General features: G+C 58.6%; 49 protein-coding genes and 1 tRNA gene (2 of these 50 only partly in view). 24 read left to right on the top strand and 26 right to left on the bottom strand.

What is annotated here, in order from left to right:
• The 5 genes from J5276_RS03550 to J5276_RS03530 all read left to right on the top strand — a co-directional run.
• Positions 1 to 740: the 3' portion of a lytic transglycosylase domain-containing protein gene (locus J5276_RS03550; protein WP_112154032.1), read on the top strand. Its footprint begins 328 nt before the window's first position; the window shows 740 of its 1,068 coding nt (coding positions 329–1,068); its start codon lies off the left edge, out of view; the stop codon is at positions 738 to 740.
• Between the two features lie 293 nt (positions 741 to 1,033).
• Positions 1,034 to 2,284, top strand: coding sequence for a DUF3419 family protein (locus J5276_RS03545; protein ID WP_065702344.1), 1,251 nt, complete (start codon positions 1,034 to 1,036; stop codon positions 2,282 to 2,284).
• A complete protein-coding gene (locus tag J5276_RS03540) occupies positions 2,281 to 2,997 on the top strand; it encodes a class I SAM-dependent methyltransferase (RefSeq protein ID WP_025594060.1) in 717 nt (238 codons plus the stop codon). The genes J5276_RS03545 and J5276_RS03540 overlap by 4 nt, the downstream gene beginning before the upstream one ends.
• Before the next feature lie 245 nt (positions 2,998 to 3,242).
• Positions 3,243 to 4,022 carry a GH25 family lysozyme gene (locus J5276_RS03535; protein WP_013636525.1) on the top strand — a complete coding sequence of 260 codons (780 nt, stop codon included), beginning with the start codon at positions 3,243 to 3,245 and terminating at the stop codon, positions 4,020 to 4,022.
• A 122-nt stretch (positions 4,023 to 4,144) separates the two neighbouring features.
• Positions 4,145 to 5,371, top strand: a complete 1,227-nt coding sequence (locus J5276_RS03530) for a lytic murein transglycosylase (protein WP_112154033.1) — start codon at positions 4,145 to 4,147, stop codon at positions 5,369 to 5,371.
• A 465-nt stretch (positions 5,372 to 5,836) separates the two neighbouring features.
• Here the strand turns inward: J5276_RS03530 and metF are convergent, their stop codons facing one another.
• From metF to ettA, 3 genes are all read right to left on the bottom strand, one after another.
• Positions 5,837 to 6,742 (bottom strand): methylenetetrahydrofolate reductase [NAD(P)H], encoded by a 906-nt coding sequence (metF, locus tag J5276_RS03525; protein ID WP_013636527.1) that lies wholly within the window; start codon positions 6,740 to 6,742, stop codon positions 5,837 to 5,839.
• A 1-nt stretch (position 6,743) separates the two neighbouring features.
• Positions 6,744 to 7,757: a metalloregulator ArsR/SmtB family transcription factor gene (locus J5276_RS03520; RefSeq protein ID WP_112154034.1), complete on the bottom strand. Its 1,014-nt coding sequence runs from the start codon at positions 7,755 to 7,757 to the stop codon at positions 6,744 to 6,746.
• Positions 7,758 to 7,920: 163 nt separating this feature from the next.
• Positions 7,921 to 9,570 carry an energy-dependent translational throttle protein EttA gene (gene ettA, locus J5276_RS03515; RefSeq protein WP_003513287.1) on the bottom strand — a complete coding sequence of 550 codons (1,650 nt, stop codon included), beginning with the start codon at positions 9,568 to 9,570 and terminating at the stop codon, positions 7,921 to 7,923.
• 127 nt (positions 9,571 to 9,697) lie between these two features.
• Here ettA and J5276_RS03510 point away from each other — a divergent pair, with 127 nt between their 5' ends.
• The 4 genes from J5276_RS03510 to J5276_RS03495 all read left to right on the top strand — a co-directional run bounded on the left by J5276_RS03510 (position 9,698) and on the right by J5276_RS03495 (position 14,468).
• Positions 9,698 to 10,669, top strand: coding sequence for an alpha/beta fold hydrolase (locus J5276_RS03510; RefSeq protein ID WP_174005766.1), 972 nt, complete (start codon positions 9,698 to 9,700; stop codon positions 10,667 to 10,669).
• A 100-nt stretch (positions 10,670 to 10,769) separates the two neighbouring features.
• Positions 10,770 to 11,972 carry a CaiB/BaiF CoA-transferase family protein gene (locus J5276_RS03505; RefSeq protein WP_038491653.1) on the top strand — a complete coding sequence of 401 codons (1,203 nt, stop codon included), beginning with the start codon at positions 10,770 to 10,772 and terminating at the stop codon, positions 11,970 to 11,972.
• On the top strand, positions 11,969 to 13,636 hold the full coding sequence (locus tag J5276_RS03500) for a thiamine pyrophosphate-binding protein (RefSeq protein ID WP_162632969.1): 1,668 nt from the start codon (positions 11,969 to 11,971) through the stop codon (positions 13,634 to 13,636). Before J5276_RS03505 ends, J5276_RS03500 begins: the two co-directional genes overlap by 4 nt.
• A 67-nt stretch (positions 13,637 to 13,703) precedes the next feature.
• Positions 13,704 to 14,468 (top strand): HugZ family protein, encoded by a 765-nt coding sequence (locus J5276_RS03495; RefSeq protein ID WP_112154035.1) that lies wholly within the window; start codon positions 13,704 to 13,706, stop codon positions 14,466 to 14,468.
• Between the two features lie 210 nt (positions 14,469 to 14,678).
• Here J5276_RS03495 and J5276_RS03490 read toward each other — a convergent pair whose 3' ends face one another.
• From J5276_RS03490 to J5276_RS03480, 3 genes are all read right to left on the bottom strand, one after another.
• On the bottom strand, positions 14,679 to 15,020 hold the full coding sequence (locus tag J5276_RS03490; protein WP_003513295.1) for a RidA family protein: 342 nt from the start codon (positions 15,018 to 15,020) through the stop codon (positions 14,679 to 14,681).
• A gap of 49 nt (positions 15,021 to 15,069) precedes the next feature.
• Positions 15,070 to 15,408, bottom strand: coding sequence for a TIGR01244 family sulfur transferase (locus J5276_RS03485; RefSeq protein WP_003513297.1), 339 nt, complete (start codon positions 15,406 to 15,408; stop codon positions 15,070 to 15,072).
• Positions 15,409 to 15,550: 142 nt separating this feature from the next.
• Complete coding sequence (locus tag J5276_RS03480) at positions 15,551 to 16,384, bottom strand: aldose 1-epimerase family protein (protein ID WP_112154036.1); 834 nt, start codon at positions 16,382 to 16,384, stop codon at positions 15,551 to 15,553.
• A gap of 156 nt (positions 16,385 to 16,540) precedes the next feature.
• On the opposite strand from J5276_RS03480, the gene J5276_RS03475 reads away from it, so the two are divergent.
• The gene (locus J5276_RS03475; protein ID WP_112154037.1) at positions 16,541 to 17,932 is read left to right on the top strand and encodes a L,D-transpeptidase; all 1,392 of its coding nucleotides are present in this window, start codon (positions 16,541 to 16,543) and stop codon (positions 17,930 to 17,932) included.
• Positions 17,933 to 18,002: 70 nt separating this feature from the next.
• Here the strand turns inward: J5276_RS03475 and J5276_RS03470 are convergent, their stop codons facing one another.
• The 9 genes from J5276_RS03470 to J5276_RS03430 all read right to left on the bottom strand — a co-directional run bounded on the left by J5276_RS03470 (position 18,003) and on the right by J5276_RS03430 (position 27,711).
• Entirely contained in the window at positions 18,003 to 19,208 is a 1,206-nt protein-coding gene (locus J5276_RS03470; protein WP_209159547.1) for an MFS transporter, read from the bottom strand.
• A gap of 46 nt (positions 19,209 to 19,254) precedes the next feature.
• Complete coding sequence (locus J5276_RS03465) at positions 19,255 to 19,902, bottom strand: TetR/AcrR family transcriptional regulator (RefSeq protein WP_026330777.1); 648 nt, start codon at positions 19,900 to 19,902, stop codon at positions 19,255 to 19,257.
• 59 nt (positions 19,903 to 19,961) lie between these two features.
• Positions 19,962 to 20,678 (bottom strand): ParA family protein, encoded by a 717-nt coding sequence (locus J5276_RS03460; RefSeq protein ID WP_080798104.1) that lies wholly within the window; start codon positions 20,676 to 20,678, stop codon positions 19,962 to 19,964.
• Positions 20,679 to 20,839: 161 nt separating this feature from the next.
• Positions 20,840 to 21,223, bottom strand: coding sequence for a hypothetical protein (locus J5276_RS03455; protein WP_035251832.1), 384 nt, complete (start codon positions 21,221 to 21,223; stop codon positions 20,840 to 20,842).
• A 9-nt stretch (positions 21,224 to 21,232) separates the two neighbouring features.
• Positions 21,233 to 22,378 (bottom strand): iron-containing alcohol dehydrogenase, encoded by a 1,146-nt coding sequence (locus J5276_RS03450; RefSeq protein ID WP_003513312.1) that lies wholly within the window; start codon positions 22,376 to 22,378, stop codon positions 21,233 to 21,235.
• Positions 22,375 to 23,763, bottom strand: coding sequence for an aldehyde dehydrogenase family protein (locus J5276_RS03445; protein ID WP_013636539.1), 1,389 nt, complete (start codon positions 23,761 to 23,763; stop codon positions 22,375 to 22,377). The genes J5276_RS03450 and J5276_RS03445 overlap by 4 nt, the downstream gene beginning before the upstream one ends.
• A gap of 18 nt (positions 23,764 to 23,781) precedes the next feature.
• Positions 23,782 to 25,146 carry a glutamine synthetase family protein gene (locus J5276_RS03440; RefSeq protein ID WP_013636540.1) on the bottom strand — a complete coding sequence of 455 codons (1,365 nt, stop codon included), beginning with the start codon at positions 25,144 to 25,146 and terminating at the stop codon, positions 23,782 to 23,784.
• Between the two features lie 64 nt (positions 25,147 to 25,210).
• Positions 25,211 to 26,725, bottom strand: a complete 1,515-nt coding sequence (locus J5276_RS03435) for an amino acid permease (protein ID WP_003513319.1) — start codon at positions 26,723 to 26,725, stop codon at positions 25,211 to 25,213.
• Between the two features lie 212 nt (positions 26,726 to 26,937).
• The gene (locus J5276_RS03430) at positions 26,938 to 27,711 is read right to left on the bottom strand and encodes an N-formylglutamate amidohydrolase (RefSeq protein ID WP_112154039.1); all 774 of its coding nucleotides are present in this window, start codon (positions 27,709 to 27,711) and stop codon (positions 26,938 to 26,940) included.
• Positions 27,712 to 27,888: 177 nt separating this feature from the next.
• Between J5276_RS03430 and J5276_RS03425 the strand changes: the two genes are divergently transcribed.
• The 6 genes from J5276_RS03425 (at position 27,889) to J5276_RS03400 (ending at position 34,219) form a co-directional block, all read left to right on the top strand.
• Positions 27,889 to 28,767, top strand: coding sequence for a MurR/RpiR family transcriptional regulator (locus tag J5276_RS03425; protein ID WP_003513323.1), 879 nt, complete (start codon positions 27,889 to 27,891; stop codon positions 28,765 to 28,767).
• Between the two features lie 288 nt (positions 28,768 to 29,055).
• Entirely contained in the window at positions 29,056 to 30,162 is a 1,107-nt protein-coding gene (locus tag J5276_RS03420) for an ABC transporter substrate-binding protein (protein WP_003513325.1), read from the top strand.
• Between the two features lie 202 nt (positions 30,163 to 30,364).
• Entirely contained in the window at positions 30,365 to 31,249 is an 885-nt protein-coding gene (locus J5276_RS03415; RefSeq protein ID WP_038491680.1) for an ABC transporter permease subunit, read from the top strand.
• On the top strand, positions 31,246 to 32,028 hold the full coding sequence (locus J5276_RS03410; RefSeq protein ID WP_003513330.1) for an iron ABC transporter permease: 783 nt from the start codon (positions 31,246 to 31,248) through the stop codon (positions 32,026 to 32,028). The genes J5276_RS03415 and J5276_RS03410 overlap by 4 nt, the downstream gene beginning before the upstream one ends.
• A gap of 13 nt (positions 32,029 to 32,041) precedes the next feature.
• A complete protein-coding gene (locus J5276_RS03405; RefSeq protein WP_003513332.1) occupies positions 32,042 to 33,100 on the top strand; it encodes an ABC transporter ATP-binding protein in 1,059 nt (352 codons plus the stop codon).
• A gap of 75 nt (positions 33,101 to 33,175) precedes the next feature.
• Positions 33,176 to 34,219 (top strand): zinc-dependent alcohol dehydrogenase family protein, encoded by a 1,044-nt coding sequence (locus tag J5276_RS03400; protein ID WP_112154040.1) that lies wholly within the window; start codon positions 33,176 to 33,178, stop codon positions 34,217 to 34,219.
• Between the two features lie 47 nt (positions 34,220 to 34,266).
• Here J5276_RS03400 and J5276_RS03395 read toward each other — a convergent pair whose 3' ends face one another.
• Positions 34,267 to 34,911, bottom strand: coding sequence for a hypothetical protein (locus J5276_RS03395; protein WP_112154041.1), 645 nt, complete (start codon positions 34,909 to 34,911; stop codon positions 34,267 to 34,269).
• A gap of 200 nt (positions 34,912 to 35,111) precedes the next feature.
• On the opposite strand from J5276_RS03395, the gene J5276_RS03390 reads away from it, so the two are divergent.
• Complete coding sequence (locus J5276_RS03390) at positions 35,112 to 35,888, top strand: AAA family ATPase (RefSeq protein WP_209159548.1); 777 nt, start codon at positions 35,112 to 35,114, stop codon at positions 35,886 to 35,888.
• Positions 35,889 to 35,967: 79 nt separating this feature from the next.
• Positions 35,968 to 37,299 (top strand): MFS transporter, encoded by a 1,332-nt coding sequence (locus tag J5276_RS03385; RefSeq protein ID WP_035198632.1) that lies wholly within the window; start codon positions 35,968 to 35,970, stop codon positions 37,297 to 37,299.
• Between the two features lie 70 nt (positions 37,300 to 37,369).
• On the opposite strand, the gene metH is transcribed toward J5276_RS03385, so the two are convergent.
• The gene (metH, locus tag J5276_RS03380) at positions 37,370 to 41,143 is read right to left on the bottom strand and encodes a methionine synthase (RefSeq protein ID WP_019565253.1); all 3,774 of its coding nucleotides are present in this window, start codon (positions 41,141 to 41,143) and stop codon (positions 37,370 to 37,372) included.
• 179 nt (positions 41,144 to 41,322) lie between these two features.
• On the opposite strand from metH, the gene J5276_RS03375 reads away from it, so the two are divergent.
• Complete coding sequence (locus J5276_RS03375; protein ID WP_065659168.1) at positions 41,323 to 42,582, top strand: AGE family epimerase/isomerase; 1,260 nt, start codon at positions 41,323 to 41,325, stop codon at positions 42,580 to 42,582.
• Positions 42,583 to 42,682: 100 nt separating this feature from the next.
• Here J5276_RS03375 and J5276_RS03370 read toward each other — a convergent pair whose 3' ends face one another.
• Complete coding sequence (locus J5276_RS03370) at positions 42,683 to 43,243, bottom strand: dual specificity protein phosphatase family protein (protein WP_003513343.1); 561 nt, start codon at positions 43,241 to 43,243, stop codon at positions 42,683 to 42,685.
• 202 nt (positions 43,244 to 43,445) lie between these two features.
• The gene (locus J5276_RS03365) at positions 43,446 to 43,898 is read right to left on the bottom strand and encodes a hypothetical protein (protein WP_003513344.1); all 453 of its coding nucleotides are present in this window, start codon (positions 43,896 to 43,898) and stop codon (positions 43,446 to 43,448) included.
• Positions 43,899 to 44,284: 386 nt separating this feature from the next.
• Between J5276_RS03365 and J5276_RS03360 the strand changes: the two genes are divergently transcribed.
• Complete coding sequence (locus J5276_RS03360) at positions 44,285 to 44,917, top strand: outer membrane protein (protein WP_003513345.1); 633 nt, start codon at positions 44,285 to 44,287, stop codon at positions 44,915 to 44,917.
• A 212-nt stretch (positions 44,918 to 45,129) separates the two neighbouring features.
• Positions 45,130 to 45,492 (top strand): hypothetical protein, encoded by a 363-nt coding sequence (locus J5276_RS03355; protein WP_003513347.1) that lies wholly within the window; start codon positions 45,130 to 45,132, stop codon positions 45,490 to 45,492.
• Between the two features lie 156 nt (positions 45,493 to 45,648).
• On the opposite strand, the gene J5276_RS03350 is transcribed toward J5276_RS03355, so the two are convergent.
• Positions 45,649 to 45,724: transfer RNA gene (locus J5276_RS03350), tRNA-Ile, on the bottom strand.
• A 178-nt stretch (positions 45,725 to 45,902) separates the two neighbouring features.
• Here J5276_RS03350 and J5276_RS03345 point away from each other — a divergent pair.
• Positions 45,903 to 46,646, top strand: coding sequence for an SIMPL domain-containing protein (locus tag J5276_RS03345; RefSeq protein WP_112154043.1), 744 nt, complete (start codon positions 45,903 to 45,905; stop codon positions 46,644 to 46,646).
• A gap of 171 nt (positions 46,647 to 46,817) precedes the next feature.
• On the opposite strand, the gene J5276_RS03340 is transcribed toward J5276_RS03345, so the two are convergent.
• Together J5276_RS03340 and J5276_RS03335 are read right to left on the bottom strand one after the other, a co-directional pair.
• A complete protein-coding gene (locus J5276_RS03340; RefSeq protein ID WP_003513350.1) occupies positions 46,818 to 47,195 on the bottom strand; it encodes a hypothetical protein in 378 nt (125 codons plus the stop codon).
• 159 nt (positions 47,196 to 47,354) lie between these two features.
• Positions 47,355 to 47,780, bottom strand: a complete 426-nt coding sequence (locus tag J5276_RS03335; RefSeq protein ID WP_026330776.1) for a secondary thiamine-phosphate synthase enzyme YjbQ — start codon at positions 47,778 to 47,780, stop codon at positions 47,355 to 47,357.
• A 252-nt stretch (positions 47,781 to 48,032) separates the two neighbouring features.
• Between J5276_RS03335 and J5276_RS03330 the strand changes: the two genes are divergently transcribed.
• Positions 48,033 to 50,585, top strand: coding sequence for an HWE histidine kinase domain-containing protein (locus J5276_RS03330; protein WP_111790687.1), 2,553 nt, complete (start codon positions 48,033 to 48,035; stop codon positions 50,583 to 50,585).
• A gap of 177 nt (positions 50,586 to 50,762) precedes the next feature.
• On the opposite strand, the gene J5276_RS03325 is transcribed toward J5276_RS03330, so the two are convergent.
• From J5276_RS03325 to J5276_RS03310, 4 genes are all read right to left on the bottom strand, one after another.
• On the bottom strand, positions 50,763 to 51,683 hold the full coding sequence (locus J5276_RS03325; RefSeq protein WP_038491710.1) for a DUF930 domain-containing protein: 921 nt from the start codon (positions 51,681 to 51,683) through the stop codon (positions 50,763 to 50,765).
• 195 nt (positions 51,684 to 51,878) lie between these two features.
• Positions 51,879 to 53,933 (bottom strand): RNA polymerase sigma factor RpoD, encoded by a 2,055-nt coding sequence (gene rpoD / locus J5276_RS03320; RefSeq protein WP_003513359.1) that lies wholly within the window; start codon positions 53,931 to 53,933, stop codon positions 51,879 to 51,881.
• Positions 53,934 to 54,327: 394 nt separating this feature from the next.
• Entirely contained in the window at positions 54,328 to 56,313 is a 1,986-nt protein-coding gene (gene dnaG, locus J5276_RS03315; RefSeq protein WP_003513370.1) for a DNA primase, read from the bottom strand.
• Positions 56,314 to 56,695: 382 nt separating this feature from the next.
• On the bottom strand, positions 56,696 to 57,145 hold the full coding sequence (locus J5276_RS03310) for a GatB/YqeY domain-containing protein (RefSeq protein ID WP_026330775.1): 450 nt from the start codon (positions 57,143 to 57,145) through the stop codon (positions 56,696 to 56,698).
• A 339-nt stretch (positions 57,146 to 57,484) separates the two neighbouring features.
• Between J5276_RS03310 and carA the strand changes: the two genes are divergently transcribed.
• Positions 57,485 to 57,671: the 5' portion of a glutamine-hydrolyzing carbamoyl-phosphate synthase small subunit gene (gene carA, locus J5276_RS03305; RefSeq protein WP_035198637.1), read on the top strand. The gene runs 1,019 nt beyond the window's last position; the window shows 187 of its 1,206 coding nt (coding positions 1–187); it begins with the start codon at positions 57,485 to 57,487; its stop codon lies beyond the right edge, outside the window.

The raw sequence follows: 57,671 nt of genomic DNA, 5'->3' as shown, positions 1-57,671 counted from the left end.
TGGCGAGCCCAATCCAGATGCAGCCGCAGCAACAACAGACAGAGGTCGCGCAGGCAACGGTAACGACAGCCGCGCCGACGACGGCTGCGGCTCTTGCACCGCACGCCGCAACGCCGGCAGCCGCAGCGATCGAAACCGCAAGTGCCGCCGGGAAACCGGCTGCCGCCGACCTGCCGCAGGTGGTTGCCGTCAAGGGCAGCTTCCCGCCCGCACCGCCGCCGCCCGGAACGCCGTCGATCGGTACCGAACTGACCGCGGAACGCAAAGTCATTCCACTGCCGAAGCCGGACAGCACGGTTCTGGCCTATGCGGCCGGTCCGACCAACGCCGCCCTTGCCGCTATCCGGCAGAACGAAACGATGACGGCGCCGTACAAATCCGCACCGGCCGGACGTGAAAAGCTGAGCGGGCTTATTTCGAAATACGCTGTCATGTATAATGTGCCGGAAGATCTGGTGCATCGCGTGGTGCAGCGTGAAAGCAGATACAATCCCGGCGCCTATAATGGCGGCCACTTCGGCCTGATGCAGATCAAGCACGCCACGGCCCGCTCCATGGGCTTTGATGGTCCCGCCTCTGGCCTGTTCGATGCCGAAACCAACCTCAAATATGCCGTCAAATATCTGAGCGGCGCCTGGCTTGTTGCTGACAACAACCGGGACAATGCTGTCAGGCTTTATGCACGCGGTTATTATTACGACGCCAAGCGCAAGGGCATGCTGCACGTTCTGCGCAAGTAAGCCTTTGAGCAGCACCGGGACTGCAATGCAGGAAAGCAGCTTTTCTTAAAAACGTCGAGCACGTCACTTTCGTCTCCTCTGGCTTGTCCCTGGGATCTGCAAGCTTTTGATTTTACGATATGTGGTTGGATCCTCTGTACAAGCCCGAGGATGACGTCGCATCCAAATCTAAGCTTGAGACCTGAGTTGGTTTCACACCGCCTTTTCGATTCGTTACGTCGGCCCACAACCCCTGTCATCAAACTGTAGCGTCGTGACTGTAGACGCCTCTCAATCTATTGAGAGGTGAACATATGACGAGTGCGGCACCCAAGACCGGCTTCAGCAAGAATACGAAACTGAAGTCCGCATTGCTCCAGCACAAGGCGCTCTCGAAAAGCGGTTTTTCCGAACGGTTCTTCGGGGTTCTCTTTTCCGGTCTGGTTTATCCGCAAATCTGGGAAGACCCGGAAATCGATATGGAAGCGATGGAGCTTGCTGAAGGCCACCGCATCGTCACCATCGGCTCGGGTGGCTGCAACATGCTGGCCTACCTCTCCCGCAACCCTGCCAGCATCGATGTGGTGGATCTCAACCCGCATCACATCGCTCTCAACAAGCTGAAGCTTGCCGCCTTCCGCCATCTCCCGGCCCATCAGGATGTGGTTCGCCAGTTCGGCCGCGCCAATACGCGCAGCAATAGTCACGGCTACGACCGATTCATCGCCGACCATCTCGACGACACGACCAAGGCCTACTGGTCGAAGCGCACCCTGTCCGGCCGTCGCCGCATCTCGGTATTCGACAGGAACATATACCGCACCGGTCTGCTCGGCCGTTTCATCGGCGCCGGCCACCTTATGGCGCGCCTGCACGGCGTCAAGCTGACCGAAATGGCCAATAGCCGCACGCTGGATGAACAGCGTCGATTCTTCGACAGCAAGGTCGCACCGCTGTTCGACAAGCCGGTGGTGCGCTGGCTGACGAAGCGAAAAAGTTCGCTGTTCGGCCTTGGCATTCCACCCCGCCAATATGACGAGCTGGCAAGCCTTTCCAACGACGGCACGGTCGCCTCCGTCCTCAAGGAGCGGCTGGAAAAGCTTGCCTGCAACTTTCCGCTCAGCGACAATTATTTCGCCTGGCAGGCCTTCGCGCGCCGTTATCCCGAGCCGCATGAGGGTGCCCTACCCGCTTATCTCAAGCGGGAATATTACGAGACGATCCGCGACAACACCGCCCGCGTTGCCGTGCACCACGCCACCTATACCGAGCTGCTTTCCAAAAAGCCGGCAAACGGCGTCGATCGCTACATTCTGCTCGATGCGCAGGACTGGATGACGGATGTGCAGCTCAACGAATTGTGGTCGCAGATCAGCCGCACCGCCGCTCCCGGCGCCCGCGTCATCTTCCGCACCGCCGCCGAAAAGAGCGTGATTGAAGGCCGTCTCTCGGCCGATATACGCAACCAGTGGATCTATCTAGAGGAACGCTCCAATGAGCTCAACGCCATGGACCGTTCGGCCATCTATGGCGGCTTCCATATCTATCAGAGGGCTCTGGCATGAAAACCATCGGCGAGAACGTCGGCCTTGCGGATGAGGCGCATGCGAGCCTGATGGACCGCATGTATCGCCACCAGCGGCATATCTACGATATTACCCGCAAATATTACCTTCTGGGCCGCGACAGGACCATTTCCGGCCTCGATGTGCCCAAGGGTGGCACGCTGCTTGAAGTCGGCTGCGGTACCGGCCGCAACCTGCTGCTGGCCAGCCGCAAGTTTCCGGAAGCAAGACTGTTCGGTCTCGATATCTCCGCCGAAATGCTGCTGACCGCATCCGAGAATTTTACCGGAAAGACGGAACGCCCCGTTCTGCGCGTGGCCGACGCCACCGCTTTCCGCGCCGCAGAATTCGGTCAGCCGGACGGTTTCGACCGAGTCATGATCCCCTATGCGCTTTCGATGATACCGGACTGGGAAAAGGCCATCGAACAGGCGCTGACAGCTCTCAAGCCCGGCGGCTCGCTGCACATCGTCGATTTCGGCCAGCAGGAACAGTTGCCCAAGTGGTTCCGCGCACTTTTGCAGGCATGGCTCACCCGCTTCCACGTCACGCCCCGCGCCAATCTCCGTTACGTTCTGGCCAACATGGCAGGCCGTTTTGACGGTAATCTCGAATTCGAGGAGATTGCCCGGGGTTACGCCTGGCGGGCCATCATCACGCTTCCGGTCGCCGAAGTGCAGACAAAAGTCAGCCGTATTCTGGCAGACGCCTGATCCTCAAGGGTTAAGGCGCCTCGCCTCTGCAAATGCGGGCAAGATGCTGCCAGCCAGCGGTCCTACAAGTATACGCCACTGGGACTGAAAGACCGCAAATCTCTTGGAATCCAGCGACTTGCGAGCCGAAAAAACGCCACTGCCCCTTGCCATAACGGCTTGTTTACCATGTTATGGGTAAATCGGGAGATGCGGCGCGCCATTTTGCGGCCGTGGATGGGCAACAATAATTCATCAGGGTTCCAATGCGGCTGCGTCTATCGGCACTTTTGTCGGCTATGTTGTTGATCGGCGGCTGTACGTCCACGAGCTATGACTTGCTTGAAACGGCTTCTGTTTCCAAGCCGAAATTCTCCGATACCGACCCGCAGGATTTTGGCACGAACAACCCGCATCGCCACGAGGTGCATGGTATCGATGTGTCCAAATGGAATGGCGACGTCGACTGGCGGACCGTTCGCAAATCCGGCGTTTCCTTCGTCTTCATCAAGGCCACCGAAGGCTCAGACCGCATCGATCCGAAATTCGGCGACCATTGGCGCAGTGCGGCGGCGGCAGATATCCTGCACGCGCCATACCATTTCTACTACTTCTGCTCGACAGCGGACGCTCAGGCCGACTGGTTCATCAGCAACGTGCCAAAGGAAGCCGTCACCCTGCCGCCGGTTCTCGATGTGGAATGGAACCCCTCCTCCCCCACCTGCAAGACGCGCCCGGCTCCTGGCATCGTCCGTGCCGAGATGCAGCGTTTCCTCGACCGCCTCGAGGCCCACTACGGCAAGCGCCCGATCATCTACACATCGGTCGACTTCCACCGCGACAACCTCGTTGGCCAGTTCAAGAATTACCATTTCTGGGTGCGCTCCGTCGCCGCGCATCCCGCCAAGATTTACGAAGACCGGCAGTGGGCCTTCTGGCAATATACGGCCACCGGCGTCGTGCCCGGCGTCAACGGCCCAACCGACATCAATGTCTTCGCCGGAAGTGAGAAAAACTGGCGGAAATGGATCGCTTCGGCCAAATAATACGGCCAAGAAGCAACACATTCGAAAAATCGGCGTTCTTCTGCACCGGCAGATCGCTGGACCCGTTTTTTTGTCGCAAACATGTGGGTAAAGCGGGCTAACAACCTATCGAGGAAATTCTCATGCCCACTTTTCGGTCGCGCAGCATCATTTTTGCCGCCGCTCTGTCGCTTCTCTCCACCGGCTCCGCCCTTGCCACACCGCCTGTGGCCTCGCCTGACGATCCAAAGCAGGTTGCCTGCGGCGGTGATCTGGGCGTATTTCTCGAGGGCGTGAAGGCTGAGGCCGCTGCCAAGGGTGTTCCGGCGGCTGCCATCGAGAGGGCGCTGGCCGGCGCGCAGATAGACCCCAAAGTGCTTTCGCGTGACCGCGCACAGGGCGTCTTCCGCCAGACCTTCCTCGAATTTTCCCAGCGCACCGTCAGCCAGGCCCGTCTCGATATCGGCCGCAAGAAGCTGCAGGAGCTGTCATCAACCTTTGCCCGTGCCGAGAACGAATTCGGCATACCGGCTGGCGTCATTGCCGCCTTCTGGGCCATGGAGACCGATTTCGGTGCCGTCCAGGGCGATTTCAACACCCGTAACGCGCTGGTGACCCTCTCGCACGATTGCCGCCGCCCGGAACTCTTCCGTCCGCAATTGCTGGCCCTCATCGAAATGGTCCAGCACGGCGATCTCGACCCCACGTCCAACACGGGTGCATGGGCCGGTGAAATCGGCCAGGTACAGATGCTGCCCAAGGACATCATCGCCTTCGGCATCGATGGTGATGGCGATGGCCATGTCAACGTCAAGAGCAGCGCACCGGATGCGATCCTCACGGCGGCGAAATTCATCCAGCACCTCGGCTTCAAGAAGGGCGAACCCTGGATGCAGGAAGTTTCCGTACCGGAAAACCTGCCCTGGGAAAAATCCGGCCTCGGCGGTTCGCTTACCGCCGGTGACTGGTTTACCCTTGGCGTGACCCCGCGCGACGGTAACAAAAATTTCGCCTCCCTGCCCGCAGCCCTCATCATGCCGCAGGGCCGCAAGGGACCGACCTTCCTCACCTATCCCAACTTCAACATCTATCTGGAATGGAACCAGTCGTTCATCTACACGACCTCGGCTGCCTATTTCGCCAACCGTCTGATGGGCGCCCCTGTCTATAACAAGGGCAATCCCGATCCGGGCTTCGATGACGCGACGATGAAAGAGTTGCAGACCAAGCTTGAAGCGCGCGGCCACGATGTTGGCAAGGTGGACGGAATTCTCGGTTCCGGCACCCGCGTCGCCATCCAGAAGGAACAGCAGCGTCTCGGAATCCCTGCGGATGGATGGCCGACCCAGGCACTTCTCCAGGCGCTTTAACCTGTGTTAATCGCACCTTCGGGCCTTTAATCTATCGGCCGGAATCAAGGCTTAAACTGTTAATCTCGACCGGATGACTGGGGATAACACCCCGGTCATTTACTTTTTTTAAAGATATGAAGCACTGCGTGATGAGAAAATAATCTTTTATTTTCAACGAATTACAGAATTTACTTTTTTAAGCGGCCACAAAGCATGCTGCACCGCATCACAGAAACCGCTTTTCAAGTGCCACAAAACGGTCATATTATCGAACCTGTCAACAACAGGAGGCACCCATGGGACTTACAAAATCTCTCAATGCCTTGGCAGTCGGTTTGGCGTTTTTGTTCGTAGCGATGATGCTTTTCATCTGACGAGACGTGAAGACCAAACGCAGAAAAGAACCGTAGATGACACGAGTTTGAAAAGCGCAGGTCCTGTCGGGCCTGCGCTTTTTTCCTGTCGTAAATGGGATATCTGAAATCAGGCGGCGCTGCGGCGCAAACGCTCAAGACCGAGGTTCTCAAGCACCGCATCAACCAGCGGCGCACGGTTCATGGTGTAGAGATGGAACTCGTTGACACCGCGCCGTTGAAGATCGGCGATCTGCTCGGCAGCAACTTCCGCCGCAACGCGGGCGCGTCCCTCGAGATCGTCATCATAACCTGCAAAACGCTCATCCAGAAAACTGGGCACACTGGTACCGCAGCGGCCGGCGAAACGCTTGAGCTGGGTCAGGTTCTGGATCGGCATGATACCCGGAACGACCGGAATGGTGATGCCCGCAGCCGTAACCCGCTCCATGTAGCGCTCGAACACGTCATTATCGAAGAAGAACTGCGTCAGCGCCCGCGTTGCGCCGTTGTCCGCCTTGCGCTTCAGCATATCGATATCGACCGCATCGCTGGCGCTCTCCGGGTGCTTTTCGGGATAGGCAGAAACGGAAACCTCGAAATCGCTGATATCGCGTAGCCCCTTCACCAGGGCGGCAGCATTCTCGTAACCTTGCGGATGCGGCCTGTAATCCGTGCCGATACCGGTCGACGGATCGCCGCGCAGCGCCACGAAATGGCGAACGCCAGCATTGCGAAACTCTTCAACGACCTGATGCACGTCGTCACGGCTGGCATCCACGCAGGTCAGGTGCGCGGCGGTCGGCAGATGACTGTCACCGATCATCCGGCGCACCGCATCCAGCGTCGGCGCCTTGGTGGAACCGCCCGCGCCATAGGTGACGGAGACGAAATCCGGATCCCATTTCTTCAGCTCGGCAACCGTTTCCCAGAGCTGGTTCTCCATCTCGGGGTTCTTGGGCGGGAAAAACTCGAAAGATAACCGGATATCCCCCCGGATTTCGCCATTGTGGCGCGCGGTTTCCGACCTCAACATATCATGCCCTCCCGGCAGCAAGTAAAACGGCCTCTTGCACCACATCGTCTGCCATCAGCAGCCGCTGGTTGCGGGCAACCCATATCGTGACGTCCAAGGATTCATCGGACGCCCGTTCAGAATGAAGATCGACGGCACGGTCGAGCACGAGCCCGGCCTTTTTCAGCCATTCATCCATAAGCGGATGCGAAAAGCCGAGCCGCACATGCGCATGCTCGTCGCGAAGATGCTCGAAGGAATGGGGTGCAAGATCGATGACGATCAGCCGGCCACCGGGACGCAACATGCGGGCGGCTTCGGAAAGCGCGATCTCCGGCTGGTCGAGAAAATGCAGAACCTGATGGATGACGATCAGATCGAAATCCTGGCCTTCCAGCGGCAGGTTGAGAATATCGCCATGGCGAACGGATGCATTGACCACGCCCGCCTTGTCCAGATTGGAGCGCGCCACCGACAACATGTCGCGGCTGGCATCGACCCCGATTGCCCGGCGATAGATGCCGCTCAGAAGCTGCAGAATGCGGCCCGTGCCGGTACCGAGATCGAGCAGCGAGTCGATCGGGGTGGTTCCGACCAGCTTCAGCAACGCCCCTTCCACGGCCTCGTCGCTCACATGCAGGCGGCGCAGCTCGTCCCAGGCGGAGGCATTGCGGCTGAAATAATCCTGCGCCCGCTCCGCCCTTACCCGCTTGACGGTGGCAAGGCGTTCGCTGTCGCGCTGGAGAACGGCGTCAGAGGGCGATGCGGCGCCCAGCAGCTGCCTGATAACAACGGCGGGCTCGCCATCCTGCCGCAGGCGGAAATAGGCCCAGGCGCCTTCCTGATAGCGCTCGATCAACCCTTCTTCCGTCAAAAGCTTGAGATGACGGGAAATACGGGGCTGCGACTGGCCGAGAATTTCGGTGAGATCGGTGACGGTCAGATCGCCGGCCGCCAGAAGCGCCAGCAAGCGAAAGCGCGTCGGCTCGCCGGCCGCCTTCAAGAGATCCACCAATTTATCCAAACCGAACGCCACGTCTGCCGCACCTTGCAATCTAATCAACATATAAAGATATCTTTATGTCGGCGTCACGCGAGATGCAAGCGCAATTTGCCACGCTCTCCCCTCAAGCCCCATTTATTGCATCAAAAAAGGCCCGCTTTTGGGCGGGCCTTTCTGAAGTGATCCGAGAACAGGACTAGCGCGTCAGGCGCTTGTAGCTGACGCGGCCGGGCTTGATGCTTTCCGGGCCGAGACGACGGACCTTGTCCTTTTCATAGTCTTCGAAGTTGCCTTCGAACCATTCCACGTGGCTGTCACCCTCGAAGGCGAGGATGTGAGTGGCCAGACGGTCGAGGAACATGCGATCGTGGCTGATGATAACGGCGCAACCGGCGAAGGCTTCCAGCGCTTCTTCGAGCGCTGCCAGCGTTTCCGTATCAAGGTCGTTGGTCGGTTCGTCGAGCAGCAGCACGTTGCCGCCTGCCTTCAGCATCTTGGCAAGGTGAACGCGGTTACGCTGACCACCGGAGAGGTTGCCGACCTTCTGCTGCTGATCGCCGCCCTTGAAGTTGAAGGCGCCGCAATAAGCGCGGGAGTTCGTTTCGAACTTGCCGAGCTTGATGATGTCGTTGCCGCCGGAGATTTCCTCCCAGACGGTTTTGTCACCCGCCAGCGTATCGCGGCTCTGGTCGACGTAACCAAGGTGCACGGTCTCACCAATGGTCACCGAACCGCTATCGGGCTTTTCCTGACCGGTGATCATGCGAAACAGCGTGGTTTTACCCGCACCGTTCGGGCCGATGACGCCGACGATGCCGCCCGGAGGCAGCTTGAAGGTGAGGTTTTCGATCAGAACCCGGTCACCATAGGACTTTGTGAGGTTTTCCGCCTCGATAACGACGCGGCCCAGACGCTCGGCGACCGGAATGACGATCTGCGCGTCGCCGGGACGGCGATTTTCAGCGGCTTCCACCAGTTCGTCATAAGCGCGGATACGCGCCTTGGACTTCGTCTGGCGAGCCTTGGGGCTGGAAGCGATCCACTCCTGTTCGCGGCTGATGGCCTTCTGGCGCGAGGCGTCTTCGCGGGATTCCTGCTGCATGCGCTTGGCTTTTGCCTGCAGATAGGCGGAATAGTTGCCTTCGTAGGGAATACCACGGCCACGGTCGAGTTCGAGAATCCAGCCGGTGACGTTGTCGAGGAAGTAGCGATCGTGGGTGATCATCATCACGGCGCCGGGATAGTCGCGCAGGTGCTTTTCGAGCCAGGCGATGGTTTCAGCGTCAAGATGGTTGGTCGGTTCGTCGAGCAGCAGCAGGTCAGGCTGCGAAAGCAGCAGCTTGCAGAGCGCCACGCGACGACGCTCACCACCCGAAAGGCCGGTTACTGCCGAGTCGCCAGGCGGGCAACGCAGCGCATCCATGGCCATTTCGACCTGATTTTCCAGATCCCAAAGGTTCTGGCTGTCAATGATGTCCTGAAGCTTTGCGCCCTCATCCGCCGTTTCGTCGGAATAGTTCATCATCAGCTCGTTGTAGCGGTCGACGATTGCCGTCTTGCTCGCCACACCTTCCATGACGTTTTCCATCACGGTCTTGTTTTCGTCGAGCTTCGGCTCCTGCTCGAGATAACCGAGCGTCGCACCCTCAGCGAGCCAGGCCTCACCGGTATATTCCTTGTCGAGACCGGCCATGATCTTCAAAACGGTCGACTTACCGGCACCGTTCGGACCGAGGATACCGATCTTGGCATCGGGATAGAAGGAGAGATGGACGTTCTCAAGAACCTTCTTCGCGCCATAGGACTTGTTCAGCCCGGCCATGTGATAGATGAATTGACGTGCCATTGTAGCGAATGCTCCACATCGGATTTTAAAGAGTACGTATCGGGAAATTTGCCGCTATGTAGGGTAAATAGGACCTTGGGGCAACCTCTGGCACGATTATGACCCCATGATTATGACAAGGGATACCATGGCAGGCACGGGCGAAAGCATGAATGAGACGACGGATGACTTGACGTTCAGCCGGATTGAGAGGCTCGACGCTCCATCAGGCGCATCCATCGCCTTTCGCCACCAGCCCTCTGCCCTTTCTCCGGCGCGCGGCGTGCTGATGATCTGCCACGGCCTGGTGGAGCACGCCGGCCGTTACCGCCGTTTTGCCGATGTCATGGCAAAGCAGGGTTTCGAGGTCTATGCCCACGATCATCGTGGCCATGGCCGCACAAAGGCTGCCGATGCGCCTCTCGGTCGCTTCGCCTGGAAGGACGGCGCCGAGAAGGTCGTTGCCGATGTCATGGCGATGCGCCGGATGGTCGGCGAAAGACATCCCGGCCTGCCGGTCATCCTGTTCGGCCATTCCATGGGCGGCCTCGTGGCGCTCAACACCGCCGTCAGCCATCCGGATGCCTTTGATGCTCTGTCCATCTGGAATTCTAACCTCAATCCCGGTGTCATGGGCCGTCTTGCACAGATCGTGCTGCGCCTTGAAAAGATGCTGAAAGGCTCTGATGTGCCGAGCGCCATCCTGCCCAAAGCAACCTTCCGTGCCTGGAATGCCAGAATGCCGGAAAAACGCACTCATGCGGACTGGCTGAGCCATGACAGGGTAGCGGTGGACGCTTATGTGGAGGATCCGCTTTGCCAGTTCGAGGCCAGCGTCTCCCTGTGGCAGGATGTCTTTGAATTGTCCTATCGTGCGCCGAGGCTCATCGAACGCCTGCCGAAGACGCTGCCGATTTTGCTTGTCAGCGGCGATCAGGATGCCGCGACCAATGACGGCAAGGAGATCGTCTGGCTTGCCGAACGCTTCCGCGAAGCGGGTTTCGGCCATGTCGAACACACGATCTATCGGGGCATGCGCCACGAAACCCTGAACGAGATCGGCTGGCAAGCCGTAGCTGCGGATTTCGCCGCCTGGTGCAGCCGCGTCGTTGGCAACTGACGAGCCTTTGCCGAAACGGAATAAGTCCATGAGATAAAATCACATGCGGCAATGCGGGGAGACGTCTATAAACCGGCAAGCAGAAAACACCGGGGGACAAATGACCGAAACGCCGAACAGGAAACCGCCACTATCAGGCATTCGCGTCATCGAACTGGCGCGTGTTCTGGCCGGTCCCTGGGCGGGGCAGATGCTGGCCGATATGGGTGCGGATGTCATCAAGGTCGAGAATCCTGAAGGTGGAGACGATACCCGCGCATGGGGTCCGCCCTTTGTCGAAAGCGCCGATGGCGAAAACCTCTCCGCCGCCTATTACCATGCCACCAATCGCGGCAAACGCTCCATCGTCGCCGATCTCAAGACGGCGGAAGGCTGTGCGCTGGTGCGGCGGCTCGTGCGAACCGCCGATGTTGTCATCGAGAATTTCAAACGCGGCGGGCTTGCCAAATATGGCCTCGACTATGAGAGTCTCAGGGTTCTCAATCCGAAGCTGATCTATTGCTCCATCACCGGCTTCGGCCAGACCGGACCCTATGCCGATTTCGCCGGTTATGATTATATCGTGCAGGGCATGTCCGGTTTCATGTCGATCACCGGCGAACCCGACGGTCAGCCTATGAAGGCGGGCGTTGCCGTTGCCGATATCTTCACCGGCATCTATTCCGTGTCAGCCATTCAGGCCGCGCTGATCCACGCCATGCGGTCAGGTGAAGGCCAGCATATCGACATGGCGCTTCTGGACGTGCAGTCGGCCGTGCTCGCCAACCAGAATATGAATTACCTGATTTCCGGCAATGCCCCCGTCAGGCTCGGCAACGCCCATCCGAATATTTCCCCCTATGAGGTGGTGCCGACGGCTGATGGTTTCCTGATCCTCGCGGTCGGCAATGACGGCCAGTTCCGCCGCCTCTGTAATATTCTCGGCATTGGCGCGATTGCCGATGACGAGCGTTACGCGACAAACAAGGCCCGCGTGGCGCACAAGGTCGAGGTCCGGCAGATCATTTCGACCGAAACGCTGAAATGGCAGAAGCGCGATCTTCTGACCGCTTGCGAACAGAATGCCGTGCCGGCCGGGCCAATCAACTCCATCGAGGAAATGTTCGCCGATCCACAGGTTCAGGCACGCGGCCTGCGTGTTGATCTCGAGGCGCAGGATGGCACCGTCATCCCCGGTGTGCGGACACCGATTATCATGTCACAGACGCCGCTGCGTTACGAACGCCCGAGCCCGAAGCTTGGCGAGCATCAGGCGCAAGTGCTGGCCGAACTGGAAAACATCGAAAGGACCACGACGCCATGAAAGCAACCGGAATGAAAAGAACAGGCGGACAACTGATCGTCGAAGCGCTGAAAGCCAATGGCGTCTCCCGCGTTTCCTGCGTTCCCGGTGAAAGCTATCTGGCGGTGCTGGACGCGCTTTATGAAAGCGGGATTGAAACCGTGGTCTGCCGCCAGGAAGGCGGCGCTGCCATGATGGCCGACACCTGGGGCAGGCTGACCGGCGAACCCGGCATCTGCATGGTAACGCGCGGTCCCGGCGCCACCAACGCCTCGGCCGGCCTGCATATCGCAAGGCAGGATTCCATTCCGATGATCCTGTTCATCGGCCAGGTACAGCGCGAAGCCCGCGAGCGTGAGGCGTTTCAGGAAGTGGAATATCGCCGCGCCTTTACCGAATTCGCCAAATGGGTGGGCGAGATCGACGATGCGCGCCGCATTCCGGAATTCGTCACCCGCGCCTTTGCCGTCGCCACCTCCGGCCGCCCCGGCCCCGTGGTGCTGACATTACCCGAAGACATGCTGGTTGAAGAGGTTGAAGCCCCCGAGGCAAAGCCCTATACCCCGGTCGAAGCGCATCCCGGCCCGTCGCAGATCGCCGCTTTCTCAAAAATGCTGGGCGAGGCCAAGCGGCCAATCTTCATCATCGGCGGCACACGCTGGTCCGAAGAAAGCGTCGCAAGCTTCACGGCTTTTGCCGAAAGGAACAAACTGCCCGTCGGCTGCTCCTTCCGTCGCCAGATGCTGTTCGATCACTTGAGCCCGTCTTACGCGGGCGATGTCGGCATCGGCATCAACCCGGCCTTGGCGAAGGAAATCAAGGAAGCCGACCTCGTGGTGCTGCTCGGCGGTCGCCTCTCGGAAATGCCTTCCTCCGGCTACACGCTGATCGACATTCCCTACCCGTCGCAGAAACTTGTCCACATCTACCCGGAAGCCGAAGAGCTTGGCCGCGTCTATCGCCCCGATCTCGCAATCTGCGCCTCACCGGATGATTTCGTCGCCGCCCTTTCTTCCGTAACGCTCCCCGATAACGCCGCCTGGGCGGACCGCACGGCCACCATGCATTCGGCTTACCTCACCTGGTCGACACCGCCGCAGACCGGTCCAGGCGCGGTGCAGATGGGTCCGATCATGGACTGGATCGAGGCCAACGTGCCGGATGATGCCATCTTCACCAATGGCGCGGGCAACTATGCCACCTGGGTACACCGCTTCCACCGCTTCCGCCGCTTCAACACTCAATCGGCGCCGACCTCCGGCTCGATGGGGTACGGCCTGCCGGCGGCTGTGGCCGCCAAGCACCTGTTTCCCGAGCGCGAGGTGATCTGCTTTGCCGGTGATGGCTGCTTCATGATGCATGGGCAGGAATTCATCACCGCCGTGCGGTATGGACTGCATATCATCACCGTGCTGGTCAACAACGGCACCTATGGCACGATCCGCATGCATCAGGAGCGGGAATATCCCGGCCGCGTCAGCGGCACCGATCTCGTCAACCCGGATTTCGCGGCCTTCGCCAAGGCCTATGGTGGCCACGGCGAAACGGTCGAAAAGACGCAAGACTTCGCCGCCGCCTTCGAACGCGCCCGGGCAAGCGGCAAGGCCGCCATCATCGAGGTGAAGCTGGATGCCGAAGCGATCACGCCAACCCGCACGCTGACCCAGATCAGAAGCCGGACCTGATATTGCGCATGGACATGGCTCCGGCATGGTGTAAATCCTGACTAGAACATACAGGTTAGGAAACGACATGCCGGATTCAGCCCCTCCCGTCATCACCCCACGTGGCGCAAAGATCGAACCTTCGGCCGGTGCGCCATTCGAGGCAGTGCGCGTGGCACGCGATGTCCTGCACACATCCCGCACGGCGGCGCTCGCGACCCTCGATCCGGTCAGCGGTTATCCCTATACGACCGCCACCAATATCGGCATAGAGCCGGATGGTACACCGTTCTTCTTCGCGGCGGGCCTGACGCTGCATGCCCGAAACATGGAGGCCGACCCGCGCATCTCGTTGACACTTGCCCCCTTCGGCAAGGGTGACGCGCTTACGCTGGCCCGGCTGACAATGGTAGGCAAGGCGGAACTGATCGATCCGGAAGAAGTGCCGCTAGCCAGACAGCGCTACATCGACCGCTATCCCAAGGCAAAACTCTACCTCTCTCTTCCCGATACAAGGCTCTACCGGCTGCGGACAGAGGGCGTGCAGATCAATGGTGGCCCTGCCCGTAACGCCAGCAACATCACACCTGCCGATCTGCGCAGTGAACTTTCCGGCGCGGAACAGCTGATGGCTGCGGCAGCGGACGAGGCCGCGCGCCTCAACGCCATCAAGGGTGAGGCATCACGGCTGGCCGCTCTTGCGGGTGCGAAAACCGCACGCTGGAAAATCACTTCCATAGACCCTGATGGTATCGACCTCGCCTCAGCCAACGACCTGGCACGGCTGTGGTTTGCAGAACGGGTGAAGACGTTGAAGCAGCTTGAGAAGGCGCTCGCCCAGCCAGTGAAGTGATGGGCGCAAGCGATTCACAAACCTGGGACAATCGCCTCTCCTCCGTCATGCTCGGGCCTGTCCCTAGCATCTGCTACCTATCAATTTGCGATAAGTGATTGGATCCTAGGAACAAGCCCGAGGATGACAAAACGAGCGTTTCGAATTTTCCCAACAAAAAAGGCCGGGCTGCATTCCGCAACCCGGCCTTTCTCAAAATCAAACCGTTACTCAGAGAGCAGCGGTAACGATGAACTCAACCTTGTAGTCCGGAGTAGCAAGCGCCGCTTCGCTGGTGGCGCGGGCCGGCGGGTTTGCCGGGTCGATCCAGCCTTCCCAGACGGCGTTCATTTCGCCGAAGGTGGACATGTCGGAGAGGTAGATGATGGTCTGCAGGATCTTCGACTTGTCGGAACCGGCAGCGGCCAGCAGACGATCGACTTCAGCCAGCGCCGACTTGCTCTGATCGGTCACGGACACGCCCTCACCGACCTGGCCGGCCAGATAAACAGTGTTGCCGTGGATAACGGCGCCGCTCATGCGCTTGCCCGGTTCGATACGCTTGATGGTCATGGAAAACTCCTGTTGATTGGCTTTAGAAAATCGAATTATCCGCGGAAAATCAGCCGCGCAGGTGGTGGGTCTTTTCGTAGATCGCGGTCGAGCGCGCGCCGGAACGGCAATAGCCGAGCATCGGGCGCTGCAATTCGTCAAGCGCATCCACCATGCCGGTAACCGCATCCGCATCGACGCCGTAGCGGCCAACCGGTACATGCACGATAGTCAGGCCAAGCTGTTCGGCACGCTCGGCAATATCGGCGAAAAGCGGCTGGCCTTCTTCTTCGCCATCCGGGCGGTGGCAGACGATCGACTTGAAGCCGAGTGCCTTGACCTCGTCGAGATCGGCAACGCTGATCTGTCCCGTGACCGAATATTCGTCGTCTATGCGCCTGATATCCATATTAATGCCTCCGCTTAAACCGGCGCCTTGGCGCCGCTGGCACGCTGTCGCCACTGTCTGAAATCCGCATCCGATGTAAGGGCTCAAAACTCTTGCGTCAATGATGCGGCGCCTTCATTCGGTACACCATTCAGTCCCCTATTCAGAGGATGGAAAAGCGAAGACCATAGGAGCGGCTTTCGCCCGGCTGCAGCATATTGAACTCGCCGGCGGCCTCAAGCTCGCCGCGCCCCACCCAGCGGTGCGAAACCGGTTCGATGCCAAGCACATTGGCCGGATCCTTCTGGTTCCGCCACATCTGCAGATAGGGCAACGTCTCCGTGCCGAAACGTACTTTCAGCGTCTTGCCGCCAATTGCGGCAATCGGACCGAGCGCAAGTTCCGCCCATTCGTCCTGACCGGCGGGTACACAGAACACCGTGCCCGGCTCCTCGCCAAAGCGCCAGCCATGACCACCGCCATCGAACATGGCACCTTCCAGCCGAACGGCCTCGTCAAACAGCCGCGCGCCGACATTCATGTGGTACATCAGAAAGACCGGGATCGGCCGCGAACTCGTATTGACGATCCGGTCATCGAGGCTCACTTCTCCGCTTTCGCCATCGATGCGCCATGTCCGCTCGAGAAGGGCCGTGTCGCCATCGGCAAGGTTCACGGGAACCTCGGCACGCGCCAATGCATTGGACTCATGAACGTCGAAGGCAACTATTTTGGCGGGATGCGCGGAGAAGGACCCATGCAAAGGATATCGACGCCCCTCGCCCTCACCGCCGATCGGTTCGGGATGGCGGATATGATCGGGACCGCAGGTGAACAGAAAGCCTTCCAGCGAATGGTCAATGCGCGGATCGCCATCATCTGGAATGGCACGGCCGGGCGCGATGTCGATACCATCGACAACACAGGCGCCAATATCGAAAACGGAGGTTTCATCGAGGAAAATGCGTGGCGATTTGCCGGCCTGAAACGAACGCAAGACAACCTCCCTGTGGCAGTAAAAGCGCAATAATCACGGAAACGCTACTAACCGTGACGTAAATTAAGATTGCTTTAACCGTGAATTCACCTTTTTCACAATAGGGTCAAGATTACGGTGTGTTTATCGGTGAACGAAGTAAGGGATAGCAGAATCGTGAAACAGTTTGTTAACGCAGCTCTGGGTCTGGCGATTGCCTTGGCGGCGATTTGCGCGCCTCTACAGGCTGGCGCGCAGCAGCGTTATGGCTATCAGGAACAGCCGGTTCTGGTGACGCCGGATGGCCGTGTTCTCGACTTCGTGCCCCAACGTGGCGACATCGTCATCAGTCGCGACAATATGGGCCGCACGGTATTTTATGACCGGTACGGCAACCTGCTGGCCACTGAAATGCCGTCAGGCTATCAGCAGCGGCAACAGGTACAACAGCGAGACACCACCTATTATCCCCCGGCCCCCGGCGGTGAATACCGTGAGCCGCAGCGCGATTACGGTTATCAGGATAATGGAAGCGTGCGCGATTACCGCGAATATCGCGGCAATGGTTCCGGCGACGATGTCTATACCGGCTCGGTTCCCGGCCCGGGCGCTGTCGAAAGCGCGCCGCTCAACCAGCCGATGCCCGAAGAAAGCACCACGGCTGCCGTTCCGCAGCCGCAGCACCTGATCGAGCGCCACACGCCCGTCACCACACCGGTCAACAGGTCTCGCCAGGAGATCGTGGCACTTCAGACCTTCCTCGACCGCGAAGGCATCTCGCCCGGCGTGATCGATGGCAAGATGGGCGACAACGTCAACAAGGCGATTGCCGCCTGGCAGGACATGACCGGCGAAAAGCTCGACCCGAACAATTCCGAGGACATTCTCGAGCGTCTGCGCGCCTCCGGCGGCATGCCGATCGTTGATTATACGATCACCGCAGCCGATGCAGCCGGCCCCTATGTCGCCTCCATTCCGGATGACTATGCGGAGAAGTCGCAGTTGCCCGCCCTCTCCTTCACCTCCACGTCGGAGGCGTTGGCCGAGCGCTTCCACATGGACGAGACCTATCTGAAAGAACTGAACCCCGGCATCGATTTTTCCGTGCCCGGCACCATCATCAAGGTGGTCAATCCGGGGGAACCCAAAAAGGGACAGGTGGCCCGCATCGTCGCGCATAAGGGCATCAAGCAGGTCTTCGCTTATGGAGAGGATGGCGCTCTGATCGCCGCTTATCCCGCTACCATCGGTTCTACCGACACGCCCTCGCCAAGCGGCACGCACACCGTCGAGCGCGTCGCGCTTAATCCGGGTTACACCTACAATCCGAAGATCAACTTCAGGCAGGGCCAGAACGACAAGATCCTGCAAATCCCGCCCGGTCCAAATGGCCCTGTTGGCACGGTCTGGATTGCCCTGTCCAAACCGACCTACGGCATCCACGGCACGCCGGAACCCTCGAAGATCGGCAAGACCAACAGCCACGGCTGTATCCGCCTCACCAACTGGGATGCGACGGAGTTGGCAAAAATGGTCCGCCCCGGCGTCGTGGTGGAATTCGCGGAATAGGTTTGACCGCGAAGACGAATTGCAAAAGCCCGGCGGATGTCATTCCGCCGGGCTTTTTCGTTGATGGATGTTATCCGCGCTTTTCGGTCAGGAAGTAAAGCAGCGCCGCCGCTGGTAGAGCAAAGCCGACCCAGGACGCAGCACCCCATTCCCCGACGGAATAGGCCCAGCCGCCGACGGCAGAGCCAATCGCACCGCCCATGAAAAATGTCGCCATGTAGACGCCGTTCAGACGGCTGCGGAATTCCGCCCCGAGCGTGAAGATGGCGCGCTGACCCAGCACCAGATTGGTGGTGACGCCGAAATCGAGAACGATGGCGGCGACCACGAGAATGCCGAGTGCCAGATGCGATCCTTCCGGCGCAAGATGCGTGACGGCGAATGACAGCGCCGCTGCCACCATCGCGGCAAAAGTAGCGGCATAGGTCCAGCCCCGGTCAGCCATGCGCCCCGCAATCGGCGCGGCGACGGTGCCTGCTGCACCGGCAAGGGCAAACAGCGCAATCTGGCCCTGGCTGAGATTGAAATGCGGCCCGCTCAGATAAAGCGGCGTCGTCGTCCAGAACAGGCTGAAGGCAGCAAACAGGAAGGCGTGATAGATCGCCCGCCGCCGCAGGATAGGCGTATGGGCGGCAAGCCTGCCCATGGAGGCCATCAACGCCCCATAACCCAGCCTTGCCTCAGGCACACGAACGGGCAAAAGGCGATAGAGCACAACGGCGAGAATTGCCATGACGCCAGCCGACGTCAGGAACACACCGCGCCAGGAGACCACTTCCGACAGGAGGCTGGAAACCGGGCGCGCCAGCATGATACCGGCCATCAATCCGCTCATGACATTGCCGACCACCCGCCCTCGAACAGCGTGCGGCGCCATGTGCGCCGCATAGGGAACGATAACCTGCACCGCGACCGAACTGATACCCACCAAAAAGGCGGCAATCAGAAAAGGCGCCGCATGCGGAGCGAAAGCCGCCGCGAGGAGCGCAAGCACCGCCATCGAAACGGTGCTGACGACCAGCCTGCGATTCTCGACCAGATCGCCTAGCGGCACCACGAACAGCAGCCCGACGCCGTAACCGATCTGCGTCAGGGTCACGATCAGACCGGTTGCGCCGGCAGACAGGCCAAGCTCCTCCCCGATGATGCCGGCAAGGGGCTGGCCATAATAAAGATTAGCGGCAATCAGTCCGCAGGCGGTAGCCAGCAGAAAAGTCAGGGCCGGGGAAATGGATGTTTCGTAAACATCCTCCCCTTCAACTACACGCGTCGTCATCATTTTCTCCAATATGGAAACGAATGTTTCCTAAATAGCCGCAAAATCATTCGGCAAGTTTCAGGGCGATATCCACCACGGCCGTCATCTCTTCCAAACTGCGCCCGGTCTTTCCCACCACCCGCATCCCGTACATCATGCACAACATCGCTCTGGCGAGATCATCGGGATCAGTCTTCGACTGCACGGAACCATCCCTCTGCCCCTCAGCCACCAGCCGGGCAACGATCCGCTCCCTCGCCTTCACCGCCCGCTCGACCACGACAGCGATATCGTCGTCCAGTGCGGCGAGATCGGCGGCAGCGCCAACCACGAGGCATCCATCCGAACCGGTGGCACCGTGCGACCGTTCCGCATAAAACATCAGGCCGGCTCGCAAACGCTCGTAACCGGTATCATAACCGGCAACGGCGGCTTCAAACCGCTCCGTCTGCAAGGTCCTGTAGCGCTCCATCGTCGCGATGAAGATGGATTTCTTGTCCTTGAAAGCCTTGTAGAGACTGCCCTGCGCCAGTTCCATCGCATCGGTAAGATCACCGACAGAGGTGGCGTGATACCCGCGCCTAGAAAAAACACGGATTGCTCCATCAAGCGCGCGGTCAATATCGAACTCGCGTGGCCTGCCGCGATGGCGTTGTTCCGGGGAATTGGTGTGGCTGGTATCGGTCATGATCGCAATATAGGAAATGATCATTTCCAAATCAAGCAAAAATAATGCCCGCACCTCCAGCAGTCCGGGCATTGGCAGTGTTTTCAAGCCGCCTTGCGGGTGAAAAAGCGCGCGGGTTGGGTGCCTAACCGCGACAGGCGTTTCGGCAAAAGGCCTAGCACCTCGCTCGCGAATGCTTTCGCATTCTCCACCGCCTTGTCGATATTGCTGACCTTGTCCTTGTCGAGACAGAGAAGCGTTCCGCCATAATCGAAGATATCGCGATAGGCCGCTCTTTCGACAATGGGCGTATTCAGAACCGAAACGTTTTTTTCGGCCAGCAGCATTTTGACGAGCAGCAGCGAGCGGGTCGCCACCATGGCATTGACCCGCGTCAGCACGATGGAGTGGGCGATCGCCTTGCCCATCTTGCGGTTAAGGAACTCGATATGGTCAAGAACCTCCGCAGCCCCGCGCGCATCCATGGCGCAGCCCTGCACCGGTATCAGCACATGGTCGGAAATACCAAGCGCCATGGTCAGAAGCGGGTTTTTCGCTCCCGGCAGATCGATGATGAAACAGTCGGTATTGGCATTGTTTTCGCGGATATGCCCCTCGAGGGACGCCATCGTGACATGCGAAATTACCGAGAGATTTTCGATCTCGCCTGATAATTCGTGCCAGCGGGAAATCCACAATTGCGGATCGGCATCCAGAACCGTCACGCGGTGGCCGCTGCGGGCAAGTTCGGTTGCCAGAAGCAATACGGCAGTTGTTTTTCCCGCGCCGCCCTTGGTGTTGGCAAAAGTAATGACAGGCATGATATCCCCTGATGATCAGAGCCGTTTCATGCTCATTCATGCACCGAACCAATCATGGTGCTTTCCATAACCTTAACGAACATGGTTAAGAAAATACTAAGATCGTTTGTGTGGACAACAAAAAGCCCGCGATAAACCGCGGGCTTTTGCCATCTGATTGATCACGCCAGCTTTCGGCAGGAACCCACATCGTCCGCACGCAGGCGACCGGCTTTTAGATCCTCGTACTTCGGCAAGTTCAGGGAACTGCCCAGCCTTTTCTCAACAGTTGCACGATCAAGCGTAATCATGCGTCCGGCGCTGGTGAAGGACACCATGCCGTTCTTTCCAGAATACGCCATAGTCGCGCGCATTTCACAGAAATAGCGGTCTGAACCCCTGGACAAATTCCATCCCCGGATTCCCGCCTTATTGCTCGACAGAGCTCCGACTTTGTAACCTTGACCGGAAAGTTCCCTGAAAGAAGCGGCCTGCGCCACAAGGGGCAGGCTTAGAAACGCCACTGCGAGCAATGGCGAAAAAACTGAAAATCTCATGGCTGCCATAACTACCCTTTAAAAGCAGTCCTCAAACAATTTCCTGGTATTCTCCAGCGTCATCGGCACCGGATTGCCGCCGCAGCTCGGATCCTTGATCGCTTCTGCCGCCAGTTCGTCGATGCGGTCAGGCTTAATGCCCATGGCGGTCAGGTTATCAGGCACGCCGAGTTCCTTGCGAAGCTCCAGCACATAATCATAGAAACCATCGAAACCGCCCGAAATGCCGAGATATGCGGCAGCGCGGGCAATCTTGTCTTCGATGGCCGGGCGGTTGAAACGCAGGACGGCAGGCATGACCACGGCATTGGTCATGCCGTGATGGGTGTTATAGACAGCGCCGATCGGATGCGAGAGCGAGTGAATGGCGCCGAGACCCTTCTGGAAGGCAACCGCCCCCATCGCAGCCGCCGCCATCATATTGGTGCGCGCTTCGATATCCGTGCCGTCCTTATAGGCGCGTGGCAGGAATTCCTTGACCAGACGCAGGCCTTCAAGCGCAACGCCGGCGCTCATCGGATGGAAGAACGGCGACGAATAGGCTTCGAGGCAATGGGCAAAGGCGTCCATGCCCGTGCCTGCCGTGATGACCTTCGGCATGCCGACCGTCAGTTCCGGATCGCAGATGACGACGCCGGGCAAAAGCTTTGGATGGAAGATGATCTTCTTCACATGGGTCTGCGAATTGGTGATGACGCTGGCGCGGCCAACTTCCGAACCGGTGCCCGCCGTCGTCGGAACCGCGACGATGGGCGCAATCTTCGAGGCGTCCGCCCGCGTCCACCAGTCACCGATATCCTCGAAATCCCAGACCGGGCGCGTCTGCCCGGCCATGAATGCGATGGTCTTGCCAAGATCGAGGCCGGAACCACCGCCGAAGGCGACGACGCCGTCATGGCCGCCATCGCGATAGGCTTTTACGCCGGCTTCCATGTTGATTTCGTTGGGGTTCGGATCGACGTCGGCGAAGATCGCCCGGCCGAGCCCAGCCTCTTCCAGTACATCGAGCGCATGCGCGGTAATCGCCATATTGGCAAGGCCGCGATCCGTGACGAGAAGCGGCTTCTTGATGCCGAGCGTCTTGCAGGCTTCCGCCAGTTCCTTGATCCGGCCACGGCCAAGCTTGACGGCGGTGGGATAGCTCCAGTTGGCGACGATATTCATTTCGTGACTTTCTTCAGATGGTAGGATTTCGGTCGGGTCAGGTTCTGGAAACCGAGAACGGAAAGCGAGCCGCCACGGCCCGTTTCCTTCACACCTGTCCAGCAGAGCGCGGGATCGAGATAATCCGCACGGTTCATGAACACGGTGCCGGTTTCGATCTCACGGCCGATACGCCCGGCACGCGCTGCATCCTGCGTCCAGAGCGAGGCAGTGAGGCCATATTTGCTGTCATTCATCAGGGCGATGGCCTCGTCGTCGTTTTTCACCTTCATGATGCCAAGAGCGGGGCCGAAGGTTTCTTCGGTCATGAACTCCATTGAATGATCGACATTGACGAGCACTTGCGGAGCGACGTAAGCGCTCTCGCCGTCATCGGCAGGGAAAAGCTTGGGATCGACCAAAGCCTTGGCGCCCTTTGAGACGGCATCAGCGATCTGTGCGCGCACCACCTTGGCGAAACGCTTGTTGGCCATCGGCCCGAGTGTCGTTTCCTGTTCCAGCGGATTGCCGAGCTTGTAGTTGGACACCCACGCCACGGACTTCTCGACGAATGCGTCATAGAGGTTTTCGTTGACGTAGATACGCTCGATGCCGCAGCAGCATTGCCCGGAATTATAGGTCGCGCCATCCATCAGCGTATCGACGGCAGCGTCGAGATCAGCATCCTCCATCACATAGCCGGGGTCCTTGCCGCCGAGTTCAAGCCCGAGACCGGTGAAGGTGCCGGCAGCAGCACGCTCAATGGCTCGGCCGCCTTCCACCGAACCGGTGAAGTTGACGAAATTGAACAGGCCTTCGGAAATCAGCGCCGAGGTCGTGCCGTGATCGAGGAAGACATTGATGAAGACATCGTCAGGCACGCCCGCCTCGACGAAAGCCCGCACCATCCGCTCGCCGACGAGAAGCGTTTGCGCCGCATGTTTGATGACGACTGTGTTGCCGGCCATCAGAGCCGGGGCAACGGTATTGATCGCCGTCATGTAGGGATAGTTCCACGGCGCGATGACGAAGACCACGCCATGTGCTTCGCGCTCGATGCGGCGTTCGAAATTGCCGCTTTCCTCGATGACGAGCGGCGCCAGCGCATCCGCCGCAATGGAGGCGACATAATTGGAGCGCTCGTTGAAGCCCTTGAACTCGCCGCCATAACGAACCGGGCGGCCCATCATATGCGCCAGTTCCGGCACCACCTCGGCCACCATTTCATTAAGGCGCGCCACACCTTTGAGAACCAGCTGAACGCGGTCCTCAAGCGGACGTCGCGCCCAGTCCTTCTGCGCCTTGCGCGCTTTCGAAACGGCGGCGCGCGCCGCTTCCAGCGACATCGCCTCCCGCTCGGCATAAACCGAGCCGTCGATGGGCGAGATATTCTGGATCATGGTCATGATGTTTTCCCGTAATGATTAGGCTCTCTCGAAACCGCGCGCCACTTCCCAGTCGGTCACGCGGCGGTCGTATTCTTCCTGCTCCCACCTTGCGGCATGCACATAGTGATCGACCACGTCGTCGCCAAAGGCCTCACGCAGCATTTTCGATCCGTCCAGGAAGGCGGTCGCGTCGCGCAATGTCTTGGGTATCTCGCGCACGTCCTTCCCGCCATAGGCGTCACCGACAAAAGCGGGCTCAAGTTCGAGTTTATTTTCAATGCCGTCAATGCCCGCCGCAAGAAGGGCGGCCATGGCGAGATAGGGATTGAGATCCGACCCGCCGACACGACACTCGATACGGATGCCCTTGGTTTCCGCGCCGCAAAGGCGGTATCCTGCCGTGCGGTTGTCGAGGCTCCATATCGCCTTGGTCGGCGCGAAGGTGCCAGCCATGAACCGCTTGTAGGAATTGATGTAGGGCGCCAGGAAATAGGTGATGTCGCTGGCATGCGCCAGAAGCCCGGCAACATAATGCCGCATCACATCCGACATGCCGTGTTCGCCGTCCTTGTCGAGGAAAGCCGGCTTGCCATCCAGGCTCCACAGCGACTGGTGGATATGCGAGGAACTGCCAGCGGCATTGTAGTTCCACTTGGCAAGGAACGTCACCGCCTTACCCTTCGACCAGGCGATCTCCTTGGTGGCGTTCTTGATGATGGCGTGCCGGTCGGCCATGGTCAGCGCCTCGGCATAACGCACATTGATTTCCGCCTGACCGGGAGACGCCTCGCCCTTGGAATTCTCGACCGGAATTCCCGCACCCTGCAGGCCCTTGCGCAGCGCCCGCATGACGTCCTCTTCCTTGGTCGTCTGGAAGATATGATAGTCTTCGTTGTAGCCGCTGGCGAGGTTCAGGTCCCTGTAGCCGCTGGCGCGTGCCGCATCGAAGGTCTGGTCGAACAGGAAAAATTCGAGCTCGGTGGCCATATAGGCCTTCAGCCCCATCGCCTCCAGCCGCGCCACCTGCTTTTTCAGCAGCGCGCGCGGCGAATGCGGCACTTCTTCATGGGTGTGATGATCGAGCACATCGCACAGAACCAACGCCGTGCCTTCCAGCCACGGCACCTTCCGCAGCGTCGAAAGGTCGGGCTTCAGCGTATAGTCGCCATAGCCCTTTTCCCAGCTTGAGGATTTGTAACCGGGAACGGTTTCCATCTCCATGTCGGTGGCAAGCACATAGTTGCAGCTATGGGTTTCCTCAAAGGCGCTTTCAACGAAAAACTCCGCCTGGAACCGTTTGCCCATCAGACGCCCCTGCATGTCGACAAGGCAGGCCAGAACCGTGTCGATGCGCCCTTCGGCCACATCCATCTTCAGCGCGTCGAATGTATAGCTCGTCATTTTGTCCATCCCTTTTCATGTGGCGAGCAGGCGGCCGGTATGCGGCCGCCCGTCAGTTCGAGCATCAGGCCTTTGCAGCCGCCGCTGCCATGGCAGCCTGCTTGTGCTCCAGCGCGAACTCCTCTTCCGGCGACAGGATGAGGCGATGGCGTCCGACAAAGGCGAAGTAGGCAATGGCAACCGCAAACCATACGGCTACCCACAGCACACCCTTGGTGAAGTTCGGATCCTGGATCTGATAGAGCAGCGTCACGATGGCGATGATGATTGTCAACACCGCGCCCGGAATGCCGAAGGGCGAGCGGAACGGCCGCTCGATATGCGGCAGATTTTTCCTGAGCAGAATGAAGGAAATCGCCTGCAGGATGTAGGAGAACATCGCACCGAACACGGCCATGTTCAAAAGCACGCTGCCGATGATGCTGCCGCCCTGTTCCGCACCCAGCGAGAACCAGATGACGAGCATGACCGCAAGGCCGACGAGCGCGCCGGCAATATTGGCAACGTATGGCGTCCGGTATTTCGAATGAGTGATCGACAGCACGGTCGGGAAGTAACCCGCACGCGACAGCGAATAGATCTGGCGGCCCTGCGCATAGAGGATCGTATGGAAGCTGGCGATCAGGCCTGTCAGCGCCACGAGACCGAGCAGCACCACGCCGCCATCGCCGTAGATCGCCTTGAAGCCATCCAGCAGCGGTTCAAGCGACGAGCTGAGATGAAAGGCGCCGACGCCCGGTAGTGACGGGTTCAGCAGCACGATCATGAAGGCCGAAACCATCAGCGTGATGACACCGAGAATGATACCCTTGGGCATATCGCGTTTCGGATCAACGGATTCTTCAGCCGCCAGCGGCAGCTGCTCGATGGCGAGGAACAGCCAGACCGCAAAAGGCAGCGTGGCAAGAACGCCCGAAAAACCGAATGGGAAAAAGGAACCGTTGCCTTCCGGCAGCTCCACAGCCTTGCCATCGGGTCCGACACCGATATTAAGCGCGTAACGCGAAAAATCCATGTTCGGAATGGCGCTGACCCAGAAGAACACCAGAACGCCGAGTGAAATCAGCGTGATGACCAGGGTGACCTTGAAGGAAAGCTCAAGTCCGAAGACGTTGAGAGCAAGGAAGATCGCGTAGAAGGCTATCCACACGAAGGGTGAATAGGCCGGATCGAGGCCGAGAATGGAGTTCACATAGGCGGTGATGAAGGTAACGACGACCGCCGGCGTCAGCACATATTCGACATTCTCGCAAAGTCCGGTGACGAAACCGCCCCACGGGCCCATGGCCGTGCGGGCAAAGGAATAGGCAGCACCCGTGTGCGGCAGCGCCGGGCTCATTTCCGCAATCGAGAATGTCAGCCCGAGATACATGATGGCGATGATGATGCCCGCCACCAGCATGCCGCCCCAGCCGCCGGTGGAAAAGCCGAAATTCCATCCGGAAAAATGCCCTGATATAACCGCGCCGACGCCAAGCGACCACAGCGACCACACGCCCGCGTATCGGGATAGTCCGCGTTTTTCGAAATAGGATGCATCAGCCTTCTTGTAGCTGACGCCTGATGATGAACCGTCCATGCCCTTCTCTCCTTAATAGAAAAAAAAGCCAGCCAGCCGTTATTGGCCGATTGTGCCCCCAGTTTCCGGCATCGCCCGGGAGGTTTCCCGCACTGCGCCGCACGCATCTGCTGTTCCCTTGCCGCTTCATGCCGTTCCGGCTTTTGTCGATTGCGGCAGTCTCATTGACGGTCGGCCGCGGTGTTTTCACCATAAGCCGCCCCATTGCTCCCTCACTCATCGATTGATGAGAGCGCCTTCCCCATAAGCTCGTGGAGAAAATCGGCAATTACCGATTGGTCTCCTTCATTGGCGATCAGATCGTTGCGGATCTCGATCATGACGTTCAAAAGTCCGTCCGGCAGCGCATGCAGCCGCAATGTATGCGTTACACCGTCTTCCGGACCGTAGGGATCGTTGCGCTTTACCGTGAGCGCAGAACCCTCGGCGCCCACCAGCATCGCATCGGCCAGCCGGCTGTCAGTATCGTGCAGGATGCCGATCTGCACTTCACGGAACTGACCGTGATAGATCGGCGTGAAACTGTGAATGGTCACCACCACCACCTTGCGGCCGCGGTCCTGCCGCTCGGCAATAATCTCACTGACACGGTCGTGAAACGGCACGTAAAGCGCCGAGGTTCGGGCAAACCGTTCCGCATCGCTCAGATCGAGATTGCCGGAAATATTGTAAATCTCGCTTTTGACCGGCATGGCAGAAGGCGATTCCGGCGGCCGGTTGCAATCATAGACCAGACGCGAAAACCGCTGATGAATGAGCGTGGCATCAAGCTTCTGCGAAAGCAGCCTTGCAACCGCCAAGGCGCCCGGATCCCAGGCCGCATGGCTCGAAAGCACGTCCGGCGAAAGACCGAGCGTACCGAGTTTTTCCGGTATGGTGGCTGAAGCATGTTCGCAGACCAGAACGACGTCGCCCTTTGCTGCGGCGTTCTCGACGCCGACAGCCTGTCCTTCCGCTTCCGTGAAAAACCGTGAACGCACCGTCATGCACGCATCCCGCCCCGAAACCTGCCATCCCGCCGATGACGAAAAGAATTCTTCACATTATCGCGAGTGTCAAATGGAATTTTGAAATTTTCTCTTCATTTTCCCCATTGACTCGATAGCTGGCACAGATGCTTATATTCGCCAATACACCGGCAAAAAGACCGGAAGGGGAAAGATTTGCGCAGTACGACGGCCACCGTGTCGGATGTCATCCATGCCCACTATGACGCGCTGACCCGTTCGGAAAAACGGCTGGCGGAGAGCCTTCTCGGCAACTACCCCGTCTCGGGTCTCGGCAGCATCACCACGATTGCCGAAAACGCCGGTGTTTCGACGCCGACGGTGGCGCGAATGGTGCAGAAGCTCGGATATAAAGGTTACCCGGAGTTTCAGGCCCATCTGCACCAGGAACTGGAAGCGACGATCTCCGGCCCGGTTGCCAAACATGACCGCTGGGCAACCAATGCGCCGGGTCTGCATATTCTCAACCGTTTCGCCGACGCCATAACGGGCAATCTGCGCGACACTTTGAGCGATCTCGACACCGCGGTCTTCGACAATGCCGCAAGGCTGCTCTCGGACCGCAAACGCAGCATCTATTTCGTCGGCGGGCGCATCACCGGCGCGATTGCCGAATATTTTTTCACGCATATGCAGGTGATCCGGCCAAAGACGACGCTGATGTCGTCCAACTCCAGCGCCTGGCCTCAATATATGTTGAATATGAGCGCCGGCGATGTGCTGGTGATCTTCGACATCCGCCGTTATGAGCACGACATGACGACGCTTGCCGAGGTGGCGAAGGCAAACGGCGTACAGATCATTCTTTTCACGGATCAATGGACATCGCCGGTGGCGCGCCACGCGCTGCACACCTTCCGTGTGAAGATCGAAGCCCCCTCGGCATGGGATTCATCGGTCGTTACATTGTTTGTCGTCGAAGCGCTGATCGAAGCAGTGCAGAGCAGTACCTGGGATGAAACCAAGGAGCGCATGAACGCGCTGGAAGGCCTGTTCGAGCAGACGCGTCTGTTCCGCAGGCCGGACCGGACATGAACATTAGTAGCCGGCACAGTGCTTGACGCGGAAACCGCCGGCTGATTGGATACCCGAAATCGCTACCAGCGCGATAAAGCGGGATAAAAACAAGCTGGGGAACATATCTGTCCAACACGAATGATGATGGGATTACCCCGCGATTGCAGGCACAAAGCCGGGTGATGGCGGAAAATGGGCGTAAAGTGACGGAATCCGGATAAATAAATTGCAATCCAGCCGTCACATTAGCTTCATCCAGAATCCGTATCAGCGTCCGTAATACGAGAACACGAAGAGGAGAAAAAAGTGATCTCTCATTGCCGTCGACTGCTTGCTGCCACCACCGCTCTGGTAATGGCCTCCACCGCGATCGCTGCCGCTGCGCCAAGCGCCGAACTGATCGCTGCCGCCAAGAAGGAAGGCATGCTGACCACCGTCGCGCTGCCGCACGACTGGTGTGGTTACGGCGACGTCATCGCCGCTTTCAAGGCGAAATATCCGGAAATCACCGTCAACGAACTCAACCCCGACGCCGGCTCTGCCGATGAAGTTGAAGCGGTAAAGGCGAACAAGGACAACAAGGGCCCGCAGGCTCCTGACGTTGTCGACGTCGGTCTCGCTTTCGGCCCGCAGATGAAGGCCGAAGGCCTGCTGCAGCCTTACAAGGTCTCCACCTGGGACGAAATCCCTGACAACGTCAAGGATCCGGAAGGTTACTGGTACGGCGACTATTACGGCGTGATGTCCTTCTTCGTGAACAAGGACCTCGTCAAGAACGTGCCGAAGGATTGGGCCGACCTGCAGAAGCCGGAATATTCCGGTCAGGTAGCACTTGCCGGCGATCCGCGCGCTTCCAACCAGGCTATCCTCGGCGTTCTCGCCGCCGGTCTTGCCAGCGGTGCGAAGTCCGGCAAGGAAGCCGGTGAGGCTGGCCTGAAATATTTCGCCGAGCTCAACAAGGCTGGCAACTTCCTGCCAGTCATCGGCAAGGCTGGCACGCTGGCACAGGGTGCTACCCCGATCATCGTCGCCTGGGACTATAACGCGCTCTCCTGGAAGAAGACACTGAACGACAACCCGCCCACGGAAGTCGTGGTTCCGGAAAAAGGCGTTCTGGCTGGCGTTTACGTTCAGGGCATTTCCGCTTACGCCCCGCATCCGAACGCTGCCAAGCTCTGGATGGAACACCTCTACTCCGACGACGGTCAGCTCGGCTGGCTGAAGGGTTATTGCCACCCGATCCGCTTCAACGCGATGGTCAAGGCCGGCAAGGTTCCGCAGGAACTGATCGACAGCCTGCCGCCGGCAGCAGCCTATGAAAAGGCAATCTTCCCGACGCTCGAAGATGTCGACGCCAACAAGGCCGCCGTTACCGGCGGCTGGGACAGCGTCGTCGGCGCGAACGTGAAGTAACCTTTGAAAAATACACCCCGGCTTTTCAAAAAGCCGGGGTGCTTCTTTGAAAGCATTTCAGGTAAAACTCCCTAGGTTTTACCCCCGGAAATTGCACAAAACAAAGATCGAAAGTGCGTCTGACGATTCCGTTTTTACCGGACGTGCGATAATAAAGAACTTTATAGACAGACCGTTTGAAAACGGCGTTTGGGGACCAGGCATGCCATCAACCAACTCCGGCGGACCATCCGATGCGGGCAGAAAGTTGCCGCTTCATTGGTTAGGCGTCGTACCTTTTGCTGTTTTTGTTCTGCTGTTTCTGATTTTTCCGACGATGAAAATCGTGGTCGGTGCGTTCCAGCGTCCCGATGGCAGCCTGACGCTGGAAAACGTCGCCGGGCTTTTCACCTCGTCCATCCTCGCGGCCTACTGGATTTCGATCAAGATCAGCCTCGCCTCGGCGGCTCTTGGCTGCCTGATTGGTTTTGCCGTCGCCGCCGCCGTGGTTCTGGGCGGTCTGCCGCAGCGCATTCGCGGACCACTCCTGACATTTTCGGGCGTCGCATCGCAATTTGCCGGCGTGCCGCTCGCCTTCGCCTTCATCGCCACACTCGGCCCGGTCGGCCTACTCACCGTGTTTTTGAAGACGCAGATCGGCATTGATCTTAGACTCCTCGGCTTCAACATCCTGTCCTTCTGGGGCCTGACAGTCACCTATCTGTTCTTCCAGATTCCGCTGATGATCCTCATCATCACGCCGGCGCTTGACGGATTGAAGCGCGAGTGGCGCGAAGCTGCGGAAATCCTTGGCGCGACCGGCGTGCAATATTGGCGCATGGTGGCCTTCCCCATCCTCCTGCCATCGTTGCTTGGCACCATGTCGCTGCTGTTTGCCAATGCCTTCGGTGCGGTGGCCACCGCGATCGCGCTTACCGGCTCGTCGCTCAACATCGTGCCCATCCTGCTTTTCGCGCAGATCCGCGGCGACGTTCTCGGCAATCCGCATCTGGGTTACGCTCTCGCCTTCGGCATGATCGTCGTCACCGGCATTGCCAATGCGCTTTACATCTGGCTGCGCGCCCGTAGCGAAAGGTGGCTCAAATGAAGAAATTCTTCGCCTGGGGCGCGCTGATCTTTGGCCTGCTCTATTTCGCCCTGCCGCTGATCGGCATGACCAACTTCTCGCTGAAAATGCGCCGCGGTGAATATTCCTTCGACGCCTATGGCAAGGTGCTCACCGACCCGCGTTTTCAGGAAACCTTCAGCTATTCGGTGGTGATGGCTCTCTTCACCATCGTTTTCGGTGTGCTGCTGGTGGTGCCCACGGCCTATTGGGTCCGCCTCAAACTGCCGGGCCTGCGCCCCTATATCGAATTCATCACGCTCCTGCCGCTGGTCATCCCGGCCATCGTCATCGTGTTCGGTTATATCAGGCTTTACAACACCTCCAGCTGGCTTCCGCTGACCGGCACGACCTTCGGCACCAACCTGCTTTTGATGTTCGGTTATGCCACGCTCGCCTTGCCCTACATGTACCGCGCCGTCGATACTGGTCTGAGGACCATCGACGTCTCGACGCTGACGGAAGCGGCGCAGAGCCTTGGCGCGGGGTGGACGACCATTCTGTCGCGCATCATCCTGCCCAATGTTCTGGTCGCCGTGCTATCAGGTGCGTTTTTGACCTTCGCCATCGTCATCGGTGAATTCACCATGGCCGCCCTTTTGAACCGCCCGGCCTTTGGCCCCTATATGCAGCTGCTTGGCGCCAACCGCGCCTATGAACCGGCTGCACTTGCCGTGATCTCCTTCGGCATCACCTGGGGTTGCCTTGGGTTGATCCAACTCGTTTCACGCTACCAGAAGGGCGCGCCTCCCAAGGCCTGAGGACAAGATTTTCATGAGCTTTTTGACACTTAGCAATATCAAAAAATCCTTCGGCTCCGTACAGGTCGTCCATGATTTCAACATGGCCATCGAAAAGGGCGAGTTCGTCTCCTTTCTCGGACCATCGGGCTGCGGCAAGACCACCGTGCTGCGCATGATCGCCGGTTTCGAAATCCCGACCGGCGGATCGATCGTCATCAACGGCAAGGACCAGACGACGCTCAGACCGAACCAGCGCAATATCGGCATGGTGTTTCAGGCCTATGCGCTGTTCCCCAACATGAACGTCTACGAAAATGTCGCCTTTGGCCTCAAAGTCGCCGGCAAGCCGAAAGCCGAGATCGATGCACGCGTGAAGGAAATGCTCCAGCTCATCCATCTGGAACATCTGGCGGATCGTTACCCCTACCAGATGTCAGGCGGCCAGCAGCAGCGCGTGGCGCTTGCCCGCGCATTGGCCCCGAAGCCGGAAGTGCTTCTGCTGGACGAGCCGCTTTCCGCGCTCGATGCCAAGATCCGCGTATCGCTGCGCGAAGAAATCCGCCAGATCCAGAGAAAGCTCGGCATCACCACGATTTTCGTGACCCACGATCAGGAAGAGGCCCTGTCGATCTCCGACCGTATCGTTGTCATGAATTCCGGCCGCGCCGACCAGATCGGTTCGCCCTTCGATATCTACAACAAGCCCGCGACCCGGTTTGTCGCCTCCTTCGTCGGCACGCTGAACCTGATCGACGCAACCGTCGTCGATTCCTCTACCAGCACAATCCGTGTCGGGGAGCAGAACGTGACGCTCCACAAGCCGGTCGATGTTGCAAACGGTGAAAAAATCACCCTCGCCTTGCGCCCGGAAGCAGGAGCTCTCGGCGCTGACGCGAAGGGAGACGTGGCTATTTCCGGTATCGTGACCTCAAGCCAGTTCCTGGGCTCAGTAATACGAACCCGTCTTGACCTCGGCGGTTCGACCTTGTCTTTCGACATGTTCAACGATCCCGGAACCGCACCGCCCGCCCTGGGCGAACAAGTAACGCTTAAATTCGCGGCTGGTGATCTTATGGTGATCAAAGATTAAATGGCTTTTCTCCAGCGTCGGAAGCAGATAGAGCAGGTATAATTCAAATCTGCTTACCGACAATGTGAGGCCAGGATGCGCGCGCTTTTTTACGAACTGTTCGGCGAGACCCCGATTGTGGCATCCCTGCCTGATCCGGAGCCGACCGACGACGGCGTGGTCATCGAGGTGAAGGCGACGGGCCTCTGCCGCAGCGACTGGCATGGCTGGATGGGCCACGATACGGATATTCGACTGCCGCATGTCCCCGGCCACGAATTCGCCGGCGTTATCGCTGCCGTCGGAAAGAACGTTACCAGGTTCAAGACAGGCGACCGTGTCACCGTTCCCTTCGTTTCCGGCTGCGGCCGTTGCCATGAATGCCGCTCCGGCAATCAACAGGTATGCGAGACGCAGTTCCAGCCCGGCTTCACCCATTGGGGTTCTTTCGCCGAATATGTCGCCATCGATTACGCGGACCAGAACCTTGTTCATCTGCCTGATACGATGAGCTACGCCACTGCCGCCGGTCTCGGCTGCCGTTTCGCCACGTCCTTCCGGGCTGTGACGGACCAGGGTCGCCTGAAAGGCGGCGAGTGGCTGGCGGTACATGGCTGCGGCGGCGTCGGCCTCTCCGCCATCATGATTGGCGCAGGCCTCGGCGCTCAGGTCGTCGCCATCGACATTGCGGAAGACAAGCTCGAACTTGCCCGCCAACTCGGCGCAACCGCCACCATCAACAGTCGCTCGGTTGCCGACGTCACGGAGGCGGTGCGCGAAGTGACCGGCGGCGGCGCGCATGTCTCTATCGACGCGCTTGGCCACCCGCAGACCTGCTGCAATTCCATCAACAACCTGCGCCGGCGCGGGCGCCACGTTCAGGTAGGGCTGATGCTGGCCGATCACGCCATGCCAGCCATCCCCATGGCCCGGGTGATTGCCCACGAGCTGGAGATTTACGGTAGCCACGGCATGCAGGCATGGCGCTACGAAGACATGCTGGCGATGATCGAGAGCGGCAAGCTGGCGCCCGAAAAACTGATCGGCCGCCACATCACCCTTTCCGATGCCATCACCGCCCTCCCGGCCATGGACCGTTTCCAGGAAAGTGGCATCAGCATCATCGACCGGTTCGAATAACAGTCACAGCCGGAACGTCCCGGAAAATGCCGTTTGTCTAGACGGCATCAGGCATTCCTGCGTCCGAACGGCCGGACTGCCATCCCCGCGCGATTTGGCGCGGCCTCTGGTCTTCTGGTCGGCGGTGCAACCTCATTGAGAGCGGGCGTATAATCCTGGGTAACTGGCGCACGTTGCTGACGTATGGTCGGCGGAAGGGGTTCCGGTAATTCGACGACCGCCTCGATATCTTCCCGCTCGAGACGAGCGTTTCTGCTACCCGACCGATAGTACCAGGGAATACCCCTGCGCAGGAGCACGAACAGGCCCACGAGCAGCACAAACCCACCTATCAGTCTCCCTATAGGCTCAGCCGCCTCCGAAGCCGCCGCACGCTTTTTGCGGTCCTCGACGGTAGGGTCAAATCCAAGCATACTGGAAATGCCCTTAAGGCCCACCTCGTCCAACTTCACGTATTGGTCGCCATTATAAAGAACATAAGCGTCGCCACTACTGCTGTTCAGATAGCCGAGGTCAAAGAACTTCCCTTCCACCACGAAAGTCGTTTGATTGGGCAAGTCGTAGATCCTGTCGATCGTCTCACCGCGACTGAAGCCAGGCGCCGCAAAAAACCGAAAACGCTTGGCATCGGCATCCACAGCAGACGCGAACAAAAATATCATGGCGACGTAAATCAGCGCAATCTGATTCATATCTTCCCCGCAATACAAAAATATCGGGATATATTTCTACAATCGCCTTAATATAAAATTTAATCGATGATTATTCATTTAATTACTTTGAAAATACACAGATGCAATTTTGATACTTATAATATACACCAATATAATATACTCCTCTTCCGCGGGAAACGGACACACAGAAAAAGAAGCATCGATAAAGAGGATTGAAAATGCTGTTTCTCGACAGCGTGACCATGAAGGAAAATTCGGACCGAAGGGACGAATACCCCTTTACCGTTCCGGCGCTGCGCCAGCTGGAACGCCTCGAATTCAAGACGCCGATCACCTTTTTCGCGGGCAATAACGGCTCCGGCAAATCCACGCTGCTGGAAGGGCTGGCGGCCGGAATGACGGCCTATGCCATCGGCAATCATGGACAGGTTGCCGGCGACCTCTATCTTCAGCATGCGGAAACCGTGGCGAAGGCATTCTATTTCGCCCGCAAGAAATACCCGAAAATCCGCATGTTCATGCGCGCCGAAGACGTGCTTGGCTACATCCGCAAGCAGAATGAAGAGACCCTGGATGACTTTCGCTGGGAGCGGGAAAAAGCCCTGAAAAGAGGCGAAGATTTTCCCGAGGAAACACCGGACACTTTCAGGCATATCGTCAGAAGCAACGTCATAGACCGGCGTTCGCATGGCGAGGGATTTCTCGATATCATGCAGCAGCGCCTGCACGGCGCCGGCCTTTATTTTCTCGATGAACCGGAAAGTCCTCTTTCACCGCAAAAGCAGCTGGAGCTTGCGGCTATCGTCCGTCACACGGCAGATAGTGGTGGGCAGTTGATCATCGCAACCCATTCGCCGGCGCTCTTGGCCATTCCCGAAGCGACGATTTATTACTTCGACGAGAGCGGCATCACCGAGCGTCTTTATGACGAGCTGGAAAACATCAGTTTCCTGCGGCGCTTTCTTGATCGTCCATCAAAATTCCTGAGCGATTAGGAGCTGATAAGGCTTGAAATCGCGCATCGCTTGCCGCATGCCCATTAGCAACATGTGAATTAGAAAAAGAAGCAGGCTTATGTCTCCCACCACCACACCGGCAGCTGCCCGGCCCCTGAACAGGCAGGACTACAGAACTCTCGGCCTCTCGGCCCTCGGCGGCGCGCTGGAGTTCTACGATTTCATCATTTTCGTGTTTTTCGCCACCGTCATCGGCCATCTGTTCTTCCCGCCGGAAATGCCCGATTGGCTGGTGATGATCCAGACCTTCGGCATCTTCGCCGCCGGTTATCTGGTGCGGCCGCTGGGCGGCATCGTTCTCGCGCATTATGGCGATCGTTATGGCCGCAAACGCGTCTTCGCCTTCTCCATCCTGCTTATGGCGCTTTCGACGCTCGGCATGGCGCTGATGCCGACCTATGCCACCATCGGCGTTGCGGCCCCCATCCTTCTCATCGTCCTGCGCATGCTGCAGGGTGCGGCCATTGGCGGCGAAGTGCCGGGTGCCTGGACCTTCGTTGCGGAGCACGTGCCCTTTCGCCGCGTCGGGCTCGCCTGCGGTTTTCTGACGTCCGGCCTCTCTTTCGGCATCATGCTCGGTTCGCTGATTGCCTTTGCCATCAATTCCCTCTTCTCGGCAGAAGATGTGGCGGCCTATGCATGGCGCATTCCCTTCCTGCTCGGCGGCATATTCGGCCTGATTGCCGTCTATCTGCGCCGCTGGTTGGAAGAGACACCGATCTTCATGGAGATGAAAAAGTCGAAGTCGCTGACGGACAAGCTTCCGCTTGGCCTTGTGCTGAAGCACCATATGCGCGGCGTGATCATTTCCGCGCTGCTGACCTGGGTTCTGTCCGCAGCCATCGTCGTTACCACGCTGATGACGGCAACCTTCCTGCAGAAGCTCTATGGCTACACACCGACGCAGGCGCTGGCAGGCACCAGCTTCGGCACGCTGTTCCTCATCTTCGGCGTCATCATCGCCGGCGCATTGATCGATCGTGTCGGCTCCGGCATTTTCTTCATGGCCGCCAGCATCTTCTTCGGCATCGCCACCTTCACTTTCTACAGCTATGCCGGCACATCGCTAGAAACCATGTTCGTGCTTTACGGCGTCATGGGCCTGTCGGTCGGCATGGCGGGTGCGGTGCCCTATGTCATGGTGCGCGCATTCCCGGCATCGGTCCGCTTCTCGGGCCTCTCCTTCGCCTACAACGTCTCCTATGCCATCTTCGGCGGGCTGACACCGATTGGCGTAACGATGGCGCTAGCCGTCAATCCAATGGCGCATGCATGGTATCTGGTGTTCATCGCCGCCCTCGCCTTCTGCATCGGCGTTTACCTCTATCTGCGCGGCAGCGAAATCGAAAGCCATGTCGGCATAGAGGAACTGGCGGCCTTAAGGTCGTAAGCCCAACGACGACACAAAAAAAGCGCGGGCAGGACCCGCGCTTTTTATTGCAACAACGGTGGCCGAAACGTCAGGCCGCGCTGTCGATCTCCTCGGCACCGTTTACCGGTACGTAGTTGAGCACCGGTCCGAGCCAGCGCTCTACCTCTACCAACGGCATGTCCTTGCGACGCGCATAGTCCAGCACCTGATCGCGTTCCACCTTGGCAACACCGAAATAATAGCTCTCGGGATGGCCGATATAGAGGCCGGAGACGGAGGATCCGGGCCACATGGCATAACTCTCCGTCAGCTCCACGCCCGCCGCGTTGGTGGCGTCGAGCAGGGAGAACAGGGTTTTCTTTTCGGTATGATCAGGCTGGGCCGGATAACCGGGCGCAGGGCGGATACCGGCATAGGCCTCGCCGATCAGCTCATCGCCGGCAAGAGCTTCTTCGGGCGCATAACCCCAGAATTCCTTGCGCACCCGCTCATGCATACGTTCGGCAAAGGCTTCCGCAAAACGGTCGGCCAGCGCCTTGACGAGAATCGACGAATAATCGTCATTAGCCCGCTCGAAGCGTTCAGCAATCGCCACCTCCTCGATACCCGCCGTGACGACGAAGCCGCCGACATAATCGGCAACGCCGCTATCGACGGGCGCGACGAAATCGGAAAGCGCCACATTGGGGCGTCCGTCACGCTTGGAAAGCTGCTGGCGCAGCGTGAAGAAGGTCGCCAGTTCTTCGGAACGGTTTTCATCCGTGAACAGCCTGATGTCGTCTCCCACCGCATTGGCGGGCCAGAAGCCGATAACAGCCCGCGGCCGGAACCATTTTTCCTCGATGATCTTCTTCAGCATCGCCTGCGCATCGGCATAAAGCTGCCGCGCGGCCTCGCCCTGTTTCTCGTCTTCAAGGATAGCGGGATATCGGCCCTTTAGCTCCCAGGTCTGGAAGAACGGCGTCCAGTCGATGTAACGGGACAGCTCCTCAAGGTCATAGGTCTCGAACACCTTGGTGCCGAAGAATTGCGGCTTCACGACACTATAGGTCGACCAGTCGATCTTGTGCGCATTCTCGCGGGCGCGGGAAAGCGGTAGACGCTGCTTTTCGCGCTCATTGCGGGCATGCGCCTCCGCCACCTTGGCATATTCAGCCCGGATGCCGTCGATATAGGCTGGCTTCTGCTCGGCGGAGAGAAGTGCGGAGACGACGCCCACCGCACGCGAGGCATCGGTGACATAGATCGCCTGGCCCTGTTCGTAACGCGGATGGATTTTCACCGCCGTATGCACGCGGCTCGTTGTTGCGCCGCCGATCAGCAGCGGGATGTTGAAACCCTGCCGCTCCATTTCCGCCGCCACATGCACCATTTCATCAAGCGACGGCGTGATGAGACCGGAAAGACCGATCACATCGACCTTTTCGGCAATCGCCGTTTCAAGGATTTTCGTCGTCGGCACCATCACGCCGAGATCGATGATCTCGTAATTGTTGCAGGCAAGAACGACGCCGACGATGTTCTTGCCGATATCGTGCACATCACCCTTCACGGTCGCCATAAGCACCTTGCCGGCGGCCTTGTTCTGCTCGCCGCCATTCAGGCGCTTTTCCTCTTCCATGTAAGGAAGCAGCACGGCGACGGCCTGCTTCATCACACGGGCGGATTTAACCACCTGCGGCAGAAACATCTTGCCAGAGCCAAACAGGTCACCGACCACGTTCATGCCCGCCATCAGCGGCCCTTCGATAACGTGCAGCGGGCGGGCGGCCTGCTGGCGCGCCTCTTCCGTATCGGCTTCGATGAATTCGGTAATGCCGTTGACCAGCGCGTGTTGCAGCCGCTTTTCGACGGAAAGCTCGCGCCAGGAAAGATCCTGCACCTTCGCCTGTTTTTCACCCGTGCCGCGGAAACGCTCCGCCACGTCAAGCAGCCGCTCCGTTGCGTCGTCGCGGCGGTTCAGCACCACATCTTCGCAGGCCTCGCGCAATTCCGCATCGATGTTGTCGTAAACCGCAAGCTGTCCGGCATTGACGATGCCCATATCCATGCCGACCTGGATGGCGTGGTAGAGGAACACGGCATGCATCGCCTCACGCACCGGCTCATTGCCGCGGAAGGAGAAGGAGAGGTTGGAAACGCCACCGGAAATATGCGTCAGCGGCATGGTTTCGCGGATAGTCTTGGTGGCTTCAATGAAGTCCACGCCGTAATTATTGTGCTCCTCGATACCCGTGGCCACCGCAAACACGTTTGGATCGAAGATGATGTCTTCCGGCGACAGGCCCGCCTTTTCGGTCAAAAGCTTGTAGGCGCGCGTGCAGATTTCCACCTTGCGCTGATAGGTATCCGCCTGCCCGACCTCGTCAAATGCCATGACCACGACCGCAGCACCGTAATTGTGGACGAGCCGCGCCTGCTGGAGAAACTTCTCCTCGCCTTCCTTCAGCGAAATCGAATTGACGATCGATTTGCCCTGCACGCATTTCAGACCGGCTTCGATGATTTCGAACTTGGATGAGTCGATCATCACAGGCACGCGGGCAATATCAGGCTCGGCGGCAATGAGGTTCAGGAACTCCACCATCGCCTTTTGCGAGTCGATCAGGCCCTCATCCATGTTGATGTCGATGATCTGCGCACCGTTTTCCACCTGATCGCGGGCGACAGCCAGCGCCGCCGTGTAATCGCCGGCGGTGATCAGCTTGCGGAAGCGGGCCGAGCCGGTGACGTTGGTACGTTCGCCCACGTTGACGAAGGGAATGTCCTTGGTCAGCACGAAGGGTTCGAGACCCGAAAGCGACATGAAGGGCTTGTGCTCGGGAATGGGGCGCGGCTTGTAATCCTTGACGGCTTCGGCAATCGCCCGGATATGCTCGGGCGTCGAGCCGCAGCAACCGCCGACGATGTTGACAAGACCGTCGCGGGCAAAACCCTGTACCTGGCGCGCCATCATCTCGGGTGTTTCGTCATATTGCCCGAATTCGTTCGGCAGGCCGGCATTCGGATAGGCGCAGACGAAGGTGTCGGCCACATCCGAAAGCTCCTGCAGATGCGGACGCATGGCATCTGCACCAAGAGCGCAGTTGAGGCCGATGGTGAAGGGGTTGGCGTGTCGCACCGAGTTCCAGAAAGCAGACGGCGTCTGGCCGGACAGCGTGCGGCCGGAAAGGTCCGTGATCGTGCCTGATATCATCACCGGCAGACGGATGCCCTTGGCCTCGAAGCGCTCCTCACAGGCGAAGATTGCGGCCTTGGCGTTCAGCGTATCGAAGATCGTCTCGATGAGGATGATATCCGCGCCGCCATCGATCAGCCCGTCGATCTGCTCGCCATAAGCGATGCGCAGATCGTCGAAACTGACGGCACGGTAACCAGGATTGTTGACATCAGGCGAAATCGAGGCGGTGCGGTTGGTCGGACCGATAGCGCCCGCAACGAAGCGGCGGCGGCCATCTTCGCGTTCAGCTCGCTGGGCAGCACGGCGGACGATCTGCGCCCCTTCGCGGTTGAGATCGTAGACGGCGTTTTCCATCTCGTAGTCCGCCTGCGCGATGCGCGTCGACGAAAACGTGTTGGTTTCGAGAATATCCGCGCCCGCCATCGCATAGCGATAATGGATTTCTTCGATGGCATCCGGCTGGGTCAGGATCAGAAGGTCGTTATTGCCCTGCTGGTGACAGGCGCAGCCGATAAAACGATCACCGCGAAAATGATCTTCATCAAACCCCAGCCCTTGAATCTGCGTGCCCATTGCGCCATCGAGAATGAGGATACGTTCGCTGGCGGCCTGGCGCAGCGCGCGCAAAATTTCCGCGCCGTCGCGCTTTGCCCCTTCAGGGCCGAACAGATCGTCAAACACCGGCGCACTCCTCATTTCGATTTGCAAGATCGCAAGCCGTCAAGTCACATAAAGATATGTTTATGTCAATATATCTTCAAGGTATAGGTATGGCTTTGCGTCGTTGCGGCAGACTACGAAATTTCACTGACAGATGACAGGTTTATGCAGCAAGGATATAAGCCGAAGCAGCAAACCGCATGGAGGACGAAATGCCCGAGGACGACCACAACAACCGGAACTGGAACACCTTGCCATGGCATCGCCAGTGGCTGGTCAAACAGGCCGATGGGCTTTTCGACTTCTTCCAGTACCGCGCCGTCAATCCGGCCGGTGGCTTCTTCGATCTCGACGCCAAGGGTGCGCCGCTGCAGAAAAACGACCCCGTGCGCGGCATCCATGCCTCCGCACGCATGGTGCATTGCTTCTCCATCGGCCACCTGCTCGGACGGCCGGGCTGCGGCGATATTGTCGACCACGGCATGACCTACCTCTGGAACAATCATCGTGACAGCGAGCACGGCGGTTATTTCTGGCAGGTCAACGATGGCGGCCCGGTGGACGCCACCAAACAGGGTTATGGCCACGCCTTCGTGCTTCTGGCCGCTTCCTCCGCCAAAACTGTCGGCCACCCGCTTGCTGACAAGATGTTGGCCGACATCACCGAGGTTCTGGAAACGCGTTTCTGGGAAGAAAAACACGGCGCTATCGCCGAGGAATTCAACCGCGACTGGTCACCCATCGACAATTATCGCGGCCAGAATTCCAACATGCATCTGACCGAAGCGCTGATGGCCGCCTACGAGGCGACCGGCGACAGCCATTACCTGACAAAGGCCGAACGCATCGCCGATCTCGTCATCCGCCGCCGCGCCGGTGAGCTGGATTTCCGCGTGCCGGAACATTTTGACGAGAACTGGACACTCGACAAGGAGTATCGTGGCAACGAAATGTTCCGCCCCTCCGGCTCCACTCCCGGCCACTGGCTGGAATGGGCGCGCCTCATCCTGCAATTGTGGGTGCTGGGCGAACGCCGCCATGACTGGATGCCGGTGGCGGCAAAATCGCTCTTCGTGCAATCCATGGCGCTTGGCTGGGACCGCGAAAAAGGCGGCTTCTTTTATACGCTCGACTGGCACGACAATCCCGACAAGACGGCAAAGCTCTGGTGGCCCATGTGCGAGGCGGCGGGTGCAGCCCACTTCCTCAACGAAAATCTGCCGGCGGACGAATTTTACGAAGACAGCTACCGCCGCATCTGGAGCACGATCGCCAACAATTTCATCGACCACGACAATGGCGGCTGGCACGAGGAGCTGACGGAAAATCTGATTCCAGCCAACACGCTTTTCCCCGGCAAGGGCGACATCTACCACGCGCTTCAGGCCTGCCTGATCCCGCTATTTCCGGCAACGGGAAGTTTGACGAAAGTGATCAAGGAAGGCGGCGGCTCCTATTGAGGCCGCTGCAAGAATGAAGCATCTGACACGCTCCGTCATACCGGACGTGATCATGCCGACACCCCGGATCAAATCCGGGGTGTCGGCATATAGAGGCGCCTCAAAATCCGATAGTTTCCTCGAAATCATCCCAGGACTGGTACATTTCATAACGGCCGATACCCGGGATCGGCACATGTCCGTAATAGGGTGAAAGCTGGAACTCGGCGGCAGCCTCGCTTTTGCCGGCAACGGCGCTCACATAGATCGCGGAGGCGAGCCCGGTTCGGTTGGCGCCGTGTTCGCAATGGATGAGGATCGGTTTTTCAGCGTTGCGCAGCACGGCGACGAGCGTTTCCGCTTCCTCCACCGAGACCTTCTCGCTTGAACTCAGCGGATAATCGACAAGCCGGACACCGTTGTTTTTCGCTGCCTGGCTTTCGGCGTCATACCAGCCTTCACGCTTTTCATCGCGCAGATTGATGATCGTCTTGATGCCGTAGGCCTTGGCATAGGCCGTGATGTCCTTACCGCTCGGCTGGGCCGAACGATAAAGTTCGCCGGGGATGACCTCGTGAAAATTTCCGGTCAGCTGGCCAATGCCCATATGCGCGCCGGCCAGAACCGGCAGAGCCACCAGGCCAATGGCGGCAATTTTCAGAAACTTCAGAACTATACGCAAAACCTAAACCCGCAACATTCATCGGACGGGTGGGCAGGTGGCATTGCAAATCGGCGAAAACAAGTCCCGCAGCGGCGAAAGCGGCCTCGGCGTGGCCGGCAACGACGCGGGCACCTTTACGAACCCCTTGCGAAACAAGGGGTTCAGGCGACAGCACGAAAATGTTCAAGAAACCGTGAGGGTCGGAAGCAGCGACAGCCGTTCAATCGAATTCCGCAGAAACGATGGTGACGCGCCATTCCAGCCGTTGCGGATCTACCGTTTCATTGTTGCGCAGTCGGAAAGAGCGGCACGCGGCAAAGGTCTCCCCGGCCTCGATCCGCCTTTCACTCACCTGATAGGGATCGAAGGCGACGGAGGCGCGGAAGGCAGGCTCGAACCCTTCAAGCGTATAGGTCAGGCGCTGCACGGCAACATTATTGTCGTTGCGGAAGCTGACGCGGATCGGCAATGCCGCATCCGTGCACGCCGCATCGAAGCTAGCCGTCGCAATCACATGGTCGAGCCGCTGGCTACCGCGCTGCCAGTCGTAAATGACAAAGGCGGCAGTGGTTCCCCAGATCAACAGCAGGCAGATGACGACCGGTTTGAGGTGCCGCGGAAACGCGATGAGGGTGAGAAGAAGAATGGCACTGAGAACGGCTCCGACAATCACGTCGCCCCTCCCCCATGAAAACTAACCCGCATGCGATCCTGTCCTCCCTTGCCCATTCCTGCCCGCAACATCAGCCCTATCCAGGTGCCGAAGCACCGGCGTTGCCGCAGACAGCCACAACTCTATGGTCGTGCCCCCCGCTGTCAAGACAACCAAGCGTGACCCCTCTCCCGTCGCTTTGACAAGGCGGCGAAAGGAACCAAACGCCGTTGAAGGCGTTCGCCGCATCAGAACAGCATGACGGGGCGGTAAAAAACGTCGCGATTTGGGCAAGGAAGGCCGGCAACTCGAGGGAACAATCTGCCCCTTAGAACCGCCGATCTCCAACCCATATTAAATGCACCTAATATATGTTATAGAAGTCAATCAGCTCAGGGAGAAAAACGATGAAAACGCTGATCGTAACGTCACTCTTGGCCCTGTCCGCCAGCACCGCGATGGCTGCGGATGCCGTCTACGAAACCCCGGCGCCTCCGGTCGCGCAGGAAACCCTGCCGGTATTTACCTGGTCTGGTCCGTATCTTGGTATTCAAGGCGGCGCAGGCTGGGCGAACGGCGATTTTTCGGCTGGCGGCCCCGTCGCGTCGGATAGTTTCGATGGCGGCATTCTGGGCGCTTTTGCCGGTTACAATTACCAGTTCGATAATAATTTCGTCCTCGGTATCGAAGGCGATGTCGATTACAACTGGAACGACAATGACTATGCCGGCGTGAACATCGGCACCGACTGGCAGGGCTCCGTTCGTGGCCGTGTCGGTTACGCTTTCGACCGTGCCTTGATCTATGGTACCGCCGGCTGGACAGCGACGCGCGGCTTCATCGAAACGCCTGGCGCCGGAAAGGATAGCACGACGTTCAACGGTTACACCGTCGGCGCTGGCCTGGACTATGCCTTCACCGACAATGTGTTCGGCAGGATTGAATATCGCTACAATGACTATGGCGACAAGGACATCTTCGGCGTCAACACCGATTTCGACCAGAGCACCGTCAAGGTCGGCCTTGGTGTGAAGTTCTGATAGAGTCGACAAACGTCAGCAAAAGAGCCCGGCCAAGTGCCGGGCTTTTTCTTTGTCGGAACGCCGCACCAGCTTCGCCCTGAGACTGTAAAAACGTGGAAAATGTGAACATCGCAAAAATGAGATATTCACGGACCGTTCAGCCGGCCCGTGCCATCATGCGGGCATAATGAGCCTCTATCTCCCGAAGCAGGCTTATGGAGTAGCCCTCGATGAAAAAGATCATTCTTACAACCCTTGCCGCGCTGGTTGCCACCGGCAGCGTCTTCGCGTCCTACGGCACCGCTGCCGCGCAGGACTATCCCTATCGTCCGCGCTACGATCGTGGCGGCCCGCCCCCACCGCCCTATCGCGAACACCGCCGCCACAATGATGGTGCTGCGATTGCCGGCGGACTGGCTGCAGGCGTTATCGGCGGCCTGATCGGCGGCGCAATCGCCAACGGCGGCAACAGCGGTCCCCGCTACTACGAGCCACCACCGCCGCCCCGCCCACGCTGCTGGTTCGAAGACCGCCGCGTTCCCAATTCCTATGATGGCGGCTGGCACACCGAAAGCATGCGGGTCTGCGACTGACCCCATAGCTGAAAATCCGTAATGAACAATCCGATCAGTCTGAATGGCTGGTCGGATTTTTTGTTGGATGAGCAAAATCCAAGGAATGCGCAATGATCGATGATGTATCGACTTGCTATACGGAATCGCACCAACTCGTTCAAAATATAAGGAAAATGGTGGGCCCGGAGAGACTCGAACTCCCAACCAAGCGGTTATGAGCCGCCGGCTCTAACCATTGAGCTACAGGCCCTTTCGGAAAAATTATCCGAAACACCGGCTTCGCAATGGTTCGAATCCGGTGGGTCACGCTCTAACGTAATTTTTACGGCCCGACAAGCCATTGATGCTATCGCAAGCTGCCGTTGCCGTATTAGCTTCACAATCTAAGGCAATACCCTGCAAAGGGACACAATCAACGAGGAAACACCATGACGACGACAAAGGCCCGCCTTTTCGCACTTAGTGCATTGACCGCAGCAGCAATGATGCCGCTTGCCGGTAATGCCCTTGCGCAGGATGCCACTCCGCGCGAAGCAACCATCAGTGTTTCCGGCGAAGGCCAGTCGGCAATCGCGCCCGATATGGCGATCCTGTCATTCAGTGTCGTCAAGCAGGCGGAAACGGCGGCTGCGGCTCTGACAGAGAATTCCAAGGCGCTCGCCGAGGTTCTGAAATCGCTGAAGGCGTCCGCCATCGAAGACCGCGACCTGCAGACGAGCAATTTCTCCGTGCAGCCGCTTTACAAGCATTATGAGCCGAAAGACGGCGTTTACGTTGCACCGGAAATTACCGGCTATCAAGTTTCCAACGGACTGACCGTGCGCGTACGCGACCTGAAGAAGCTGGGCGAGATACTCGATACCTCCGTCAAGCTCGGTATCAACCAGGGCGGCGATATTACCTTCACCAATGACAAGCCGGAAGCAACCGTAACCGAGGCCCGCAAGCAGGCCGTTGCCGATGCGCTGGCCAAAGCGAAAACGCTGACGGAAGCGGCGGGCGTGAAGCTTGGACGCGTGATCCAGATAAGCGAGAACATGCAGCGCCCCATGCCGGTGCCGCAGGCCATGATGCGCGCTTCGATGGCGAAGGAGGCCGACAGCGTGCCGATCGCTTCGGGTGAGAACAGCTACAGCGTGGTGGTCAACGTCACCTTCGCCCTGGGCGAATAAAACAGTCGGAGCGGCGGCATTGCCCGCCGCCCGCATTTGCCGAACGGCTGCGCGTAACCGCCACCCGAGAGGCCACAAAAAGAAACGCCCCCCGCCTGTCATGACAAGCGAGGGGCATTTTTTTTGATCCGCGCGAAGGGCGGGGGATTTCCGCGGATCAATATCAGCCGTTTAGCGACGGATCACCGGGCAACCACGCTCATTGGCGAAGAAGATGCGGTCAGGACCGCGACGGTCGAAGCCTGCAACCACGACACGGCGCGGCGATACATCGACAACGCGCGCGCGGCGAAGACCCATGCGGCTAGCCTTTTCCTCCGCAAGCCGCGGCGAGCAACCGTAACGCGGGCGGTCAGGACGGCCCCAACCCGGACCAGGACGATCGGGACGACCCCAGCCCGGGCCGCGGCCTCTGTCATGACCGTATCCATCCTGAACCTGAACTCTGAGCTGAACATCCGGGCCAGCCGAGGCAGCTGGAGCGGTGACGGAAATTCCGCCGAGGGCGATGAGGGCAGCCAGGCCGGCTTTTGCGAAGGTGCTGAACATGAACTCACTCCGTTTGTTTCTGCGCCGGCAGGGACGTCCCCCGGCGATTGACGAGACCCTAGACCCGCCCGCCTGAACGCCGACAGAACCGCATGTTCAGCAGACGTTCAGAGACATTAACGGGAAAACGAAAGGAAAAGTCGGGGCTTTTGACGGGAATCATGGGGAGATATGCAGAACGATTTCACGGCGGTGCGGCCGGTCGCGATGTTCGAAAAGATAAAGGCCCTGCCATGTGCCAAGGGTAAGCCTGCCATCGCTGATCGGTACTCCGATGGAAACCGCGGTCAGGGCCGATTTGATGTGAGCAGGCATGTCATCAGGGCCTTCGAGCGTGTGGACGACCCAGCGCATGGAGACATCGTCGGAAGGTGGCACGAGGCGGGAAAAAAATACCGCCAGATCACGCCGGACATCCGGATCGGCATTTTCCTGGATAAGCAGGGAGCAGGATGTGTGCCTGACGAAGACGGTCAAAAGGCCTTCGTCCACGCCTGCCTCCTTCACAAAGCGCTCGGCCTCGGACGTAAATTCGTAGAGCCCCTGCCCGTGGGTGGTGGTAATGGTCATTTTCTTCTGCGGCACGTTATTTCCTTTAGAAAATTCGGAACAAATTAGGCACTGCAAACGTTGGACCATGTCGAATTGTAACTGATGGCGAAAAGGCGTGCTTCCATGACATGGCGGCTGCCTTTAATAGAACGGAATACCGGCGTCACGGTTGCAAAAAACGGGGAAGGATTGGCACTATCAGAATGAACCATTCAGGCTTTCCCGTCTGCGGACGACTAAACTATTTTCAGTGCAAGACAGGCAAAGGGTGCGAGAGATAGATTCATGGCATCCACTGATTATAATGTCGACCTGACAAATTGCGACCGCGAACCCATCCACATTCCAGGTTATATTCAATCGCACGGCTGCCTGATCGCTTGCGACAACGCCATGCGCATGGTCCTGCGGCATTCGGAAAACTGTCGCGAGATTTTGCGCGTCGATGGCGATATCAACGGCAGAACCGCCGAAGAAGTGCTTGGTAAAAATCTTGTCCATGACCTTCGCAATGCACTCACGGTAACCGGCAGGACCACCCGCCCTGCCATGCTGCCCAATATGGAACTGCGCGATGGTCGCAGCTTCGATATTGCGCTCCACCGCTATAAATCCACGACGATCATCGAATTCGAACCGTCAGGGAGCGAGACCCAGCCGCTTGGTACCGCACGCAAGATGGTGGACCGCATTCGCGAGGCGGACACGGTCGAAAGCCTGATTTCGAGAACAACCCGGCTGGTAAAGGCGACCTTGGGTTACGACCGGGTGATGATCTACCGTTTCGAGGATGACGGTGCAGGCAAGGTCGTGTCGGAGGCAAAGCAGCCGGAACTGGAAAGCTTTCTCGGACAATATTTTCCGGCAAGCGACATACCGCAGCAGGCCCGCACGCTCTATCTTAAAAACACACTGCGCATCATCTCCGACGCCAGCGGAATACGAGTTCCCGTATTGCCCGCCATCGATGTGTCTGGTGAACCGCTCGATCTGTCATTCGCGCATTTGCGCAGCGTTTCTCCCATCCATTGTGAATATCTTCGCAATATGGGCGTTGCTGCCTCCATGTCGATTTCGGTGATCGTCGATGGCGCCCTGTGGGGCCTTATCGCCTGCCACCATTATTCGCCACGCGTTCTGACGATGTCAGTCAGGATCGCCGCAGAAATGTTTGGAGAGTTTTTCTCCATGCATTTGCAGGTCCTTAAGCAGAAGCGCAAACTCGATACCGTCAACCACGCCCATGCCGCTCTAGACCGCTTCCTGCGGCTCGCCGCCCATCACGCGCACATCGAGGAACTGCTGATCGACAGTTTCCAGGATTTTGCCGATCTGATGCCATGCGACGGCGTCGGGCTTTGGGTAGACAACAACTGGCACGGCCACGGCGCAACGCCGCCCGCGGATGCCATTCCAAGGCTGGCGCGCTTCGTAACCTCTGTCAGTGAGGGAAGGGTCTGGGCAACCCACGCCATCTCGCAAGCCATACCGGAAGCGGAGATTTATGCAGATATCGCAGCCGGAATGCTCGCCATTCCGCTGTCACAGGTCAAAAACGACTATCTGCTGTTTTTCCGCAGGGAGATCGTGCAGAACCTGAACTGGGCCGGCAACCCGGAAAAATCCTATGAGACCGGTCCGCTCGGCGATCGTCTCACCCCGCGCAAGAGCTTCGCGATCTGGAAGGAGACCGTGCGCCTGCAGGCGCAGCCATGGTCCGATGCGGACCGGGAAATTGCCGAAGCCGCAAGAATAGCGTTGGTCGAGGTCGCATTCCATCACAGCGAGCTGATGGCGGGCGAAAGGGAGCGCGCGGAAGTGCGCCAGCGCATGCTGAACGAAGAGCTCAACCACCGCGTCAAGAACGTTCTCGCCATTATCAAATCGCTGGTCGGCAATCCCTCGCAGGAGGGTAAAACCCTGCAGGAATATGTCGGTGCGCTGAAGGGTCGTATCCAGGCATTGTCCTTTGCCCATGACCAGATCATTCGCGGTGAAGGCGGCGGGTCGTTGCGCGACCTGCTGGACGCCGAATTGTCGCCGCACCGTTCAGCCGAGGCTATTGTTGATCTTGCCGGACCACAGGTCACGCTCGATTCGCGCGCATTTTCCGTCATGGCCCTCGTACTGCATGAACTGGCGACGAATGCTGCCAAATACGGCGCGCTTGCGCAGACCGGCGGAAAACTGGATCTGCGCTGGGAAGTCGACGAAAACCGCGATTGCCTGATACATTGGCGCGAAACTCTGCCTACCAAGCTGCCCACACCATCACGCTCCGGGTTCGGCACGGCGCTCATCAGCCGCAGCATCCCCTACGATCTGGGCGGACGCAGCACCATTCGGTATTTGCCTGATGGGCTTGAGGCGGAAATTCTCCTGCCCTCCCGCCATATCTCAGCAGTCATGACAGCTTCCGAGATGAAGACGGAGGATGACACCGTACCACAACCCAGACGGTCCAACCGGGAGGAAACGTTGAAAATATTGCTCGTAGAAGACCAGATGCTGATCGCCATGGATGTGGAGAACATGCTGGAAGACAACGGCATCAAGACAATCGAAACCGCGACCTCCTCGGCAATGGCCATCGAGAAGCTGAAGAGCTACGTGCCGGATGTGGCTATCCTCGACATCAATCTCGGCTCCGACACCTCCATCGCCGTCGCACGCGAGCTTCACCGCCGCGGCATCCCCTTCCTGTTCGCCACCGGCTATGCCGATGCCAGCATGGTGCCTGACGACTTCGGCAACGTGCCTGTTATCAGGAAGCCTTACGACGAAGATGCGCTGATGGCGGGTATCGGGCTGTTGGTCGGTGATACGGAGAGGGTGTAAGCTCCTAGCCCTGCTGACCGACACATTTCCAGACTGGAAGTCATCCTTGGGCTTGTCCCAAGGATTTAAACACGTCTACGAGATCAGTCGGTTGCATATCCTCGGGACAAGCCCGAGGACGACGGAGTGGCGGACGGAAACCTTCGTCAGCAAACCGAAAGTTTAAAAAACTAGCCTTCATTGAAATCGGGTGAAGCCCCGCTTTTTCGCCTCATCCGGTGTTAAGGCGTTCCCAATTTTAAACCGGAAGGCCGTAACGGCGTAGTTATCCAGATCGACCTCGCACTGAAAAGACACATCGTGCCAGCTATTGCCGGTGTTGAATGCGCCGCCGGAAGCATCAATCGAATTCCCCGATATCCTCCCGCCCGTATCCGAATAGGGTATCATGCCACGGGCGGCAAAACCCGCGCCCTGAATTTGCGCCAGAGCCTCCGTGCTGCAAAGCTGAACAATGCGGCGGCGGGGCGGCAGATCACCAAACATCTGGCGTCTTTGGGCCGGAGAAAGCAGCGACGAAGACAATAATTGTTTGGCGGCGGGAAGTTTCGCGGGCTTCTCCTTTGCCACCTCGGCAGGTTTTTCGTCAGCCGGTTTCTCCTGCGGCACAGGCGCCTTTTCCGGCTCGGCCTCTTGCTTGACGGGTGAAACCGCAATTTCTCCCTGCTCGGCGGACGCCTTGAGATCGCCGTTGGCGGCAGATGGCGCGGGCTTATCCTCAGCCGTCTTTTCAGGCTGGCTTTCAGGCTCCTTGGAAGGCTCGGTCTTGTCCGCTTCCTCCGCCTTACCTGGCTTGTCCTCTGGGTCCGCCTGCGTCTCCTCCGGCCGCATGGCGATCGCCGGCAGCGTCGCCTGCAAGGGCGGCGAAGGTTTCGGCTCCTCTGCCGGCGGAGCGGGCGGCGGTGGTGGAGGCTGCGGCTTTTCTTGCTTTGCCTGCTCGGCGGCGGGAGGCTTGGCTTCTTCCGGCTTCTTTTCCTCAGGCGGCGGCACCAGATCGACGCTGATGCTTTCCGGCTCCTGCGGTTCGGCTATGCGTTCGGGCAGTTCAAAAAGAAAGATCGCGACCACAGCCAGATGCAGCAACACGGAGACGGGCACCGCCCATCCCTTCCCTCGCCATCTGCTTGCCGAAACCTGTTGCATGTTATCGAGCCAAATCGAACCTGAGCATTTCCGAAAACGCGGAACGCTTTGTTTTCACACATAAGGCTTGTCGCAGAGATCGCCAGTGCGGGAAACAAAAAACCCGGCCAGAGGTGACTGACCGGGTTCAATTTTAAAGCAGGCAAAGGCTTAGCTGTCGAGGAAGCTTCTGAGCTTTCTGGAGCGGCTCGGATGCTTCAGCTTGCGCAGTGCCTTCGCCTCGATCTGACGAATACGTTCGCGTGTGACCGAGAACTGCTGGCCGACTTCTTCCAGCGTATGGTCGGTGTTCATGCCGATGCCGAAACGCATGCGCAGAACACGTTCTTCACGCGGCGTCAGCGAGGCGAGAACGCGGGTCGTCGTCTCGCGCAAGTTGGCCTGAATGGCGGCGTCGATAGGCAGCAGCGCGTTCTTGTCTTCGATGAAGTCGCCAAGATGCGAATCCTCTTCGTCACCCACAGGGGTTTCGAGCGAAATCGGCTCCTTGGCGATTTTCAGAACCTTGCGCACCTTTTCAAGCGGCATGGCCAGCTTTTCCGCCAGCTCTTCCGGGGTCGGCTCGCGGCCGATCTCGTGCAGCATCTGGCGCGAGGTGCGAACGATCTTGTTGATCGTCTCGATCATGTGAACCGGAATACGGATCGTGCGCGCCTGGTCGGCGATCGAACGGGTGATCGCCTGTCTGATCCACCATGTCGCATAGGTCGAGAACTTGTAACCACGGCGATATTCGAACTTGTCCACCGCCTTCATCAGGCCAATATTGCCTTCCTGAATGAGATCGAGGAACTGCAGGCCGCGGTTGGTGTATTTCTTGGCGATGGAGATCACGAGACGCAGGTTGGCCTCGACCATCTCCTTCTTGGCGATACGCGCTTCGCGCTCACCCTTCTGTACCATGGAAACGATACGGCGAAATTCGGCGATGGAAATACCGGTTTCCGTCGACAGATTCTGGATTTCCTGACGGATCTCGCGGATCGTGTTGCTTTCCTCGCGGGCGAATTCCTTCCAGCCGCGGGCGGCCAGATTGGCAATCGACTTCATCCAGTTCGGATCGAGTTCCGCACCGTGATACTGCTCGAGGAAGCTGTCGCGCTTGACGCCATAGGATTCCGCAAGGCGCAGCAGCCGGCCCTCGTTCTGCATCAGACGCTTGGAAATATCGTAAAGCTGCTCGACAAGGCTGTCGACACGGTTCTGGTTCAGCGACAGCGACTTCACAGCCGTGATCAACTGGTCCTTGAGATCCTTGTAGCGGCGCTCCTGACCGGAGGACAGGGTCCCCGTGCAGGCAAGGCGAGCTTCGACCTGCTGGTCCTGAAGCTTGCGCAGCTTCTTGTAGGTGTCGGCAATGGTGTCGAGCGTTTCCATGACCTGCGGACGCAGCTCGGCTTCCATCGCGGCAAGCGAAAGGTTGGACTCGTCGTCGTCCTCTTCTTCCTCTTCCGGCGGCAGGCCATCGCCACCCACATCAGTCACATCCTCGTCACCGGAGGGCGCACGCAGTCTGCGGGTCTTTTCCTTCTCTTCGGCGGCCTTGCGGTCCGCCTCGATCTTTTCCGGGCTCTGGAACTGCGGGGCAGCCTTGGCTTCCGGGCCGGAATAGGTGGTTTCGAGATCGATGATCTCGCGCAGAAGCGTCGTGCCTTCGTTGAGTTCGTCGCGCCAGATGATCAGCGCCTGGAACGTCAACGGGCTTTCGCAAAGGCCGGAGATCATCGTTTCGCGGCCGGCCTCGATGCGCTTGGCGATGGCGATTTCGCCTTCGCGCGACAGAAGCTCTACGGAACCCATTTCGCGCAGATACATGCGCACAGGATCGTCGGTACGGTCGGTCGGTTCTTTTTTCTTCGCGGTCGCAAGCGCGGTACCGCCGGAAGGTGCCAGTTCGCCGCCTTCGGACTCTTCGTTATCGGAATCGTCGCTTTCGGCTTCGCCCGGTGCTTCCTCGGCATCCTCGTCCTCGATAACGTTGATGCCCATATCGGACAGCATCGCCATCGTGTCTTCGATCTGCTCGGACGTCACTTCTTCGGACGGCAGGACGGAATTCAGCTCGTCCATCGTCACATAGCCGCGCTTCTTGGCGGCCTTGATCATCTTTTTGACCGCGTCATCCGAAAGATCGAGAAGCGGACCGTCCGTCGCACCGTCGCGTTCGTTTTCTGCTTCTTCGTTTTCTTTGACTTTGGTTGCCATCTATCTCGTCGCTTTCCCTGACGCTAACACCTGTTCCGCCGCATAGCCGTTCGCCTTGAGAGCATCCGGCTGATAACAGCGAATCACTGTCAGACACCTAACGGAGTGATCTTTAATTGCCGATTAACCACGGCAGCCTCAGGCAGAATGCAAAGACAGTGCACCCGAAAATGCTTGCTCATGCAATTTCTATCCGCCAAGGCTCATTCCACCTTACTATTCCTGAATTGGTGATTCCCGCTATTTCCCGCCCCGTCAAGCCTTTGAGGGCGAGACAGCCACGGAAATTCATAAAAAGGGCCGCATTTTGCGAGTTATCACCAGACTACCCCCTATTTAGGGCGCTTGCAGCAAAAGGCAACCCCACACGTCTTTCTATTCTTGGCCGCAGTTCTCAGCCATGGCCGACAGCCGGACCCTTTACCCGGCCGGACATGACGCCGAAACCATCGATGATCGCTTCCTGATTTTCCATTCGGCCGATTTCCAGCTGAACTTCGGCCAGCGCCCGCACCAGAAGCGTGCCGCGTTCGTCGTCCGTCGCCTCGCCTATTTCCCGTTCCAGCTCGCGCTTCTGCCAGAGCAGGGATTTCGTCCTCTTGTGCAGGGAAAGCGCCTGCACATATCCCTCACGCGCATCTTCTAGCGCCGCCTGTTCCGTGGCCGTCCACAGGCGCGCATTGCGCACCTGCTGGTCCATGGTTTTCAAAAGCACCTCGAAACCCTGCTGCGACAGGCGCTCGATCAGCCCTGCCCGCGAAATCTCGGCCGCACTTTCCGCTGCAAAGGTCAGCACAGTCGACCACAGGCGTTGCAGATCGCGGTTCTCGTAATCGATCGCGGCGATCTCGTCATATTCCTCAAGCAGCAGTTCGGGATGGTTGACGATGGTGATGGCGAGAACGCTTTCGCGAAGTGAAGGCTTGGTCTGGTGCCCCCTGACCAGACCCGACTGGGTAAGCCGGTCGGAAATGTTGCTGGCCGGCGCAGCCATGGCTCCACCCCGTCCGGAAGCGTTCCTCTGGAACCCGCGCCCATTACCCTGCTGGCCATCGCGGCGGAAATTTCCACCCTGCGAACCGCCCTGCTGAAAACGCGGCTGGAAGAAGGCATTCAGCCTGTCGCGCATATCCTGCTGGTAAAAACGCCGCACCGCCTCGTCGCCGATGACGGCAACGATCTGCCGCAGCCGGCTTTCAAGCTGGGCACGCTTTTCAGGCGTATCGAAAGTCACCGAAGAGGTCTCGCGGCTCCAGATCATCGCCGCGAGCGGTTTTGCCTCGGAAAGCACACGGTCAAAAGGCGCACGCCCCTCCAGCCGCACGAGATCATCAGGGTCTTTTCCGTCGGGCAAAAGCGCAAAGCTGACCGAACGATCAGGCTTGATATGCGGTAAGGCGAGATCGGCTGCGCGGTTGGCGGCACGAATGCCGGCGCCGTCGCCATCAAAGCAGAGGATCGGCTGCGGCGACATTTTCCACAGGAGCTCAAGCTGGCTTTCCGTCAGCGCCGTGCCGAGCGGGGCGACAGCATTTTCCACACCCGCCTGATAAAGCGCAATGACATCCATATAACCTTCGACGGCAATGACGGTGCCACCGGAAGCCTGCGAGGCGCGCCGCGCACGGGCGAAATTGTAGAGAACATTGCCCTTGTGAAAAAGCTCGGTCTCGTTGGAGTTCAGATATTTGGCCACTGCATCCGCCGCCATGGCGCGGCCGCCGAAAGCGATCACCTTTTCGCGCGACGACAGGATCGGGAACATGATGCGGTCGCGGAAGCGGTCATAGGAAACCGGCACGTTTTCATGCACCACCAGCCCGCAGGCTTCCATCTGTTCGCGCGCCACACCCTTGCTCGCCAGATGCTCCTTTAGCGCATTGCGGCTATCTGGTGCAAAACCGAGCCTGAATGTCTCGATGGTGCGCCCAGTCAGTCCGCGATCGCGCAGATAAGCCCGCGCCCGCGCACCAAGCGCGGTCTGCAACTGATCCTGAAAGAACAGCGTCGCCATTTCCATGACGTCCTGCAACGAGGTGCGCTCGCGCTCGCGCTTCTCAGCCTGCGGATCGGGCTGCGGCATGGAGATGCCGGCCATGTCGGCGATCTGCTGAACGGCTTCGGGGAAACTCAACCCCTCGAGATCGGTGAGAAACCGGAAATGATCGCCGGAAACACCGCAACCGAAACAATGGTATCGCCCCTTGCGATCCTCGCAGTGAAAACTCGGGCTTTTTTCGCCATGGAACGGGCAGCAGGCCCAATAATCGCCCCGCGGCGTATTGGTCTTCTTCTTATCCCAGGACACACGTCTGCCGATCACATCGGAGATGTTCACGCGGTCGCGTATCTCATCGAGAAAAGAATTGGAAAATCGCATGGTTTACCTGTTCGAGGCCAGTCTTTCATATAAGCGCAGAAAGGGGTCAGTACCAAACCCAAAGAACCGGAATACCCGATATTCACAGGCCATCGCACTAAAACCGCATCGCCGCTGTCGCCCGCTTCGGGCAAATTTATGGCAGCGCATCATCACAAAAAATTATGTTTTTGTAATTTGAGCCAACCGTCGCCGAGGTATAAAACATATTCAAAGGCAGCGCCCGGACATTCTTATAAAGCTGCTGACGCCCGCAGGCACGTCCCCCGAAAAACGCCTGCGCGTGACCGCATTTTGATCCGCCGAAATGCGCCTTCGTCGGCAGCAAAAAGGCAGGGCAGCCATGGCTGCCCTGCCTTTACTTTTTCCGAACGGGCGAAAACTACTTCAGCAAATCCTTGACGACGCCGGAGGCTTTCGCGAAGTCGATCTGGCCGGGATAGCGCTCCTTGAGCGCATTCATGCACTTGCCCATGTCACGCAGGCCGGAGGCGCCGGTTTCGCTGATGACGGCCTGGCACAATTCGCGCACCTTTTCGGCCGGAATTTCTTCCGGCATGAATTCCTTGATGATGACGATTTCCTCGCGCTCCTGAGCGGCAAGCTCGGCGCGACCGGCACCATCATAGATGCTGGCGGACTCTTCCCGCTGCTTTACCATCTTGGTCAGGATCTGCATGATCTCGTCGTCGGTGACGGGGTCCTTGCCCACGCCGCGATTGGCAATATCGCGATCCTTGATGGCCGCCTGGATGAGACGCACGGTCGATGTACGCCGGGCGTCACGAGCCTTCAGCGCGTCTTTCAGAGTATTAGCGAACGTGTCGCGCATCATTTCTTCTTCTCCTTGGGAAAGTGCATTCCGCAGCTTCTCGACACGGAAACTTTCCACCTTATTTTTCGAAACGACATAACCGAGCAAACCCGCTCAAGCAAATCAAATGCATAAGCCTTTGAATGTGCGAAGGTTTAATTCCGCGTAAATCTCGAGCCTGCGGTTGACCGTTTAAGCAGCTTTCGTTATTTTCCGGCACCTGCACGAGATTTTAACGAAGGGTCAAAACGCGAGTTTTTCGCGCGCCCCTTTATGTCACGAAGCCTGCGACAAAAAATGGCCCCTCTCCCCCTGCCTTTCAAGAGGCGGGGTGCGAAGCGGCAGAAACGGAACGAGATGACCGAGACAGCGCCCTGGACTACCCGCAAACCGACCGCAATGCTTGTTCTTGCCGATGGCACAGTGATCGAAGGAACGGGGATCGGCGCAACCGGCAAAGTACAGGCCGAAGTCTGCTTCAACACCGCACTGACCGGTTACGAAGAAATCCTGACCGATCCGTCCTATCTCGGCCAGATCGTCA

Origin of the sequence: Agrobacterium sp. S7/73, assembly GCF_019355535.1 — a bacterium.
GTDB lineage: Bacteria > Pseudomonadota > Alphaproteobacteria > Rhizobiales > Rhizobiaceae > Agrobacterium > Agrobacterium tumefaciens.
Note: the sequence above shows the minus strand (reverse complement) of the source record. Positions and strands in the feature narration are given on the sequence as shown.

Excerpts from the sequence above, each read along its gene's own strand:
- J5276_RS03545 (WP_065702344.1), top strand. The coding sequence starts at position 1,034 with ATGACGAGTGCGGCACCCAAGACCGGCTTCAGCAAGAATACGAAACTG.
- J5276_RS03540 (WP_025594060.1), top strand. The coding sequence starts at position 2,281 with ATGAAAACCATCGGCGAGAACGTCGGCCTTGCGGATGAGGCGCATGCG.
- J5276_RS03535 (WP_013636525.1), top strand. The coding sequence starts at position 3,243 with ATGCGGCTGCGTCTATCGGCACTTTTGTCGGCTATGTTGTTGATCGGC.
- J5276_RS03530 (WP_112154033.1), top strand. The coding sequence starts at position 4,145 with ATGCCCACTTTTCGGTCGCGCAGCATCATTTTTGCCGCCGCTCTGTCG.
- metF (WP_013636527.1), bottom strand. The coding sequence starts at position 6,742 with ATGTTGAGGTCGGAAACCGCGCGCCACAATGGCGAAATCCGGGGGGAT.
- ettA (WP_003513287.1), bottom strand. The coding sequence starts at position 9,570 with ATGGCACGTCAATTCATCTATCACATGGCCGGGCTGAACAAGTCCTAT.
- J5276_RS03510 (WP_174005766.1), top strand. The coding sequence starts at position 9,698 with ATGGCAGGCACGGGCGAAAGCATGAATGAGACGACGGATGACTTGACG.
- J5276_RS03505 (WP_038491653.1), top strand. The coding sequence starts at position 10,770 with ATGACCGAAACGCCGAACAGGAAACCGCCACTATCAGGCATTCGCGTC.
- J5276_RS03500 (WP_162632969.1), top strand. The coding sequence starts at position 11,969 with ATGAAAGCAACCGGAATGAAAAGAACAGGCGGACAACTGATCGTCGAA.
- J5276_RS03495 (WP_112154035.1), top strand. The coding sequence starts at position 13,704 with ATGCCGGATTCAGCCCCTCCCGTCATCACCCCACGTGGCGCAAAGATC.
- J5276_RS03490 (WP_003513295.1), bottom strand. The coding sequence starts at position 15,020 with ATGACCATCAAGCGTATCGAACCGGGCAAGCGCATGAGCGGCGCCGTT.
- J5276_RS03485 (WP_003513297.1), bottom strand. The coding sequence starts at position 15,408 with ATGGATATCAGGCGCATAGACGACGAATATTCGGTCACGGGACAGATC.
- J5276_RS03470 (WP_209159547.1), bottom strand. The coding sequence starts at position 19,208 with ATGACGACGCGTGTAGTTGAAGGGGAGGATGTTTACGAAACATCCATT.
- J5276_RS03465 (WP_026330777.1), bottom strand. The coding sequence starts at position 19,902 with ATGATCATTTCCTATATTGCGATCATGACCGATACCAGCCACACCAAT.
- J5276_RS03460 (WP_080798104.1), bottom strand. The coding sequence starts at position 20,678 with ATGCCTGTCATTACTTTTGCCAACACCAAGGGCGGCGCGGGAAAAACA.
- J5276_RS03455 (WP_035251832.1), bottom strand. The coding sequence starts at position 21,223 with ATGGCAGCCATGAGATTTTCAGTTTTTTCGCCATTGCTCGCAGTGGCG.
- J5276_RS03450 (WP_003513312.1), bottom strand. The coding sequence starts at position 22,378 with ATGAATATCGTCGCCAACTGGAGCTATCCCACCGCCGTCAAGCTTGGC.
- J5276_RS03445 (WP_013636539.1), bottom strand. The coding sequence starts at position 23,763 with ATGACCATGATCCAGAATATCTCGCCCATCGACGGCTCGGTTTATGCC.
- J5276_RS03440 (WP_013636540.1), bottom strand. The coding sequence starts at position 25,146 with ATGACGAGCTATACATTCGACGCGCTGAAGATGGATGTGGCCGAAGGG.
- J5276_RS03435 (WP_003513319.1), bottom strand. The coding sequence starts at position 26,725 with ATGGACGGTTCATCATCAGGCGTCAGCTACAAGAAGGCTGATGCATCC.
- J5276_RS03430 (WP_112154039.1), bottom strand. The coding sequence starts at position 27,711 with ATGACGGTGCGTTCACGGTTTTTCACGGAAGCGGAAGGACAGGCTGTC.
- J5276_RS03415 (WP_038491680.1), top strand. The coding sequence starts at position 30,365 with ATGCCATCAACCAACTCCGGCGGACCATCCGATGCGGGCAGAAAGTTG.
- J5276_RS03410 (WP_003513330.1), top strand. The coding sequence starts at position 31,246 with ATGAAGAAATTCTTCGCCTGGGGCGCGCTGATCTTTGGCCTGCTCTAT.
- J5276_RS03405 (WP_003513332.1), top strand. The coding sequence starts at position 32,042 with ATGAGCTTTTTGACACTTAGCAATATCAAAAAATCCTTCGGCTCCGTA.
- J5276_RS03400 (WP_112154040.1), top strand. The coding sequence starts at position 33,176 with ATGCGCGCGCTTTTTTACGAACTGTTCGGCGAGACCCCGATTGTGGCA.
- J5276_RS03395 (WP_112154041.1), bottom strand. The coding sequence starts at position 34,911 with ATGAATCAGATTGCGCTGATTTACGTCGCCATGATATTTTTGTTCGCG.
- J5276_RS03390 (WP_209159548.1), top strand. The coding sequence starts at position 35,112 with ATGCTGTTTCTCGACAGCGTGACCATGAAGGAAAATTCGGACCGAAGG.
- J5276_RS03385 (WP_035198632.1), top strand. The coding sequence starts at position 35,968 with ATGTCTCCCACCACCACACCGGCAGCTGCCCGGCCCCTGAACAGGCAG.
- J5276_RS03375 (WP_065659168.1), top strand. The coding sequence starts at position 41,323 with ATGGAGGACGAAATGCCCGAGGACGACCACAACAACCGGAACTGGAAC.
- J5276_RS03360 (WP_003513345.1), top strand. The coding sequence starts at position 44,285 with ATGAAAACGCTGATCGTAACGTCACTCTTGGCCCTGTCCGCCAGCACC.
- J5276_RS03355 (WP_003513347.1), top strand. The coding sequence starts at position 45,130 with ATGAAAAAGATCATTCTTACAACCCTTGCCGCGCTGGTTGCCACCGGC.
- J5276_RS03345 (WP_112154043.1), top strand. The coding sequence starts at position 45,903 with ATGACGACGACAAAGGCCCGCCTTTTCGCACTTAGTGCATTGACCGCA.
- J5276_RS03340 (WP_003513350.1), bottom strand. The coding sequence starts at position 47,195 with ATGTTCAGCACCTTCGCAAAAGCCGGCCTGGCTGCCCTCATCGCCCTC.
- J5276_RS03330 (WP_111790687.1), top strand. The coding sequence starts at position 48,033 with ATGGCATCCACTGATTATAATGTCGACCTGACAAATTGCGACCGCGAA.
- rpoD (WP_003513359.1), bottom strand. The coding sequence starts at position 53,933 with ATGGCAACCAAAGTCAAAGAAAACGAAGAAGCAGAAAACGAACGCGAC.
- dnaG (WP_003513370.1), bottom strand. The coding sequence starts at position 56,313 with ATGCGATTTTCCAATTCTTTTCTCGATGAGATACGCGACCGCGTGAAC.
- J5276_RS03310 (WP_026330775.1), bottom strand. The coding sequence starts at position 57,145 with ATGCGCGACACGTTCGCTAATACTCTGAAAGACGCGCTGAAGGCTCGT.